This is a genomic window from Stenotrophomonas sp. (assembly GCF_036662295.1).
Classification (GTDB): domain Bacteria; phylum Pseudomonadota; class Gammaproteobacteria; order Xanthomonadales; family Xanthomonadaceae; genus Stenotrophomonas.
Window position 1 is genome coordinate 1 of record NZ_JAVWXA010000022.1, and the last position, 50,502, is coordinate 50,502.

Here is a 50,502-nt window from a genome sequence, read left to right on the forward strand (position 1 = left end):
GCGTAAGCCATAGTTTATGGCTGCGAGGTGTCTACGGAACCCTGGGCGATTCAGTTTGATTTCCCAGGATCACAGGATCGAGCGCGGAAAATCTATGGTTGCATTGAAAGCATAGGTTGGTCTCTCCAGCGTACCTTTTGGTTGAAACTACGGTTTCAACTGGGACCTATCTTTGCTTGCGCAGCTACGATGCGGGCAGGGTTACACGCAGCAGGTGCACGTCCACATCCTCCAGATGCGGGAGCTTGAGGCGGTCTACCCGGCGCATCTGGAAGTCCTGCGACGACCCACGCGAGTTGTGCACGGTCTACTGAGCGCGCGGCGGTTTCCAGCAAGGAAACGCCATGTCATCCACCAAGATTGCGACTAACGCGCCGCCCTTGTGCAACGCTGGACCAGCGGCGACGATCACGCCGCCGCATCACGGATCAGGCAGTCAAGGAGGAAGCAATGAAACGTTGGATCGGGCTGCTGGCGTTTTGCCTCACCGGCTGTATGCAAGCGGCCGGTGATGGTGCGTCGATAGTTGTCGCGCCCGCCGGCGACACCATCACGCCGGATGGAACGTTTGCCGCGTCCATTGGCATCGAAACCGTGGGTGGCGTGTTTACACCCCTGCTGGCCAGGGGATGCGCGGTTCCGTGCGTGTCTGCCCAGCAGTTCAGCACCGCTGAAGACGGGCAGCGTGAGATTGACCTCCATGTCTTCAGCGGGGACGCGGCGCTGACGGCGGCAACGCAGCCGTTGGGCACCTTCCGCATCACCGGGATGGCGGCCATGCCAAGAGGCACGCCGCGTATCCGCGTTACGTTCGAAGCCGCTGCGCAGGGTGTCATCCTCAGCGCCGTCGATAGCGACGGCAACGCGCGGTTGTCGATCGCACGCGTCACCCGTCGAGGGGACACGGCGTTGCCGTAAGGCTCAACAGGTGGCCGGCCCCGGCCCCAACAAACCCACCCACTCAGCCCGGATACGTCGGGAAGCGCTGGTCGGGGTGGTGCTTCTTCCATTCGGTGTGGGCCACGGTGCCTTCCCATGCGAGGAAGGCCTGGGGCACGCGACCGCGGCCGGACCAGGTGGCACCGCTGTGCGGCAGCCAGAAACGCGGCGGCAGGGGTTCGCGGGCGGGGCGCTTGATGCGCTCGGCGGGTGGGGCGGTCGGTTCAGTGGCGACCAGCGCGCGGATCCGGCGTTGCTGGTCCGCGGAAAAATCGGGGTAGCTGCGTTCGAGCAGCAGGGTCACGCGCTTGAACGCCTCCTGGGTGGCGGCGCGCAGCACGGCGGGCCCATCCTGGTCTGCGCGGGCCATCGCTTTTGCCAGCGTGGCTTTTGCGGTCGAGCGGGAGGCGGTTGCCGGAGAAGTGCGGGGCATGGGATTCCAGGAAAAGAAGTGCAGACGGGGGGCACCATAGCAAATGCCGGTGCCCTCCCTGGCACGCATCGGGCCGGGGACCCTCTGGTCCCCGGCCCTGGGCGGGCGTGCCTGCGACCTCAGCGCTCGGCGGCCTGCTGGCTCTGGGCCGCCGGTGCCTGCGCGGCCGGTTCGGCCTGGCGTGCGTTCATCTGCTGCTGCAGGTTGTCACGCATTTCGGTGAAGGCACGACCGGCCGGCGAGTCGGCCAGGCCGGCCAGGGCATTGCGCATGCCGTCGGCGTTGCCTTCGCGGGCCGCGTTGAACAGCGAGGACAGCACGTTGCTGCCTTCCTTCTCGGCCTGCGGAGCCTTGGCCTGCTCACGTGCCTGGTCCAGCGCGGCATGGGTCTTGGGCCCCACCACGCCATCGGCGCCCAGGCCGTTGTCGCGCTGGAAGGCCTTGACCGCTTCTTCGGTATGCGGGCCGAACTTGCTGTCCACGTCCAGCGGCTTGCCGTTGCGATCGGCGTAGCCCAGCTTGTTCAGCGTCTCCTGCAGGGCATGCACGTTGCTGCCACGGCTGTCCTCGCGCAGGGTGGCGTGCGAGGTCGAGGCCGCTTCGGCCTTGGCCGGGGTGGCGTTGGCGGTCGGGGCACGCTCGCCGGTGCTGGCGCGGCCTTCGCCATCCTTGATCAGGTCACGGCCGGCAGACAGCGGATCGGTGGCGAACAGCTCCACGCCACGCGCGTTCTTGCGGTCCAGGTAGCCCTGCAGCGGGATCAGCTCGACGCCCTCGTGGCTGCGCGACTGGCTGATCTTGAGCGCGCCGTCGGTGGGATCGCGCACCACCATGGTGATGTGGTCGATGCCGTTGAAGCGGCCCTTGTCCCAGCCCTTGGCACCGTTGTCTTCACCGATGATCATGCCTTCGCGCAGCGACTCGGCGGTGATCTCCTTGCCGGTCATCAGGTTGCCCGAACGCTCGGAGGCCTTCTTGATGATGCCGGCGGCGTGGTCGAAGCCCGGGCTGAAGTTGTCTTCCTTGGTGAACACATCGCGGCCGGCCTTTTCGTTGACCTCGGCCATGCTCTGGTTGGCCAGGCGCACCACCCAGCCGGAGCAGTCCACGGCACCGGATTCAGGGCGCTTGTCGCCGAAGCCGTACTTGACGTCGTCGAACTGCTTGGTCAGCTCGTAAGCACGGTTGAGCTCGATGCCGCCGGTGGCGGCCGCCGCAGGCGCCGCCTGGGCAGGCGCGGCCTTTTCCGGGCTTGCAGCATCGGCCTGGGCCGGGGCTTGCGGCTGTGCCTGGACCTGGGCTTGCGCCTGAGCCTGAGCCTGAGCCTGAGCCGGTGCAGCGGCGGTGGCAGCGACGGCGGCAGCACCCGCGACGCCGGCCGCAGCGCCCGCAACGGCGGCCGCAGCCGGCGCCTGTGCCGGTGCGGTCTGGGCGTGTTCCTGGCTCTGCGTGCGCAGGGCCTGCAGGGTGTCACGGCCGGCCACGCCGTCCACGGTCAGGTTGTGGTCGCGCTGGAAGTTCTCCACGGCATGGCGGGTGTTGTCGCCATAGGAGCCGTCGGTGCCCAGTGCCTTGCCGTTCCGGTCGGTGTAGCCCAGTGCGTTGAGCTGCTGCTGCAGCTGTTCCACCGGGGCGCCGCGCTCGTTGGGCGACAGCATGCCGTCGGCCATCGGGTCACGCGCGGTGCGCGCCGCAGCCGGGGCGGAGTGGCTCAGCGTGCCGCTCGGCAGGCCACGGGTGGCCTCGTCGGCGTAGCCCTGGTAGCGATCCATGTGCGCGCCCATCTTGGCGTAGGCGTCCTGCAGCGAAATGCTGCCATCGCCATACAGCGACGGGTTGCCGGAGATCACCTTCTTGCTCAGCACGCTGTCCACGCGCGCTTCGGGCTGGTCGCGCAGCTTGGAGAGGAAGTTCACCGCATCGCCCGAGCCCAGGTTGTGCATGGCGTAGACGTTGGCATCCACGTCCTTGCCGCCGTACTTGGAGGCGCGCTCGATGTTCTCGCGGGTGAACTCGGCCAGCATGCCGGCCTGCAGCTTGGTGTTCTCGCGCAGCGCGGGCGTGTTGGTCTGGTCGTCGGTGAGGGTGGACGCATTGGCCACGCCGTACTTCTCACCGTACTTCTGCACCATGCCGGCCCAGGTGCCATCCAGGAACTGGCCGTAGCCATGCGCCGAGGAAATGGCCTTGGTGCCGTCGTACTGGGTGATGGTGTTGAGCTCCGGCTTGGAGACGGCGATCGGTCGTGCATTGGGGTTGAAGCCCGACTCGAAGCCGGCAATCTTCACCATCACGTCCACGTCGATCCCGGCCGTCTTGGCCGCTGCTTCCAGTTCCTGCCGGTGCGCTGCCCAGCGTTCGTCCCGATTAGACATCGTAAGTATCCTTCTATTGATTCAGCTGAACATCGAAATGAGGCGTTACAGCGCCCCGGGGTAGACCTGCTGCTTGGGATCGAAGGCAATCAGCGACGGTGCCGCCGCTGCGCCATCGCCCTGGCGGGTGGCCTTGATGGGATAGAAACCCTCGACCGGCGTGCCGGTCGGGTCGATCTGGATCTGCACGGTTTCGCTCGGCGACGCCTCGGTGCTCTGCGCGATGCGCGAGACATCGCGGAATGCGCCGTTGACCGGCACCAGCAGCGTGTACTGGTTGACCGTCACGCCCTGCCAGGTGCCACCGGCCGTGCCCAGCCAGCCATGCCGGTCCGGACCGACCTGCACCAGCTGCGCGTCGCGGCAGGCGCAGTCGCCGGCCTGGCCCTGGTCCATGGCCGGGGTGGCGGCGAGCGGCTGCCAGCTGCCATCGGCGGCCACGGTCGCGGCGAACGCGCCGTGCAGGCCCGGGTCGACCAGCGAGTAGGTATCGGCGTTGGGGTCGCTGTAGGTCTGGAAGTACACCTGCGTGCCCGAGGCACCGGCCACCACCTTGGGGGCGTCGGCCTTCATGCAGTAGTCGAGGGTGTCGTTGGCCCCTTCAAAGCTGTGCGACCAGCAACCGGTGCTGGCGTTGAATGCCTTGTCACCGTAGGCCTTGCGCAGCATGCCATCGACCACGGCCTGCAGCGTTTCGGCGCTGACCGACACCGGTGCCGGCGCGGCCGGGGTGGCCGGCGCTGCGGTTGCGGCGGGCGCGCTGGCATCGGCCGGGGCAGCGGCGGCTTGGGCATCCGGTGCCGGTGCCTTGCAGGCGGTCAGGCCGGCGGCCAGCGCCAGGGCCAGCCACAGGCCATGGCGGGTGGGCAGGGCGCGGCGGAAGCGCGCAGCGGAAGTGACAGCCGAAGGGTGGAAGGCGGTATGCATGGTGTCGTCTCAGGGAGAACCGGCGGCAGCCGATGAAGAAAGCAGCGTCGAGGCCACGCGCAGGCGGGCGACGCAGGATCGCAGGGACGGCGCCACGGCCGCGTCATGATCGACACGCGCATGGCGAAGCAGGCCCATGGGGGCCAAGCGATCAAAGGGGGTGAGTGCGGAGTGAAGAAAAGCCTTCCGCTGACCAGCCCGGGTAGTGTCCGTATGCATCGCGATCTCCATGCGTGCCACGCGACAGCGCAAGCGCTGCCACGTGATGGCCGATCCGGACCACATCCTTGGGTCCGCTACCGGGAGATCGGCCGGTAGGTGTTATGGGCCAAATCGTAACGGTACTCGGTCGGCTTGTCACCCCCGGCGCCATTTCCGCCCCCGCCCACCTGCAGGGCCGGCAGGTCCGCGCCGGGCACGGCGACCATCGCCAGCGGGGCGGCGGCCGTGCCGGAGCCGGCGGGCAGGGTGCCGACGTAGCGCCATTTGCGGTCCTTGGTTTCCTTCAGCTCGTGCGGGTTGAACACCAGCACTTCATAGGCCGGCGAGGCGCCGCCATCGCCGGCGAGGGTGCTTGGCAGCGCCAGCACCAGCTGGCCGGAGGGCGCGGTGAAGGTCTGCGGCTTGCGCGTGGTGTCGATCGCATTGCCCTGCTCGGCGTGGCCGAACTCGCCGATGTACGGCTCGCTGCCCAGCCAGGTCCACGGCGTCTGCGCACCCGGCGCGCTGGCCTGGTAGGTGGCATGGGCAAGCACGACCTTGGCGGCCGGATCGATGCGGCCGCTGGTGCGGTCGGCGCCGTACTTGGTGGGCGTGAACCAGGCAAAACCGGTGTAATAGCGCTTGCCGTCGGCCTCGAATTCCAGCCCGTGCCAGTAATGGATCTTGCTGCCGTTCTCCACGTCGTAGCTGAGCGCGCCGCCGCCGTCGATATCGGTGATGGCGGTGAGCACGCTCTCGGGGCTGGGGGCGGGTGCGGTGGCGGCGGGCAGCCCGGTCTGCGCCGGCGCGGTTGCAGCAGGCGCAGGCGCGCTGTCTGCAGGGGCTGTCGGTGCGGACGGGGCGGCAGGGGCGGGCGGGGCACCGGCACCGCAGCCGGCAAGCACCAGCGCGGTGGCGGTGGAGAGAACGGACAGACGAATGCGGCTGGGCATGAACGCACCTTCACGGTTGGGAAGCCGGAGTCTAGCGGAGGTGATTGGAGGGCGCGTGGACGTGGCATCACCTCCCGCGGCAATCCCCTCATGGCCGTCCCCCGTCGAGTGGCCTTGATAATACTCCTAACAAGTGAGTGTGATGGTCGTCGATTGACGAGGGTTTGATCCAAGTAAAGAATGGTCACGCAAGGTTTTCGGGAGTGCGTTGACTCCACGGGTGGCACTGCCGCGATCTTGTACGCTTCGCCCATTAAAACTCGGACAGAGGTTCAGGATGAACGTATCCATGGCACATGGACATGCCGGCGTGCGTGCAATGCGCGCGCTGCTTTGCATCTTCGTGATCGGTTTCTGCGTCAGCGCGCCCGCCTCAGCGCAGGAGAGCCGCAAAGCGTGGCGGATCTCCAATCCTACGGGTAATTCCACTGTTTACGACGGGCGGGGCGACTGGCGTCGCTGACCTGCCCCGATGCCAGCCTCGCCGACTACGTCCGCGATCCTGAGGGCGCGTCAACCAGATTGACCTGTCCCGCCGGGGCCAAGCTCGCCAACTTGTTGTGAGTCAGGTTACGCACGCTGCATCAGCGTGCGTCCAAAATCCACAAATGGTTCTTCGAAAATTGAGATTCAGTCAGGTGGAAGAACGCGAGTAAAGGTGCGCTATGGAAAGCAAGTACAAGGTAGTTGCGGACAACTTCTCTTCGGCAATCAGCTCGAAAGTTTGCTACGACGATGGTGAGTTGCATGTGTTTGGATGCAACAGCAGTGGCGAGCACACTCTGGAGATTGCGTTCGACAGCGTCGTCTTTGTGCGTGTCGGTGATGAAGGTGGCCGCCTGCGCCTGTTTGGCGAGATGGGGGGCGTTAGGGGAGGCATCGTCGTGTGCGATCACAGTGATCTGCTGACGTGGTTGGTGGAGGAGAGTTTAGGGGCCAGGCGCAACAAGGGTCTTAGGCATTACGTTCTGATGATGGGCGAAGAGATCATTGATGTCGTTTCGGGTTATTATCCAGCCGTTCGTTTCCTTTCATCCGGTTGACTCGGCTGTGCTCGGCGACGTCGCCCGCGCGATACCGGCCGGTCATGGCGGCAGATGCTGCTGCAGATTGCGCGGGAATTCCGCGCGGCCTTTAAGGTGCGCCGGGATGGGGTGTCGGCAGCAATGCGACAGATAGTGGCGATCCGGTTGGACTAGCGGAGAAGGCGTACGGGCCTGAGCTGGTCCCTGAAACACAACCGAAGTCAGCTATTTGAACGGACAGGTCGAGCGGTATGGAACGCCGGGTTCTTCGAGGGCAGATGTGGGGTTTGCACCGCTAAACTCTCCCATTGCAGTCTTTGATCTGAGGACAGGCTGGGCGTACATCACTCATGCACGTGATTCGCTTGGAGGGAAAGTGAAGCTATGAACAAGCGCTTGATATCAAAGATCATGCATCAACGAGTGGCGGGGCTTGGAAGCTCGAGCATCTACTTCTTCCGAGGAGACTACGAGTACATACTTCAAGGCGTCGCACTTGAGTACGTTCCCCGCGGCCTCTACATATGGAATTTCAAGTCGCCATTGTTCGACTTCTACGGGCTTAGTCTTTCGTACAGCAGTCGATTGCCTGAGCGCGGCTTCATCGCCAAGGGGGAGATGACGGAGGCGGAGATCGTGGACCATGTGATGTCTTCGCCCGCAGCCCAAGCCAATTTTGGTTCCGACGCGCAGTGCCTGCTTGGCTGTGTCTCTTGGCGTGGTATGGGCAATGTAGGGCCGGAGGATATGAATGGACGTTGACGCGATCAAGGATCTACTTGCCGCAGGGGACATCGCCTCTGCGCGTGCCTGTTTGCTGGAGCTTGTATCGAATCAGCCGGCCAGCGAAGCTGGCTGGCTGCTTCTATCGGGTGTATCTGCGCGCACGGATGATGCTGAGCTGGGCGCTAAAGCCTTCCGCGCCCTGGCAGGTCTGCGTCCAAGCGACGCTCTTGCTTCTTCGGGTTTGGTTTGGGCACTTATGAGATTGCAGAACTATGCAGGTGCGAAGGTGGAAATAGAGCGATTCTCAAGATTCGTTGATTTGACCATCCCAAGCCACTGTTCCGTGGCGCAGGAACATCGCGAGGCTATGGAGATGATCCAGCGAAGTTCTGGGGTATGGAATCAGTAGCCGCGCATAGAGCTGCAGGACGTTGCCGGCCACGTTTGCGCGTTATCGCCAGCTGTAGCGCTAGGGCTTCTTCATGCATCTCCGAGCCGCAAGACCGCTACATTCAGAACGGCCTTGCGAACAGTGTGCGAGGGCCCGAAACGCCCAAACAACCGGTCAGGCATGCCACTGAGGTCGCCCGTCTTCGTGGTTTGCATGGCTGCAATGTATGGGTGCGGCAAGGTCTTCCACACGGCGCATGGAACCTCGCCCTTGGGCGCGGGAATACCAACGTAAGCAGAGGAGCGTCATCGATGGGACTGTCGCGTGTTCTGGTGAGCAGTGCGCTCCTGGCCCTGTTGCCGGGGTGTAGCGAAGATTCTGTCGGCGCGAGCTATCCCTTAGGCAGGAATGGAGCGCAATGCCTCTTCTACAAGGGGGTTGATCCCCATCCTCCTGCGACAGTGGTGGATGGGTTGCGCGCGCGGGGTTTGGATAGTCACAGGCTCATTGGCAGGACTGTCTGTGGAGATGTGGTTGGCTGGCAACTTCTTCCCTTGGGGGCGGACCCAAATGCCATTCCGCCTCCTGATGTTTATAAGGATGTCTGGATGGAAGGCAATGGCACCGTGGTAGTCAGTCCCGATGACTTCGCCATGGAAGCGGCGCAAAAGAAGGAGGGGGATCGGTAAGCAGGACGGCGCTGGATGCGAATGCGCTTATCACCACGCCAGGCCAACCGCAGCGCTTTCGGAGACAGGGACATGCATCACTGGGTTGTAACGCTCGCGGCTGTGGCAATGCTGGTGGTGATGGGCTGCGCGCGGCCGTCGGAAGTGCTTGTTCCGAGCGGTGCCGTCACTGTCTATGATCATCCCGAAGGGGGTGCCGCTGTCGGCGTAGCGGAGGCGCCGATGAAGATTGAGGGGTATGCGTATCCTGATAAGACAGATTACGTGGTCAAGGTTTGCTTCAAGGGCAGGATCGGCTATGTCCGGGAGGGTGCCAGGTCGATTCGAAAGGTGGCGGCCGACCGGCTGTCTCAATGCAACGGGTAGGTCGTTGCGGCCGTACGGCCAACCACCGCCGCGCGGGCGTCTCGTGAGCGACACGGGTAGGGCCGGCCTGACTCGCGTGCGGATTTGCTCGAGGAGCGGCATCCATTTCAACCCAGGGACAGATCCATGTATCGAACCAGGTTTGCCTACGTTGTTGCTTTCATTGCTGCGCTTGTCCCCCTGCTGGCCGCCGGGTCTGCCTATCAGGAAAAGTACCTGCTTTCATATGCCTTGCACGATGGAAGCCTGATAGACGGACAGGTGTATGGGCGGATATCGCCGGGTAACCGGTGGGTGTTGCACGTCAATACGGCGGAGGACGCGGTGCGGGCAACCAACATTGATGGTCGTTCGCGGAACTTGTCCAACCAGCAAGCAGGGGAGCTCGTGGAGGGGCTTCTTTTGGAGATCAAGTTGAAGCATGCTGCAAAGCTGGACAGCATTCGGTTTGATGCTTCCACGTCCACCGCCTTTCAGGAGGACATCGTCGCCAAGCTGAGGCAGGCGCCTGTTCCTGGTTCGCTGAAGGTCCAGGCGAAGTCGAAAGAGATCACGGCGCTGCTGGAGTCGATCATTCGCGAGAGCGACCTGGCCACCGCAATCTGCTCCAAGGTTGGAATCGTTGACGCCCGCTGCTCGGCAGCCGACATTGGTGTGAACCCGGTTGCATTTGAGCTCCAGTATCAGGGACATTCGTGGGGGGAAATGAAGTCACAGCCGCTTGCGGGTCTTCAGCTGGATTCGCTGTCATTTTTCGTAACGCTTCAGCCCGATTGAACCCATGAGCCGGGACGCCTCAGGCGAAGCCTTCCTCCACTTTGGAACTCAATTTTGCGAGATGATCTGACATGAGGCCGCAGCGCGCGCGGGCGAGGCTGGACAATGAGACGGTTGATCCCGAGAGCATCAGAAAGCTGGTGCTGTCTCTGTTTCGGCGAAAGCATGATTACGGCAACTTCGACGTTGGCGAATTGATGCCAGAGCTTGAGGCGTTCGGAATAACAACGGTCAAGCGTTTCAGGCGCCTGATGAAGAAGCACAGGCGATCACTTCTTGACGAGGAGCGGACGAAGATGCCGCGGGCCGAGACGTTGCATTTGTTGAGTCAGTTCGACCGTAGCGGTATCGATGTGCATTCCAATACATCTTGGTATGCAGTCGTTGGCTTGGTGAGGCAGGCGATGGAGAGGGAGTTTGGCTGGGAGGCGATGATGCCTTTCCACGTAGATGGCGCATCCAACGCGCCACCGGCAGGTGAGCAGGATGCGTAGTCCGGTTGCTTCACCGCGTCCATGACGGCAAGCGCAGGCTCATCCGCAAGGCGGTCTGTGGCGGCGCGTTGGCGATAAGCTCCGCCTGTCGGCGCCGCCATCAACGCTACTTCTTCCCCATCTGCAGGAAAGCATCCAACGGCATCGGCGACCACAATCCGCTCGGCCACGGCGGCAGCGGTGCCGGCTCGGGCAACGCCTTCAGTGGCGGCAAGCCCTGGATGCCCTTGAGCGGTTCGATCCGCCGCGAGCGGAAGGCCACATCCTCGGCCACACCGACCACATGACCATCGCGGTCCAGGAACGCGCCATCGATGAACCAGCCCAGGTGCCGGCCGTTGAAGCCGTAGATGGCCTGGTTGTCCAGGTAGGCCACCGGCTGGCCCTGCCACAGGTAGATGCTCATGGCGCTGTCGGTGTCGATGTAGGCCACCGCCCGCCCGCCGCGATCGTAGAGCGACAGCTGCAGGGCCTGGGCGGCCATCGGCGCCAGTAACAGGGCGGCGATCAACAGCGAGCGCATCGCACGGGTGGGCATGGGGCGTCCTTTCAGGGGGGCACGATTCGCGCGCGGCGCCGGGCCGGCGCGTGGCGGGATCAGGGGACAGGGTAACCGTTGCCCGCCTGGCCGGCGGTCGATGCTTGCACGGACCAACCTAACGCTGTTAGATTCACGCCCCTAACAACGTTAGGCCAGGGTCAGCAGGTGCGTCAGCCGATCGCGCGGGAAAACATCGTCGAGGCGGCCTTCCGGATCCTGGATGAAGCGGGCCTGGAGGGGGTGACCTTGCGCAAGGTGGCCTGCTCGCTGGGTATCCGTGCGCCCTCGCTGTATTGGCACTTCAAGAGCAAGCAGGCGCTGATCGATGCCATGGCCGACGCGATGATCGGCGACGTCGCCCGCGCCATACCGGCCGGCCAGCCCTGGCGGCAGACGCTGCTGCAGATCGCGCGCGAGTTCCGCACGGCCTTCAAGGCGCGGCGCGATGGCGCGCGCGTGTACGCCGGCACCTTCCTGGCCACGGAGAATGTGCTGCGCGTGGGCGAAGCGACGATGGCGGCCCTGATCGGCGCCGGTGCCCCGCCCCGTTTCGCGGCCACCAGCGCGATGGACCTGGTGTATTACACGATGGGCTTTGTGATCGAAGAACAGTCCTGGCCCGGCGACGGCAGCATGGCGGCGCTGGGCGAGACGTTCATGGCCCTGGCCGAGGAACGCTTCCCGCACTGCTGGCAGGCGCGCGAGTTCTGGAGCGAGGTTGATTTCGACGCGCGCTTCGAACAAGGCGTCGGCCTGATGCTCGACGGTATCCAGCTGCGCCTGGCGCACGGCCCCTGACATGCCGACCTTACCCCTTTCCCCTCTCCTGTTACCGCAGCCCCGACACGGAAGCCTTACCCATGCGTGACCGCCTTCTCCGCTGTTCTTCCCTGGTCCTGGCCGCCGCGCTGTTGTCGGCCTGCGGTGGCAAGGATGAGACGGCCTCGGCCGATGCGGCCAGCGCCAGCTCGGCGTTGCCGGTCTCGCTGGCCACCGCGCAGCTGCAGCCGATGGCGCGCACGGTGCTGGTGTCCGGGCCGGTCACCGCGTATGAGGAAATGCAGCTTGGCGTGGAGGTCACCGGCCAACGGGTCACTGCACTGCCGGTGGACGTGGGCCAGTGGGTGAAGCAGGGCCAGGTGCTGCTGCAGCTGGACCACCGCACGCTGGACAGCGAGCTTGCCCAGGCCGACGCATCGCTGCGCCAGGCGCAGGCATCGCAGGAACTGGCGCGGATGAACTACGAGCGCAGCGCCAAGCTGGAGGCCCAGCAACTGATCAGCGCCAGCAGCCTGGACGAGTTGCGTGCGGCGCGCATCAATGCCGAATCGCAGACCGCCACCGCGCGTGCCGCGCGCGATGCGGCCAAGCTGCGCCGCGAGTTCGCCGACCTGCGCGCGCCGGCCGATGGCCTGATCTCCAAGCGGCTGGTGCAGCCGGGCCAGGTGGTATCGGCCGGCACCGAACTGCTGCGCCTGATCCGCGATGGCCGCCTGGAATGGCGCGCGGAACTGCCGGAAAACCAGTTGGCCGACGTGGCGGTGGGCAACACCGTCGAGCTGCCCTATGCCGGCCAGGTGGTCACCGGCCGCATCCGCGCGGTCACTCCGGGCGTGGATGCCCAGACCCGCACCGGCACGATCTACGCCGACCTGCTCAGCCCCGATCCGCTCAAGCCTGGCATCTACGTGGAAGGGCGCATCGTCACCGGCGACGGCCAGGCGCTGACCGTGCCGACCGCGGCGATCGTGCAGCGCGATGGCCACAGCTATGTGTTCAGCGTGAACGACAAGCAGCAGGCCACGCGCCACCGCGTGCGCAGTGGGCAGGCCGTGAATGGCCAGACCGCGATCCTCGACGGCCTCAAGGCCGGCGACAAGGTGGTGGTGGATGGCGCCGGCTTCCTGGGCGAGGGTGACCGCGTGCGCGTGGTGCCCGCGGCGAAGGCCGCCGCGCGATGAACATCTCCGCCTGGGCGATCAAGCGCCCGCTGCCGGCCCTGCTGATCTTCTTCGTGTTGTGCGTGGCCGGGCTGTGGGGCTTCTACCAGTTGCCGGTGGCACGTTTCCCGGACATCGCCTTCCCGATGACCACGGTGACGGTGACCCAGCCGGGCGCATCGCCGAGCCAGCTGGAAGCCGAAGTCACCCGCAAGGTTGAAGACTCGGTGGCCACGGTCAACAACGTCAAGCGCGTGATCTCCTCGGTCAGCGAAGGCGTGAGCACCACCACCATCGAGTTCCAGCTGGAGGCCGACCTGGCCACCGCGCTGGACGATACCCGCGATGCGGTGACCCGCATCCGCACCGACCTGCCGCAGGACATCCAGGAGCCGGTGATCTCCAAGGTGGACATCGGCGGCTCGCTGATGACCTACGCGCTGGTCGCCCCGCACATGACCGCCGACGAGGCCAGCTGGTTCGTCGACCGCGACATTTCGCGCGCCATGTATGGCGTGCCGGGCGTGGCCCGGGTGACCCGGGTGGGCGGCGTGCAGCGCCAGGTGCGCGTGGACCTGGACCCCAACGCCCTGATCGCCATGGGCATCACCGCCGGCGATGTGTCCCAGCAGCTGGCCCGCATCCAGGTCGAACGGGCCGGTGGCAAGGCCGAGATCGAGGGCGCGCAGCAGACCATCCGCACGCTGGGCACGGTGAACGATGCCCAGGCGCTGCGCGACTACTCCATCGCCCTGCCCGACGGGCGCGCGGTGCGCCTGTCCACGCTGGCCACGGTGACCGATGCGGCCGCCGACCCGACCGAAGCGGCCTCGCTGGACGGCGGGCCGGTGGTGGCGTTCTCGATGTCGCGCACGCGCGGCTCCAGCGAGGTCAAGGTGGAGGCGGGCGTGCATGCCGCGCTGGACACGATCAAGGCCGAGCACCCGGGCATCGACTTCCGCCTGGTCACCACCGCCATCGACGAGACCCACCGCTCCTACGATTCGTCGATGACGATGCTGTGGGAAGGCGCGCTGCTGGCCCTGCTGGTGGTGTGGCTGTTCCTGCGCGACTGGCGCGCGACCTGGGTGGCGGCGCTGGCGTTGCCGCTGTCGATCATCCCCACCTTCGCGGTGATGTACTTCTTCGGCTTCACGCTGAACATGATCACGCTGCTGGCGCTGTCGGTGGTGGTCGGCATCCTGGTGGACGATGCGATCGTGGAGATCGAGAACATCGTGCGCCACCTGCGCATGGGCAAGCCGCCGCTGGAGGCCGCGCGCGAGGCGGCCGGCGAGATCGGCAACGCGGTGATCGCCACCTCGCTGACGCTGGCGGCGGTGTTCGTGCCGGTGGCCTTCATGCCCGGCATCGCCGGCAAGTTCTTCCGCGAGTTCGGCTGGACCGCCGCCACGGCCGTGCTGTTCTCGCTGCTGGTGGCGCGCCTGCTCACCCCGATGATGGCCGCCTACCTGCTCAAGCCGCATGGCGAAGAAAAACCCGATTCGAAGCTGATGGTCTGGTACCTGGGCTGGGTGGACGCCGCGCTGCGCCATCGCGGGCGCACGCTGTGGCTGGCCACGGGCCTGTTCGTGGCCTCGCTGGCGCTGGTGCCGTTCATCCCGGCCACCTTCATCCCGCAGTCCGACCTGGGGCGCAGCAACCTCAGCCTGGAGCTGCCGCCGGGCACCCGCCTGCAGGACACCGTGGCCGTGGCCGAGCAGGCGCGTGCGCTGCTCAAGGACATGCCCGAACTGAAGCAGGTCTACACCGCGGTGGGCAGCGTGCTGGACCTGGGCGATCCGGGCGCCACCGGCGTGGGCGAGCCGCGCAAGGCCACGCTGGTGCTGGACTGGGGCACGGCCAACACGCGCGACCGCGACCAGCGCGCGCTGGAGCGCGAGGCGCGGCAGAAGCTGGCCAACCTGCCCGGGGTGCGCGTGAGCTATGTCAGCTCCGAGCCGGGCAACCTGCTGCAGCTGGTGCTCTCCGGCGATGATCCGCAGCGCCTGCAGGACGCCTCCACCGCGCTGGAGCGCGACCTGCGCGGCATCCAGGGCCTCGGCAGCGTGACCTCCACCGCCTCGCTGCTGCGCCCGGAGGTGCAGATCGTGCCCAACGCCGCGCGTGCGGCCGACCTGGGCGTGGCCACCGCCGACATCGCCGAGGCCGCCCGCATCGCCACCGCCGGCGATTACGAACAACGCCTGGCCAAGCTCAACCTGCCCGATCGCCAGGTGCCGATCCGGGTCGGTTTCGCCGAAGCCACGCTGGCCAACCCGGCCCTGATCGGCCAACTGCGCGTGCCCGGCAGACATGGCCCGGTGCCGCTGGCGGCGGTGGCCGACATCCAGCAGGGCAGCGGGCCCTCGCAGATCTCGCGCTACCAGCGCCAGCGCAACGTGACCCTCACCGCCGAGCTCAACGGCCGCCCGCTGGGCGATGTGATGACCGAGGTGCAGGCCCTGCCCAGCGTCAAGCAGCTGCCGCCGGGGGTGACCTTCCTCAACACCGGTGATGCCGAAGTCTTCGTGGAGCTGTTTGTCGGCTTCATGCTGGCGATGGCGGCCGGCCTGATCTGCATCTACATGGTGCTGTTGCTGCTGTTCAACCATGCGCTGATGCCGGTGACCATCCTGGCGGCGGTGCCGCTGTGCGCCGGCGGTGCGTTCGGTGCGCTGCTGATCACGCAGAACATGCTGTCGCTGCCGGCGCTGATCGGGCTGCTGATGCTGATCGGCATCGCGACCAAGAACTCGATCCTGCTGGTGGACTACGCGGTGATGGCCGAGGACGAGCACGGCATGAGCCAGCACGATGCGCTGATCGATGCGTGCCGCAAGCGCGCCCAGCCGATCATCATGACCACCCTGGCGATGGGCGCGGGCATGATGCCGATCGCGCTGGGCTTTGCCGGCGACTCCAGCTTCCGCGCGCCGATGGCCATTGCGGTGATCGGCGGGCTGATCACCTCCACGCTGCTCAGCCTGATCGTGATCCCGGCCGCGTTCACCGTGATGGACGACCTGGGCGAGTGGCTGTCGCGCAAGGTCCGGCGGCGCGGTTCGCATCCGGTGGCGGGCAGCGGGGCGTAGCGGCAATGGGCGCGGCGGCGCTCAGGCGGCGGGCGGCTGGATGAGTTTCCAGCCGTTGCCGGACGGATCGCGGAAGCCGGCATCCACCGTGCCGTAGCGCTCCACCGGTTCCTGCATGAACTCCACGCCCAGTGCGCTCAAGCGCTGGAAGGTGGCACGGCAGTCCTGCACCCGCAGCACCAGCGGCGGCATCGCGCCCTTGGCCACCAGCGCCTCCAGCGCCTGGGCGGTGGCCGCATCGTGCACCGGCGGGCCGGGCCGGAACAGGCCGAGCTGGACCTCGGGCTGGTCCGGGTGCTGCACCGTCAGCCAGCGGTAGTCGCCGTTGCCGGCGTCGGTATGCACGCGAAAACCGAGCAGGTCCACGTAGAACGCCAGTGCTTCGTCCTGGTCGCGCACGTAGATGCCGACCACATTGATACCTTCCATCAGGAAACCTCCGTCGTGTGAGGCTGTTTTTTAGCAGCTGCGGTGCGGCGCCGCTTCTCCGAAACTGCGCTGACCAGGTCCGGCCGGCCGGCGGCCCGGGCCAGGCACTCCGGCGCCACGCCCTCGGCGCGCGGCGGCGGTCGGCTGCGCGCACGCAGTTCGCCGGGGCTGCAGCCGGTGATGTCGTGGAAGATGCGCCCGAAGGTGCCCAGGCTGGACCAGCCGGTCTGGAAGGCGATCTCGGTGATGGGCAGGTCGGTGTCGCGGCACAGCGCGATGGCGCGTTCGATGCGGCGCGCAAGCAGGTAGCGGTGCGGTGGCAACCCGAAGGCCTGCTTGAACTGCCGCGCAAAGTAGGCCGCCGACACCGCGCTCACCTGCGCCAGCCGCTGGATCGGCCACGCCTGCTGCGGCGCGCGGTCCATGTGGTCCTTCGCGCGCAACAGCCGCCGCAACAATGCTGGACTCTGGGTCATCGCACCCTCGCTGGCCGGCGCCGGGCCTCGGCCGCCGCATCGGCGCAGTGTCGCGCGAATGCGTGCGCGGCGCCACGCCGTGCGCGTAATGCAAGGTTGATGTCATGGGGAAGTCACCGGCGATGCCGATACTCCGCCGGTCGCCCACTACCCCCCACGGACCCATGCGCGCTTCTGGCCACTGCCCCCGTCTTTCGCTGCTTGCCCTGATGTTGTCTTCGGCCGTACAGGCGATGGCCGCCGAACCCGCGCCCGCGCCCGCCGATACCGCGCGCACGCTCGACCAGGTGCAGGTGATCGGCCAGGCCACCAGCTACGCCACCACCACGGTGAGCCAGGAAACCCTCAACCGCCAGCAGATCCTGAGCAGCGTCAACAACGCGCTCAACGAGCTGCCCGGCGTGGTGGTCAGCGAGGCCGATGCCACAGGCTCGTCGGTGTGGGGCACGCAGATCAGCATGCGCGGCTTCGTCACCAACCGCGATACCCAGCAGATCGGCACCACCATCGATGGCCTGCCCAACGGCGGTTCCGGCTATGGCGGTGGCTCGCTGGCCAACCGCTACATCGACACGCTGGACCTGGAAACCATCGAGGTCAGCCAGGGCACCGCCGACATCTCCTCGCGCTCCAACGAAGCGCTGGGCGGCACGCTCAACTTCCTCACCAGCGATCCGCTGGCCGAGCAGCGCCTGCGCATGGTGGTGGGCGGCGGCGACCATGACGCGCGCAAGTACTACGTGCGCTACGACACCGGCCTGCTCGGCGGCCACACCCGTGCCTGGGTCAGCGCTTCCTCGTCCAAGGTCAGCGACTGGATCGACGGTACCGGCCATGTGAGCAACGACCACGTCGCGGCCAAGTTCGTGACCGAGCTGGACCGCTGGACGCTCAGTGGCTACGCCTCCTACAACGATGCCGACGAACCGGAATACACCAGCGTCACCCCGGCCGCCTTCGCCACCAACCCCGACCGCGACGGCCTGACCGGCACGCTCACCGGCATTCCCTACCTGGACCAGAACTTCCGGTCCGGCTCGCGCGCGCTGCGCGAGAACACCTTCGGCTACCTGCGGGGCGCCTTCGACAGCGGCAACGGCTTCAAGGCCACCCTGACCGGCTACGCGCACAAGATGGAAGGCCGCGGCGACTGGCTGCCGCCCTATCTGGTGCAGGCGCGCAACGACGGCGCCGGCCAGCCGGAGTCGGAGTACCTCGGTGGCAGCACCGTCTACGGCGGCAGCGCGCTGGGCCAGTTCTACTTCGTCAACCCCGATGGCAGTGCCGCGCAGATGCGTGCCGGCTGCGTGCCGCGCGCCGGCTTCAGTGCCGAGTACGATCCGTCCTGCTATGCCGCCGGCGTGCAGGGCGTGCAGTCCTACCGCCACTCGCACTACGACAACGACCGCGCCGGTGCCACCGCCGACATCGAGTGGAAGCAGACCTGGGGCAGCGTGGACAACACCGTGCGCGGCGGCGTGTGGGTGGAGCAGTACGACCGCAGCGTGCGGCGCGACTGGCACCGCCTGCTCAACGTGGGCACCGACATCGGCTTCGACCACCAGCCGTACTGGGTGCAGTTCGAAGACCGCTACAAGACCAGCGAGCAGATGTACTACGTGGAGGACGTGGCACGCTTCGGGCCGTTCAGCGCGCGCGTGGGCGTCAAGCAGTTCTTCGTGGACCAGAAGCGCAATCGGGTGATCGGCAGCGCCGAGCGCGTGCGCTCGGATTCCAAGTCCGATCCGCTGATCTCCGCCGGTGGCACCTGGACCCTGCCGGTGGACGGGCTGGAAGTGTTTGGCGGGTTCTCGCAGAACTTCGCGGCCATTCCGTCCGGCGTGCTGGGCGAGACCGACGCGCAGCGCTTTGCCCGCGTCGAGCCGGAGACGGCCGACAACATCGAGCTGGGCCTGCGCGTGAGCCGCTGGCCCTTGACCGGCTCGCTGACCCTGTACAACATCAAGTTCGACAACCGCATCGTGTACCTGCCGGCGCGCCTGGCCGACGGCATCGACTACCTGGACGAGACCGATGGCGTGTATGAGAACTTTGGCGGCGTGGAAAGCACCGGCCTGGAAGCCGCGCTCGGCTACGGCTGGGACAACGGCTGGCGGCTCAACGGGGCCTACACCTACAACCGTTCCAAGTACCTGGGCAGCGGCAACCTGGCGCGCGATACCGAGCTGGGCATCGTCGATGGCGCGCAGGTGATCGGCCAGCCCAAGCACGTGCTGGTGGTCTCGGCCGACTGGCAGGGCGAGCGCTGGAATGCCGGCATCTCCGGCCGCTACCTCGGCGAGCGCTACCTGGATGCGTCCAACACCAACAAGCTGCCCTCGGCCACGGTGTTCAACGCCAACATCGGCTTCGACCTGCAGGGCCTGTCGCCCAAGCTGAAGGGTGTCGGTGCCAGCCTGGTGGTGAGCAACCTCACCGATCGCCGCTACCTGGCCGGCGTGGACGGCAGCAACGCCGCCTTCATCGGCGCCCCGCGCACGGTCGGCTTCTCGGTGCGGGTCGACCTGTGACCCAGCGCGACCGCCCTGCACCGGACATCGGCCGCCGCCGTCTGCTGCAGGGCGGGCTCGGCGCCGGCATCGCCGCGCTGTTGCCCAGCATCGCGCGCGCGGCGGCGATCGCCCCGCATGTGCGTGCCGGCAGCCTGGAGGACGTGCAGCACATCGTGGTGTTCATGCAGGAAAACCGCTCCTTCGACCACTACTTCGGCACCTTGCCGGGCGTGCGCGGCTTTGGCGACCGGTTCGTGGTGCCGGCCGCACCGTGGGCGCAGGGCCAGCCCACGCGCAGTGTATGGCTGCAACCCAACGCGGCCGGGACGCGCGCCATCGCGCCGTTCCCGCTGGATACCGCTGCGGACTTCGGGGTGATGCGCGTGGAAGGCACCCCGCACACCTGGCCCGACGCACAGCGTGCGTGGGATCACGGGCGCATGGCGCAGTGGCCGGCGGCCAAGCAGGACCATGCGATGGGCTATTTCCAGCGCGCCGACATGCCGTTCCAGTTCGCGCTGGCCGAAGCGTTCACCGTGTGCGATGCCTACCACTGCGCGATGCAGGCCGGCACCAACCCCAACCGCCTGTTCCTGTGGACCGGGCACAACGATCCGCAGGCGCGCGGTGGTGGCCCGGCCGTGGCCAACTCGCACGACAACTTTCCCGAGCTGGGCGGCAACCCCGAGTCCTACACCTGGACCACCTACGTCGAGCGCCTGCAGGCGGCCGGCGTGGACTGGCGCATCTACCAGGACATGGCCGACAACTTCACCGACAACCCGTTGGCCGGCTTCGAGACGTTCCGCCAGGCGTGGCGCGGTGCGCCCGGGCACGCAGCGGAACTTCGCGCGCGAGGGGTGAGCACGCGCGGGCTGGCGCAACTGCGGCAGGACGTGCTGCAGGGCCAGTTGCCGCAGGTGAGCTTCATCATCGCCGATGCCGCCGGCAGCGAGCACCCCGGGCCGTCCAGCCCCGCCCAGGGCGCGGCGTATACCGCGCGCGTGCTGGATGCGCTGACCGCCGATCCGGCGGTCTGGCAACGCACCGCGCTGCTGCTGATGTTCGATGAGAACGACGGCTTCTTCGACCACATGCCGCCGCCCGCGCCGCCCTCGCAGGATGCCACCGCGCCCGGTGGCTGGGCCGGGGCGTCCTCGGTGCCCACCGCAGGCGAGTACCACCGCCATCCTTCGCCGGGCAACGAGAAGGCCGATCCGCTCGACCTGCGCGGCCGCCCGTATGGCCTGGGCCCGCGCGTGCCGCTGTACGTCATCTCGCCGTGGAGCCGTGGCGGCTGGGTGGATTCGCAGGTGTACGACCACACCTCGGTGATCCGTCTGATCGAGCGCCGCTTCGGCGTGGCGGCCCCGGACATCTCGCCGTGGCGGCGCGCGGTGTGTGGCGACCTCAGCGGCGCGTTCGACTTCTCGCGCCCCGACGCGCGGCCTTTCGTCGCCACGTTGCCGGCCACCGCGGCCGTCGCGGCGCGCGCGGCGGCATTGCCGGGGCGCACCGTGCCGGTGCTGCCCGAGGGCCTGGCCCCGGCCCGGCAGGAGCCGGGCGTGCGCCCGGCGCGCGCGCTGCCCTACCGGCCACAGGTAAACCTCGTGCGCGATGACGACCACGTGCGGCTCGACCTGGCCTGCGAGGGCGCCGCGGCGGTGCTGCATGTCTACGACAAGCTGCGCCTGGAGGCGATCCCGCGCCGCTACACGCTGGCCCCGGGCCTGCCGCAGCACGCGCGCTGGGCCATGGATGACGGGCGTGGCTTCGACCTGTGGCTGCTCGGGCCGAACGGCTTCCACCGCCATTTCCGCGGCCAGCCGGGCAGCGCCGCCCTGCTGGAGACCCGCATCGACCGCGCCGACGGCCAGCTGCGCCTGTGGCTGCGCAACCCCGGGACGCAGGCGCTGGCCGCCACCGTGCGCCCCGGTGCCTATGTGGCGGCCACCCCGCATCGGGAATTGAACCTGGAGCCCGGTGCCACGCTGGAGATCGCGTGGGACGCGGTCGCCAGTGGCGGTTGGTACGACCTGCACGTGGCGCAGCCCGGCGCGTCCCAACGCCTGGCCGGGCGGGTGGAGGATGGCCTGCCGGGCAGCACCGACCCGGCGATGGGCGCCGAGCCGATGCGCTGGCTTGCCGACTGAGCGCGCCGCGGCCTCAGCCGTGGCGACCGCCGGCCGGCAGGGCGTCCTCGCGGCCGGCCGCCGCCCAGGCCCGCAGGCCCATCACCGCCAGCCCCACGAACACCAGGTACAGCCCGGCGGTGACGTCCAGCGACTTCACCAGGTACATGCCCACGTAGACCACGTCCACGAGGATCCACAGCCACCAGGTGGCGATGTGCCGGCGCGCCTGCCACCACTGCGCCACCAGGCTCAGCGCGGCCAGCATCGCATCCAGCCACGGCAGCGCGGCATCGGTCCAGGTGTGCATCGCCGCGCCCAGCACCCCCCCGAACGCGATGCCGATGGCCAGGTCGCGCAGCAGCGCGCGGCGTGCCAGCGGTGCGATCACGATCGCCCCGTCGGTCTGCGCGTGCCGGTGCCAACTGAGCCAGCCGTACACCAGGAAACCGCCGAACACGACCTGCAGCAACGTGTCCGAGTACAGCCGCGCCTCGGCGAACACCACGCCGTACAGGGCCACCGCCACCAGCCCCACCGGCCAGGCCAGCATCCGCCGGCGCGCCATCAGCCACACCCCGAGCAGGCTGGCCACCACCGCCGACCATTCCAGGATGGCCGCGCTCATAGCCCGAACGTCACCGACAACCGCGCCTGCCGCGGCGCGCCGGGGAACAGGTAGTAGTCGCCGGCGCTGCTGCCGGTATCGCGCCAGTAGAAGCGGTTGAACACGTTGTCCACCGCCAGGTTCCAGGTGACCGGGTGATCGCCCAGCACCTGCTTGAAGCGCAGGCCCAGGTCGACCACGTGGTAGGCCGGCGCACGCACGCCACCGTCCACCGTGGCCGCGTTGGCCGATGCGTAGCGCCAGCCGCCGGTGACGGCCAGCGCAGGGGCGAACGGCAGCGTGTAATCGGCATGCAGGCTGGCGCGTCGCTTGGGCACGTTGACCAGTTGGTGGCCCTCGTACAGCGCGGTGCCGGTGTCGCGCGCGCGCGCCTGCAGCGCACTGACGCTGGCATTGAGCACCAGGCCCTCGGCGACGCGGCCGTTGGCGGTCAGCTCCAGCCCGGTATGGGTCTGCTGGCCCTCGGCGACGAAGGTGTAACCGGCATCGCTGTCATCCGGCTTGGCGTACTGGAACGGCTGGGCGGTGCGGAACACCGCCGCGCCCAGCATCAGCGCGTCGGTGGCCGCGTACTTGAGCCCCACCTCGGTCTGCCGCGACAGCACCGGGGCCAGGAAGGCGCCATCGTTGGCGGTCCAGAACGGCGCTTCCTGGCCGAGCGAAATGCCCCGCACGTAGCTGGCATACACGTTCATGGCCTCGCTGGCCTTCCACACCAGCGCGGTCTGCGGCAGGAACCGCGACAGCGTGCTGTGCCGCTCGGGCGTGCCGCGCTTGTCGAACGCGCGCTCGTCCAGGCGCACGAAACGCCCGCCGGCCAGCCACTGCCAGTCATCGCCGAGCTGCATGCGGTCCATCGCGAAGAAGGCGGTCTGCGCGCTGTCCAGGCGCCGCACCGACGGGCCCGGCTGCAGCGGCGAGGGCGCGAACACCGGCACCTGCGCATCGTGGATGTTGGCCGTGCCCACGTACTCGTTGACGTTGCGGCGCTTGTCGATGGTGCGCTCGAAGCGGTCCACGCCCAGGCTGAGTTCGTGTGCGATGCGACCGGTGTCCACGCTGCCGCGCAGCTCGGCGCGCGCTTCCAGGTTGCGGCGGGTGTCGTCGGGGCTGCGGTAGTCGTAGATGTCGTAGTCGCCGTTGGGCGCGAAATAGTTGCCCGGCACGCTGCCATCGGCGCACTGCGCGGCGTAGTAGCAGCCGTAGGCGAAGGCCACGTTGTCATCGATCACCGATCGGCTGTAGCCGGCCGACACCCGCGACTGCCAGCGGGCGTTGAACTGGTAGGTGTGCAGGGCGGTGAGGTTGGTGCTGTCGATGCCGACCGGGCGTTGCCAGGGCTGGTAGCCCAGCATGTGCTCGCGGTCCACGCCGCGCGGCAGCGTGGTGGCACCAAGCAGCTGGTAGCCCGACGCCGAGCGCTGCGCGCTGGTCTGGTAGCTGGCATCCACTTCCAGCCTGCTGCGGTCGCTGATCAGCCAGTCGGCGGCCAGCGAATAGAAATTGCGGCGGCCCTGGGCATGCTCGATGTAGGAATCGCTGTCATCCCAGGCCGCGTTCACGCGCACGCCGAGGCGCGGCGTCAGCCAATGGCCGGCATCGATGGCGGCATAGCGCGAGCCTTCCGCGTCGGTGCCCAGGGTGAGATTGCGCACCTCGGCCGGGCGCTTGCCCACGTAGTTGATGATCCCGCCGGGGGCCATCACGCCGGCGGCCAGGCCGGCCTCGCCCTTGAGGATCTCCACCCGCTCGATGTTCTCCAGCGCCAGGCGCTGTTCGCCGGTGGTGCTCAGGCCGTTGAAGCGGTAGCCGGTGCCGGTATCCAGCGGAAAGCCGCGGATGGCGATGTTCTGGTAGTAGCCGACCGGGGCGTAGCTGTCGCCCAGCGAGGCATCGTGGCTGGCCAGTTCGGACAGGGTGCGCACCTGGCGGCTGTCCAGCAGGGTGCGGTCCAGCACGGCCAGCGAGGCCGGCGTGTCCTTCCAGGTGCCGCTGCCGAAGCTGCCGGCCTGCACGGTCTCGGCCGGCGCCTGGTGCGCCTGCACGCGCACGGCGGCCAGGTCGGTCGGGGAACGTTCGGCGGCGTCGGGGGCGGCATCGGCGGCGTACAGCGGCAGGGCGGCACACAGGGCGACGGTCAGCAGGGCAGGGCGGTAGCAGCGGTTCATTCGATTCGTCATCAGCCAGAAGAGACGAAGCGACGGCGCGCACGCACCGACCCATCCGGTCGTTGCGCCCACTGCACAAAGCTCCCTACGCCGGTATCAACCGGATCAGGTTCCAAGGGACTCTCTCAGCCTGGCTTTGCCAGGCACCCCCGCTTCGGCCACCATTTCACCACACTCGCCGCGTATTTGCCCGCGCCGGGTCAGGCCGCGCCGTGCAGCGCCGCCCGCAGCGCCTGTCCCTGCGCGCCCTCGAACCACGCCGCATGGCCCAGCAGGAAGGTGTGGTAGGCCACGTCGGCGTTGGCCGTCGAGCCGGTGATGCCCGCGAAGTACTCCACCTCGGACAGGGCGAAATCCAGGTGCACGATCGGCAGCAGGTCGGCCAGCAGCCGCATCCGCGCCGGCGACAGCGGCAGCACCTGCCGATAGCCGTCGACCAGGGCCAGGGCGAGGTCGGCGTGCGCGACCGGCCCGTCGCTGTCCAGCCAGGCGATGGCGTTGCGTTCGATCGCGGTGGCCAGGTCGTAGAGGGCGCTGGTGGGCGAGGCCAGGCCGAAATCCAGCACGCTGGCCACGGCCTGGCCGTGCGCACCGGGTTGCCACAGCAGGTTGGAGACGTGCCAGTCGTTGTGGGCCCACAGGCGTGGCTCGGCCTGCAATCGCCCGGCCAGGCCGGCATGCCACGGCAGCACCGTGCGCTGCAGGTCCGCCTGCCAGTCCTGGCCGGCCAGGTAGGCGGCCAGTGCGGGGCGCCCGGGCAGCATGGCGGCAAGGCTGGCCAGCGGGTCGGCGGCCCGCAGCAGGTCGTCGCGGGCGACCAGCAGGTGGGTGTCGCGCTGCGGGGCGTGGTAGCCGGCAGCGGCCCGGTGCAGCCGCGCGAGCATGGCGCCGGCCTGGCGGGCGTGCGCCACGGCGGCGGGCGGGGTCCACGAGGGCGCGTCGCGGTAGACGTCTTCGCCACGGCCCAGCGTGTGCACCTCGTAGGTCCAGCCGTCGTGGGCCAGCGCCGTCTGCCCGTCGATGCTGCGCAGCACGGTCACCACCGGGATGCCGGCCGCCTGCAGGTGGGCCATGAAGCGGTGTTCTTCGGCCAGCACCGCCGCGCTGCGCACGCTGCCGTGATGGCGTTTGACGAAGACCGCACCGTTGCCGGTGTCCACCACGGCAGCGGCCGAGAGCGGGCGCGGGCTGTGCCAGCGCAGGGTGCAGGGCGGGCGCAACGCCGGGTAACGGGTGGCCAGCCAGGCGATCTCGGCCTCGCCGAGCGCGGGCCAGTCGGCGGCGACCGCATCGTTGTTGAGGCCCTGGACGAGGTGGGGTGCGGTGTTCATCGGGGCGCTAGGGTAACGCGATCGCCGGCGGGCCCGGAACGCAGTACGGGCGGGTCATCGACCCGCCCGTACGGTGTCATCCGGCGCTGGCGCGTGCCGGCTTACCAGCCGCGGCCGTGCCGGCGGTCCCAATCGCGACGGTCGCGCTGCTGGTGTTCCCAGCGGTTGCGATCGTAGCGGCGGTCATGGCCGCGATCGTAGCCATAGCGGCGGTCGTTGTAACGACGGTTGTCGTAGCGGCGGTCATAGCGGTTGTCGTGACGGTCGCGGGTGGTCAGGTTGCCGATCGCGCCGCCTGCCACGGCACCGCCGACGGTGGCGGTCGGATCGCCGTTGGAGATCAGGTGGCCGGCCACGCCGCCCACCACGGCGCCCACCACGGTGCGCTTGTCTTTCCTGGACAGGGCGCTGGCATCACTGACCACGGCCAGACCGGCGGTGAGGGCCAGGGCCATGGCCAGTCCACGAAGGCTGAGTGCGGGAAGGTTGAGCATGTGCGGTTCTCCTGTCAGGTACGTGCCACGGTCGGCAGGGACGGCGTGCTGCTTGCCACCGGCCTCGGCTTCCACGCTGGGGGGTGGACATTGCCGGAACATTGCCCCGGCCCGCCGCCCGGCGTGCGCATTCATCTAGCGGCAGAAAGCATGAAGCGGCGCTGAAATCGGCCGGGCACGTTCAGCGCCGGTGCGGCTGCGGGCCAGTCGCGTGGCCGGCCACGGGCGTCAGATCTCGCCGTCGCGCAGGTAGTCAAACAGTTCGGCGTCGCCCTTGAGCCCCAGCTTGAGCATCGCATCGCCCTTCTGGCGGCTGATGGTGCTCACGCTCTTGTGCAGCTGCACGGCGATTTCCTTCACCGTCTGGCCGCTGCCGAGCAGGCGCAGCACTTCCACCTCGCGCGGGGACAGCGGCTTGGTGCTGGCTTCCACGTTCCTGGTGCCGATCGCATCGATGCGCTCCTTGAGCGTGCGGCTCACATACGGCAGGCCGCGCTGCACGGTCTGGATCGCCAGCGGCAGTTCTTCCATCGAGGAGGTCTTGTCGACCAGGCCGAGCACGCCGGTGGACACCACCATGCGCAGGATCGCCAGGTTGTTGGACACGCTGAGCATCAGCACCGGCAGGTCCGGGAAACGGCGCCGGATCATGCCGATCATGGTGAAACCGTCGGCCTGCTGGCTGCCCGGCATGGAGTAATCGGTCACCAGCACATCGCAGGGATGCTGGGCCAGCGCGGCGAGCAGTTCGTCGGCGCTGCTGGCTTCGGCCACCACCGTGCCCACCCCGCTGGATTCGATCACGGCCTTGGTGCCGATACGGACCACCGGGTGATCGTCGGCGATGATAATGCGCAGGGTCATGGATTAGTATGATCGCCGAGGCGGTCGCCGCTCGGGTCGTGCCGTGGTGGAACCTTCATTCTACGGAGATCAGACCGCATGCGTACTCCGGTTGTCCGCTGGCTGGTACTGCTGGTGCTGGCCATTTTCCCGATGTGGGCGATGGCAGCCGACGGCGTCGATGCGGAGGTGTCGCTTCCGCCCCGCCAAAGTGAATGGCTTGGACGGCACCCTAGCATCATTCTCGGCGTCTATGACAGCGGCTGGCCGCCCTTCGAATCGCTCAACGACGGCAAGCCGCAAGGGCTGGGCTACGACTACCTGACCCTGCTGGCCCAGCGCCTGGGCGTGCGCGTGCAGACCCGCGTCTACGGCACCTGGACCCAGGTGCTCGATGCCGCGTGCCGGGGCGAGGTGGACGTGGTGATGAACATCACCCTGACCGCCGACCGCACCCGCTGCATGGTCTACACCCGCCCCTACGTGGATGCGCCGCTGGCCGTGGTCGGCCGCCCGGACGACCTGCGCCCCTCGCGCGATCCGGACCTGCAGGGGCTGCGGGTGGTGACCGAGCGCGAGTTCGTCACCGCCGACCAGGTGCGCTCGCGGTTTCCCACCGCGCGCCGCGTGGGCGCGCCGGACACCCTCACCGCGCTGGGGATGGTGGCGGCCAACCAGGCCGACGTGTACATCGGCAACGCGCACGCCGCCAGCGCGATGATCGCCCAGCACGGCCTGACCAAGGTGCGCCTGCTGCGGCCCAGCGACCTGCCGCAGGACCGGCTGCACTTCGGCGTGCCCAACGCCAAGCAGCCGCTGGCCGAAGCGCTGGATGGCGCACTCGCGCGCATGACCCCGGCCGAACACGCCGCGATCGCCGCGCGCTGGCTGCGGCCGCTGCAATGGTCCCCGCAATCGCAGCTGGTGCTGGGCGAGGCCGAGCGCAAGGTGCTGGCCTCGCCGTTGCGCATGGCCTACCCCCCCAACGCCGCGCCGCTGGCCTTCATCGACGACGATGCCAAGCCCAGTGGCGTGGTCGGCGAATACCTGCGCCACCTGCGCGCGGCCGGCGCGCACCTGGAGCTGGTGCCGGCGCACGACTGGTTCGAGGTGCGCGAGCAGATGCGCCAGGGCAAGGTCGACGCGATCCTCGGCATTCCCAACGACTCCACCTACCTGGGCCGGGACTGGGTGTTCAGCCAGCCCTTCATCACCGTGCCCAACGTGATCGTGACCGCCACCGGCAGCCCCTCGGTGCTGGGCCTGGCCGATCTGGACGGGCGCAGCATCCTGCTGTCCGATCCCGACCGCCTGCGCGGTTACGTGCTGCAGTACGCACCCAACGCGCGCATCGTGCCGGCGCGCAGCACCGAGCTGGCGCTGGCGCGGCTGGCCCACGGCGACGCCGACGCCTACATCGGCAACCTGGCCATGGTCGATCGCTTCGTGCGTGATCGCTACCCGGCGCAGTTGCACGTGGCCGCGCCCGCCGGTTTCAGCGATCGGCTGTCCTTGGCGGTCAAGCGCGAGTACGCGCCGTTGGCCACCACCTTCGACCGCCTGCTGCTCAACATGACCCCGCGCGAACACGAGGCCATCCGCGGCGACTGGCTCTCCACCGAGTACCGCAGCGGCCCGGACTGGCGCTCGATCGCGCGCTGGGCGGTGCCGCTGGCGCTGGTGCTGCTCACCGCCAGCGTGGTGCACGGCTGGGGCTACTGGCGCCTGCGCAACGAAGTGGCGATGCGGCGGCGGCTGGAACAGCGCCTCGCCGAGGTGACCGACAACCTGCCCGCCACCCTGTACCAGGCGCGGCGCGAACGCGACGGGCAGCTTTCCTTCCCTTACATCGCCGGCGACATGGAGGCGCTGTTCGGCCTGGGCGCGGCCGATGCGATGGCCGACCAGGCGCGGGTGATGGCCGCCATCGACGCGCAGGACCGCGAGCGCGTGCAGGCGGCGGTGGACCAGGCCGTGCGCGACTTCGACGTGCTGGACATCGAATTCCGCACCTGCCCGCACGGTGAACTGCGCTGGGTGCGATCGCGCGCCACCCCGTATGCGATGGAGGCCGGCCAGATGCTGTGGAGCGGCTACTGGGTGGATGTGACCGAGGCGCGTGCGCAGGCCGATGCGCTGGCCAGCGCCAAGGCCGCCGCCGAACAGGCCGCGGCGGCCAAGTCCGAATTCCTGGCCACGATGAGCCATGAGATCCGCACGCCCATGAGCGGCGTGCTGGGCATGGTGGAGGTGCTCTCGCATACGCCGCTGGACCCCGAGCAACGGCGCATCATCGCGGTGATCGAGGATTCGGCGCAGATGCTGCGCCACATCCTGGACGACATCCTGGATTACTCGCGCATCGACGCCGGTGCCCTGCGCCTGGAGCTGCAGCCGCTGGCGCTGCGCGACCTGCTGGACAACGTCTACCAGCTGCTGTCCCCGCAGGCCGCCGGCAAGGACCTGGACCTGCAGCTCCACGTCGATCCGGCGGTGGCGCCCTGGCACCTGGGCGACGGCCTGCGCCTGCGCCAGATCCTGTTCAACCTGCTCAGCAATGCGATCAAGTTCACCGCGCAGGGTCGCGTGGCGATCGCGGTGACGCGTGAGCAGGACGAAGACGGCGCGCAGCGCCTGCGCCTGGCCGTGACCGATACCGGCATCGGTATTTCCGCCGAACAGCGCGAGCGGCTGTTCTCGCCGTTCGCCCAGGCCGAGGTGACCACCACGCGCCAGTACGGCGGCACCGGCCTGGGCTTGAGCATCTGCCAGCGCCTGGTGCGGCTGATGGGCGGCAGCCTGACGCTGGACAGCGTGCCCGGCGAAGGCACCGAGGTGGTGGTGCAGCTGCTGCTGCCGGTGGTGCCGGCGCTGGAACCGGGCGATGCGGCGATGACCGCTGCCAGCGGGGTCGCGGCCTTGCCCGAAGCGCTGCAGCAGCAACGGGTGCTGGTGGTGGAAGACCACCCCACCAACCAGGCGCTGATGCGCTGGCGGTTGCAGCAGCTGGGGCTGCCCCACGCGGTGGCCGGTGACGGCATGGCGGGGCTGGCGCTGCTGGAGGAGGGCGGTTTCGACCTGGTCCTCACCGATTGCCGCATGCCCGTGCTGGACGGCTATGCCATGACCAAGCGCCTGCGCGAATGGGAGCGCAGCCATGGGCGGCCGCGCATCCCGGTGATCGCGTTGTCGGCCAGCGCGTTGGCCGAGGATGCGCAGCGCTGCCGCGAAGCGGGCATGGACGACCTGCTGGCCAAGCCGGTGGCCCTGGCCACGCTGCGCCAGGCCCTGCTGCGTTGGCTGGGCGGCGAGCCGGCGCCGGCGGCGCCGGCGGACACGCGCGCGCCGGCCACGGCCGCGCCCACCCGCGAGGCGATCGTGGCCCGCTTCGGGTCCGCGCACGTGGCCGACGTGGTCATCGAGAGCATGCGCAGCACCAGCGAGGAAGACCTGCAGCGCAGCCAGGCGGCGTTGGCGCAGGACGATGCGGCCGCGGCGGGCGAGGTGCTGCATCGCATGGCCGGCGGGTTGGGCGCACTGGGGGCCGGCACCCTGGCCGGGCGCGCACGCACGCTGATGGAGCAGGTGGAGCGCGACGGCGTGCCGGCCTCGCGCGCGGCCATCGAGGCCTTCGAGCAGGCGCTGCGCGACTACCTGGCCTCGCTGCAGTCCTAGCCGGTGGCGCCGCTCAACGCGCCTGCTGCAGGTACTCGATCACCTGCCGCCGGCGCTCCGGATCGGCGGTGGCGTTGACCATGCGCGTGCCCGGCACCACGCTGGCCGGCGAGCGCAGGAAGGCTTCAAGGGCCTGGGCATCCCAGGTGATCTCGGCCTGGCGCATGGCCGGCGAGTAGGGGTAATCGGCCAGGCTGCCGGCGCGGCGCCCGATCACCCCGTGCAGGTTGGGGCCGAAGCGATGCACGCCGCCGGCGGTGGTGGTGTGGCACCCGGCGCAGATCGCGAACGCGCGCTGCAACTGCTGCTGGTGCCGCTCGGCCGGAGTCTGCGGTGTCCGCGCGCAGCCCAACAGCCACAGCGCGGCCAGGCCCACGCAGGCCAGGCGCAACGCAGGCATCGACAAGGACAGGGACACGCGCATGCGCCGATGATAGCCGGGCGTGCCTGGGCGCCTGCGACCAACGGCCGCAGGCGCGGGGCATCACATGCCGGTGTAGTTGGGGCCGCCGCCGCCCTGCGGGGTCACCCAGACGATGTTCTGGGTGGGGTCCTTGATGTCGCAGGTCTTGCAGTGCACGCAGTTCTGCGCGTTGATCTGCAGCTGCTCGTTGCCCGGGGCACCGACGAACTCATACACCCCGGCCGGGCAGTAGCGCGCTTCCGGCCCGGCGTACTCGGCCAGGTTCACCTGCACCGGCACGCTGGCGTCCTTCAACGTCAGGTGGCTGGGCTGGTCTTCGGCGTGGTTGGTGCTGCTCAGGAACACCGAGCTGAGCCGGTCGAAGGTGAGCACGCCATCGGGCTTGGGATAGACGATGCGCGCGTGCTTGTCGGCCGGCTCCAGGCAGGCATGGTCCGGCGTGCTGTGGCGCAGCGTCCACGGCGGGTTGCGGATGCCCAGCTTGGGCAGCAGCCACTGCTCGATGCCGGTCATCAGCGTGGCCACGGTCTGGCCCTTCTTGAACCACTGCTTGAAATTGCGCGACTGGTTGAGTTCGGCATGCAGCCAGCTGCTTTCGAACGCGGCCGGGTAGGCGCTCAGTTCGTCGTGCTGGCGGTCGGCGGCCAGCGCATCGAAGGCGGCATCGGCGGCCAGCATGCCGGTCTTGATCGCCGCGTGGCTGCCCTTGATGCGGCTCACGTTGAGGTAGCCGGCCTCGCAGCCGACCAGCGCGCCACCGGGGAACACCGTCTTGGGCAGCGACATCAGGCCGCCGGCGGTGATCGCGCGGGCGCCGTAACCGATGCGCTTGCCGCCTTCCAGGTGCTTGCGGATCGAGGGGTGGGTCTTGAAGCGCTGGAATTCCTCGAACGGGCTCAGCCACGGGTTCTTGTAATCCAGCCCGACCACGTAGCCGATGGAGACCTTGCCGCCTTCGGCGTGGTACAGGAACGCACCGCCGTAGGTGGCGTTGTCCAGCGGCCAGCCGGCGGCGTGCACCACCAGGCCCGGCTCATGCCTGGCCGGGTCGATCTGCCACAGCTCCTTGATGCCGATGCCGTAGGCCTGCGGGTCCTTGCCGGCGTCGAGCTGGTAGCGCGCGATCAGCTGGCGGCCGAGGTGGCCGCGCGAGCCTTCGGCGAAGATGGTGTACCGGGCATGCAGTTCCATGCCGCGCTCGAAGTTGGGGCCGGGCTGGCCGTTCTTTTCGATGCCCATGTCGCCGGTGGCCACGCCCATCACCGCGCCGGCCTCGTTGTAGAGCACCTCCGCGGCGGGGAAGCCGGGGAAGATCGAGACCTCCAGCGCTTCGGCCTGCTGGGCCAGCCAGCGGGTGACCTCGCCCAGGCTGACGATGTAGTTGCCGTCGTTGTGGAAGCACTCGGGCAGCAGCGCGTGCGGGGTGCCGCGCGCGCCGGTCTCGCTGAGGAACAGGAATTGGTCGCGGGTGACCTTCTGCTTCAGCGGGGCACCGCGCTCGGCCCAGTCCGGCAACAGTTCGGTGAGCGCGCGCGGGTCCATGATCGCGCCGGAGAGGATGTGCGCGCCGGGCTCGGAGCCCTTCTCAAGCACGCAGACGGACAGCTCGCGGCCGGCCTCGATGGCACGCTGGCGCAACCGGATCGCGGTGGCCAGGCCGGCGGGGCCGGCACCGACGATCACCACGTCAAATTCCATGGCTTCGCGCGGGGGCAGGGCGGGGGTCTCTTCGCTCATGGGGGTGCGTAACTCTTGGGTAGTGCCGAGGGCTGGGCCGACGGTCGTTGCCTGGGAATCGCGCGCGCAGCACACGGCGCAACTACTGGATCAGATGAGCAGGGTACCGGGACACGGCGTTTCCGCCTAGATCGCCGACGTTGGCGCCACGTGAGTGCATGCTTCACACGCGCCGATGGTGCGGCGCACCAATGCGAATGTGCCCGCCGGCACCGCCGGTCGCGATGCCGCCTCGACCGTGCTGCGGCGTGCCTTGGCCGGGCCACGCGCAGCGACCACAATGGGGACTGTCTGATCGCCTTCGCACCCGGGTAGCCATGTCACTGAATCCGTACGACCTGTTTGATGTCCGTTCCCTGCTCAGCGACGAGGAACGCGCCGTGCAGGCCACGGTGGCGCGCTTCACCGACGAACGCGTGCTGCCCATCATCGGCGACGCCTTCGACCAGGGCCGTTTCCCGGATGAGCTGATCGGTGAGATCGCCGGCCTGGGCCTGCTGGGCAGCAGCCTGCCCGAACAATACGGTGGCGGCGGGCTCAACGCGGTCAGCTACGGCTTGATCTGCCAGGAGCTGGAACGCGGCGATTCGGGCCTGCGCAGCTTCGTGTCGGTGCAGAGCTCGCTGTGCATGTACCCGATCTTCGCCTACGGCAGCGAAGACCAGCGCACCCGCTGGCTGCCGGACATGGCCGCCGGCAAGGTGATCGGCTGCTTCGGCCTGACCGAAGCGCACGGCGGCTCGGACCCGGCGGCGATGAAGACCCGCGCCGTGCGCGACGGCGGCGACTGGCTGGTCAACGGCAGCAAGATGTGGATCACCAGCGGCCCGGTTGCCGACATCGCCATCGTCTGGGCGCACACCGAGGACGGCATCCAGGGCTTCGTGCTGGAGAAGGGCATGCCCGGCTTCACCACCCAGGAGATCAAGCACAAGATGAGCCTGCGCGCCTCGCTCACCGGCGCGCTGTTCTTCGACAACGTGCGCGTGCCCGACGCCAACCGCCTGCCCAACGTGCAGGGCCTGAAAGGCCCGCTGGGCTGCTTGAACCAGGCCCGCTACGGCATCAGCTGGGGCCCGATCGGCGCCGCCGTGGCCTGCCTGGACGAGGCCCTGAACTACACCAAGCAGCGCGTGCTGTTCGGCCGCCCGGTGGCGGCCACGCAGAGCGCGCAGATCAAGCTGGCCGACATGGCCCGGCGCATCACCACCGCGCAGCTGCTGGCATTGCAGCTGGGGCGGTTGAAGGACGCCGGCCAGCTGCAACCGCAGCAGGTCAGCCTGGCCAAGTGGAACAACTGCCGCATGGCCATCGACATCGCGCGCGAATGCCGCGACCTGCTCGGCGGCGCGGGCATCACGACCGAACACGTGGCGATCCGGCACGCGTTGAACCTGGAATCGGTCATTACCTACGAGGGCACTGAGACCGTGCACCAACTGGTGATCGGGCGCGAGCTGACGGGCATCAACGCGTTCTAGGGTGCCGGCGGTGGGGGAGCCGGCCAGCGGCCGGTGCTACCGTTGAACGGTCAGGTGCCGCCGCTTCATTCCCCGCCGGCAAACCCGCTCTGCCGCCACGCCTCATACATCACCACGGCCACGGTGTTGGACAGGTTGAGGCTGCGGTTGTGCGGCTGCATCGGCAGGCGCAGGCGCCGTCCATCGGGCAGCGAATCGAGCAGGTCCTGCGGCAGGCCACGTGTTTCCGGGCCGAACAGGAAGGCATCGCCATCGGCGAACTGCGGGGTGTCATGACGCACGCTCCCGCGGGTACTCAGCGCGAACAAACGTGTGGGTGCAATGGCCTGCAGGGCGGTATCCAGGTCCGGATGGACCTGCAGTCGGGCGTATTCGTGATAGTCCAGGCCGGCGCGCTTGAGCTGCTTGTCGCTCAGGTCGAAACCGAGCGGCTCGATCAGGTGCAGCCGCGCGCCGGTGTTGGCGCAGAGGCGGATCACATTGCCGGTGTTCGGCGGGATTTCCGGTTGGAACAGGATGACGTGGAACGTGGGCGCGGTCATCGCCGCAGTTTACGCGGCTGCTGCGGGTTACCGCAGCAACCGGTTACGGACGGACCAGCACCTGGGCGGCGGTTTCCAGCGCCAGCGCCTGCAGGTCGGCGGCCGACGGACGCACCTGCAGGGCCGGCAGGTTGACGATCACATCGCGGGCCACGGCCGTGGCGGCGGCGGTCAGGGTGGCCACGTAGTCGCGGTCGTTGACCTGCTCGGCGGCCAGCGCCTGCACCTGGTCGGCGGTCGGACGCACCTGCACGGCGGCCAGCGTGGTGACGCGGCGGCTGCCGGCCAGTTCGGCGCGGTAGTCGGCGATCAGCCCGGCGGTCGGGCGGACTTCCACCAGGGCCAGGGTCGGAATGGCGCTGGTGCGCTCCACTTCGGCCTGGGCGAGCTGGTCGGCCGAAGGACGGACCTGCACGGTGTCCAGGGTGATGATGTCGGCGGCCTGCACGTTCGACGCAAACGCGGTGCCGGCGGCGAGGGCGATGGCGATGGCGATGATCTTGGTGTTCATGGTGGGACCTGTTTAGTGTTGGTGGGCAGTGGTGTGGTAGTAAGGTAGTACACCGATTCTCGTGGTGCAAGCGGAATTTGAAGTTTTCCGTTTTTGTTCAGCGTTCAGTCAGTTTCGGTCTGGGCTGAGGTTTCCTGCCCTGACTACAGAGCAGTTCCCGTGCCAACTTTTAATCATTGATTTAAAAGGGATTTGTAGCGGTAACGCGGTGTCCGCTGTCCGGACACCTGTCCGTCCAGCCGCTTCAGGTGTCCGCCTTCAACGGTTCAGCGCGCCGCTTCCCGGCCCTGCCCGGCCTTGCCCCGCACGGAAAGTTCCCGATCGCCGCAATGACTGTTGGCCGATGCCGCAAGGCGCCTGCACGCGCTAGCATCGGCCTTCACTTTCATGACCAAGGAACCGGAATGACCGTTCATCTTCGACCGCGTGCTGCGTTGCTGGCTGTAGCGCTCTCCGCCGCCCTGGGCAGCCTCGCGCCCGCCCCGGTGATGGCCAAGCCCGCCACGCCGGCCAAGGTCGACATTCCGTTCGAGCAGTTCACCCTTCCCAACGGCCTGCGCGTGGTGGTGCACACCGACCGCAAGGCCCCGATCGTGGCGGTCAACGTCTGGTACCACGTGGGCAGCAAGGACGAGCCGGCCGGCCGTACCGGCTTTGCGCACCTGTTTGAACACCTGATGTTCCAGGGCAGCGAAAACCACGACGGCGAGTACTTCGAGCCCTTCAAGCAGGTCGGCGTGACCGGCCAGAACGGCACCACCAACACCGATCGCACCAATTACTTCGAGAACGTGCCCACCACCGCGCTGGACATGGCGTTGTGGATGGAGTCCGACCGCATGGGCCACCTGCTCGGTGCGATCGACCAGGCCGCGCTCGACGAGCAGCGCGGCGTGGTGCAGAACGAGAAGCGCCAGGGCGAGAACCAGCCCTATGGCCAGGTCTGGGAGAAGCTGACCCGCGCCATGTACCCCGAAGGCCATCCGTATCACCACAGCGTGATCGGCTCGATGAACGACCTCAACGCGGCCTCGCTGGACGACGTCAAGACCTGGTTCCGCACCTGGTACGGCCCCAACAACGCGGTGCTGGTGCTGGCCGGCGATATCGACGTGGCCACCGCCAAGGAAAAGGTCGCCCGCTACTTCGGCGACATCCCGGCCGGCCCGAGCATGGCCCAGCCCAAGGTGGACGTGGCCAAGCGCGAGAAGAGCACGCGCGAGGTGATGACCGACAAGGTGCCGCAGGCCCGCATCTACCGCGCCTGGAACGTGGCGCAGGTGGGCACCACCGACATCGACCAGCTGCAGCTGTTCGCCCAGGTGCTGGGCGGGGCCAAGTCCTCGCGCCTGGACCAGCGCCTGCTGCACCAGGACAAGCTGGTGGACAACATCAGCGCCGGTGCCTACGGCTCGCAGCTGGGCTCCAATTTCGTGGTGATGGCCACCGTCAAGCAGGGCGTGGACCCGGCCAAGGTGGAGGCGATCATCGACGAGGAGATCAAGCGCCTGGCCAAGGACGGTCCGACCGCCGACGAACTGAGCCGCGGCAAGACCGCCTTCCGCGCCGGTTTCATCCGCGGCATCGAGCGCATCGGTGGGTTCGGCGGCAAGGCCGACGCCCTGGCCGAGTGCACCGTGTTCGAGGGCGACCCGGGCTGCTTCCGCAAGTCGCTGGCCAACATCGATGCGGCCAGCGCCGCCGACGTGCAGGCCGTGGGCGCCAAGTGGCTGAGCGCGGGCGACCACACCATCGTGGTCGAGCCGGGCGCACGCGTGGCCCTGGCCGAACTGCCGTCGGCCTCGCCCAAGCCGTTCACGGTGCCGGCGGTGGACGCGCGCTTCAGCGCCCTGCCCACCCAGGTGGATCGCAGCAGCGGCGTGCCGCAGACCAAGACGTTCCCGGAACTGAAGTTCCCGCAGCTGCACCGCGCCACGCTCAAGAACGGCACCCGGGTGATCCTGGCCGAGCGCCACGACATCCCGGTGGTGCAGTTCAGCTATGAATTCCCGGGTGGCTTCACCGCCGACCAGGGCCGCAAGCAGGGCACCGCCAACTTCACCATGGACCTGATGGGCGAAGGCGCCGGCAAGCTGGGCGCGCTGCCCTTCGCCAACGCCGCCGACGCGCTGGGTGCCAGCATGGGCGCCTCGGCCTCGCTGGACAGCGCCAGCGTCTACCTGTCCGCGCTGAAGGAGAACCTGGCCCCGTCGCTGGCCCTGTACGCGGACATGCTGCGCCAGCCGCGCTTCGACCAGGCCGAGATCGACCGGGTCAAGGCGACCTGGATCGCCGGCATCCAGCAGGAGAAGGTCAACCCCAGCGCCGCGGCGATGCGGGTCATGCCCACCCTGCTGTACGGCGCGGGCCACCCGTATGCCATTCCCTTCACCGGCAGCGGCAATGAGGCGGACATCCAGTCGCTCACCCGCGAGGACCTGGTCGCCTTCCATCGCGAATCGCTGCGCCCCGAACAGGGCACCCTGATCGTGGTCGGCGACACCACCCTGAAGGACATCGTGCCGCTGCTGGAGCGCCAGTTCGGTGACTGGAAGGGCCAGGGCACCGCCCCGCAGGTGAAGGCGCCGGCGGACGTGGCCCGCCCGACCCACGCCCGCGTGTACCTGATCGACCAGCCCGGCGCGGTGCAGGCCAACCTGTTCGCCAGCCAGCTGGTGCCGTCCTCGATGGACCCGGGCAGCACCCGCTTCGATATCGCCAACGGCGTGATCGGTGGCGACTTCACCTCGCGCCTGAACATGAACCTGCGCGAGCAGAAGCACTGGTCCTACGGCGCCGGCAGCAGTGCCAGCAACACCCTGGGGCAGCGCCCGTGGGGCGCCCGCGCACCGGTGCAGATCGACAAGACCGCCGAGTCCATGCAGGAGATGCAGAAGGAGATCAGCGAGTTCGCCAGCGGGGCCAAGCCGGCCACCGCCGCCGAAGTGGCGCGCATCCGCAACATCCAGACGCTGAGCCTGCCCGGCGCCTATGAAACCGCCAGCGCGGTGCTGGGCACCATCAGCAGCATCGTGCGCTACCAGCGCCCGGACGACTACGTGTTCAAGCGCAAGGCCGAGATCGAGGCGATGACCCCGGCGCAGGTGCAGCAGGCCGCGGCCACGCTGGACCCCAAGACCCTCACCTGGGTGGTGGTCGGCGACCTCAAGCAGACCGAGAAGGAAGTGCGCGCGCTGAACCTGGGCGAGATCCACATCATCGACGCCGACGGAAAGGAAACGGCCCCCGCGGCCACCCCCGCCCGGTAGTGCCGGCCGCTGGCCGGCAACCTCGCTGACCTGCCGAAGCAGGGTGCCGGGCCAGTGCCCGGCACCCCATCACCCCCGATTCAGCCGTTTTCCGCACACTCCTTTCTCGTCGTCCCAGCCAGGTCCCCCACATGCGCGTTCTCCTGCTATCCCTGCTGACCCTCAGCGCCACCGCCTGCACCTGGGTGCCGATCGAACCGGTGGGCAAGACCGTGCGCGTGCTGCCCGCCGGGCCGGCGCCCAGCGGCTGCCAGACCAAGGGCGAGGTGGTGGTGACGGTCAAGAGCAAGGTCGCCTTCTACAACCGCAACCCCCTGCGCGTGCAGGAAGAACTGGAAACGCTGGCCCGCAACGAAGCCCCCAGCGCCGGGGCCAATGCGGTCCAGGCCGCCGGCCAGCCGGCCGATGGCAGCCAGCGCTTCCTGGCCTTCCAGTGCCCCCCGCGCTGAACCCTTCAGCACGCCCGGCCGTACCATACGCCCGGGCGTGAATTCGTAAAGGTGCGGTGAAGGCAAGGCCGGCTTACAATAGCGCCCCCTTTGCCTGAGCCTTGGCGCTAACTGATGCTCTTCAAGAATGTCTCTATCGCCGGCCTGGCGCACATCGACGCGCCGCACACGCTGACGTCCAAGGAAATCAACGAACGTCTGCAGCCGACGCTGGATCGTCTGGGCATCCGTACCGACGTGCTCGGCGACATCGCCGGCATCCATGCCCGTCGCCTGTGGGATGCGGACATGCTCGCCTCCGACGCGGCCACCCTGGCGGCCCGCAAGGCGCTGGAAGACGCCGGCATCGGCGCCGACAAGATCGGCCTGCTGGTCAACACCTCGGTCAGCCGCGACTACCTGGAGCCGTCCACGGCCAGCATCGTCTCGGGCAACCTGGGGGTGGGCGACGAATGCATGACCTTCGACGTCGCCAACGCCTGCCTGGCCTTCATCAACGGCATGGACATCGCCGCCCGCATGCTGGAACGCGGCGAAATCGACTACGCGCTGATCGTCGATGGCGAAACCGCCAACCTGGTCTACGAGAAGACCCTCGAGCGCATGGCCCTGCCGGGCGTGACCGCCGATGACTTCCGCAACGAGATGGCCGCCCTGACCCTGGGCTGCGGCGCGGCGGCCATGGTGATGGCGCGCACCGAGCTTGTGCCCGACGCCCCGCGTTACCGCGGCGGCGTGACCCGCTCGGCCACCGAGTGGAACCAGCTGTGCCGGGGCAACCTGGACCGCATGGTCACCGACACCCGCATGCTGCTCATCGAGGGCATCAAGCTGGCGCAGAAGACCTTCGTGGCCGCGCGCGAAGCGCTGGGCTGGGCGGTGGACGAGCTGGACCAGTTCGTCATCCACCAGGTCAGCCAGCCGCACACCGCCGCGTTCATCAAGAACTTCGGCATCGACCCGAAGAAGGTCATGACCATCTTCGGCGAGCACGGCAACATCGGCCCGGCCTCGGTGCCGATCGTGCTGAGCAAGCTCAAGGAGTTGGGCCGCCTGAAGAAGGGCGACCGCATCGCGCTGCTGGGCATCGGTTCGGGCCTGAACTGCTCGATGGCCGAAGTGGTCTGGTAAGCGTTCCCAGGGTCGACCCCGGTTTCCGGGGTTGGCTCCGTCGGCGGCAGGGACCGGGGCGAAACCAAACCCACGTCCCATTCATGTGCGAATTTTGTGTATTTCTGGACATGTAATCGACATCATGTCGATTCCATCGACATGAGGCGTCCTGATGCTGGTCGAGCAGGACCTGCTGGATCGCCCCGTGCTGTATCTGTCGCGCTACATCATCGAGCGCAAGGCCGACTACTACCGGCTGCTGCTGGCCGTCACCTGCGAGGGTGCCTGGGCGCCCTGGGTGGCGTACATGCTCGATGCCGTCGCCGATACCGCGCGCTGGACCAGTGCCAAGATCGATGCGATCCGCCAGTTGCACGAGCAGGCCTGCGAGTGGGTGCGCCAGCATCGGCCAAAGACCTATAGTCGCGAACTGGTCGATGTTCTTTTCAGCCAGCCGTACTGCCGCATCCAGAATGTGGTCGAGGCGGGGATCGCCAAGCGCGAAACCGCCGCGCGTTACCTGCGTGAGCTGGTTGATATCGGGGTGCTGGAAGAGCAGCGCATGGGCAAGGAAAAGCTGTTCCTGCACCCGGCCTACCTGCAGCTTCTATCGGACAATGCGCATGCGCCTGGGGGCTATGTACTGCCGCAGGCGCGGTGAACGTGGGCTCGCGCGCAGGTGCGGGCCTGGTGAAAATCTACAAGGCGATGGTGCCTTCAGCATCGACAGGTTGCGGTTTCAATGAATCTTCCCGGTTATCCCGCTAGTCCAAAGAAATTCGACGTCCGTCCCGGCCTGTCGATGAGCTATCTCGACGAAGGCCCGCGCGAGGGCGAGGTGGTGGTGATGGTCCACGGCAATCCGTCGTGGAGCTACTACTGGCGCACGCTGGTGGCCGGCCTGTCGGACACGTACCGCTGCATCGTGCCCGACCATATCGGCATGGGCCTGTCCGACAAGCCCGACGACAGCCGCTACGCCTACACCCTGCAGTCGCGCGTGGACGACCTGGACGCGCTGCTGGCGCACCTGGGCATCACCGGGCCGGTCACCCTGGCCGTGCACGACTGGGGCGGCATGATCGGCTTTGGCTGGGCACTGTCCCACCATGCGCAGGTCAAGCGGCTGGTGGTGCTCAACACGGCCGCCTTCCCGATGCCGGCGGCCAAGCAGATGCCCTGGCAGATCGCGCTGGGCCGGCACTGGAAAGTGGGCGAGTGGATCATCCGCACCTTCAACGCGTTCTCCTCCGGCGCCTCGTGGCTGGGCGTGGAGCGCAGGATGCCGGCCGACGTGCGCCGCGCCTATGTGTCCCCGTACGACAGCTATGCCAACCGCATCAGCACGATCCGCTTCATGCAGGACATCCCGCTGTCGCCGGCCGACAAGGCGTGGTCGCTGCTGGAGCGTTCGGGCCAGACGCTGGCCACCTACGCCGACCGCCCGGCCTTCATCGGCTGGGGCCTGCGCGACTTCGTGTTCGACCATCACTTCCTGGCCGGCTTCCAGGCCGCGCTGCCGCAGGCCGAGGTGCATGCCTTCGAGGATGCCGGGCACTACGTGCTGGAAGACAAGCACGAGGTGCTGGTGCCGAAGATCCGCGCGTTTTTGGACGCAAACCCGATTTGACCGGGGTGACGACCAACGGTCGTCACCTACCCAGCAACCGGTGGGTAGGACGTTGGGTCGGATCGAAACCGGTCACAGGGCACTGACATTTGATCGGGTCGGGAGCCCCGCCCGTAGAGCCGACCGTTGGTCGGCTGCCCTTCGCGCCGGGCCATCAACCCCCGGACGCGCACCTTCACGCCGCGATCGGCGCCTGTGGGGCCGGCGAATTGCCGTTGTCATCGGGATGGTCGTCGTCATTGCCCGCCTCGTCCCGCCAGCCCCAGTCGGCCAGGGTCAGCGCCGGCATGCCGTGCGCCACCCGTGCCTTGTCGCACTGCGGGCTGGCCTTGCCGTACTCCCAGGACGCATCGACCTCGCGGCACACGCTGGGCCGGTTGGGATGGATGCTGCAGCGCGAATAGACCCCGATCTCGGCATCCAGGGCCACGCAGTAGACCGGCTTGGACAGGGTGCCGCGCATGCACAGCCGATGCGGGTCCAGCGGCTGGGTGAGCTGGTGCGGCACGCCGCCGGGGGTGACCTCGTCCGATTCCATCCAGTGGAACGCCACACGGTACTGGGTGCAGCAGGCGCCGCAGGTGAGGCAAGGATGGGACATGGGGTGCCGGCCTTGGGCGGCAAATCGAGCAGGAGGGAAGGGCGCGAATTTTCCACGCTGCGGCCGCCCGCGCAAGATTTTTCTGCAGCGGCGACAATGAACGGATGAACGCCGCCCACAACATTGCCGCGCGCCTGCCCGAACTGGCCCGCGAGCGCCCCGACCAGATCGCCATCCGCTGCCCGGGCAAGCCCGGCCCCGGGGGCATGGCCACCTACGAGGTGACCCTGGATTACCGCACCCTCAACGAACGCAGCGATGCCCTGGCCGCCGGCCTGGCCGCGCACGGCATCGGCCGCGGGGTGCGCGCGGTGGTGATGGTGCGGCCGTCGCCGGCGTTTTTCCTGCTGATGTTCGCGCTGTTCAAGAACGGCGCGGTGCCGGTGCTGGTCGACCCCGGCATCGACAAGCGCGCGCTCAGGCAATGCCTGGACGAGGCGCAGCCGCAGGCCTTCATCGGCATCGGCCTGGCCCACGTGGCGCGGCTGGTGCTGCGCTGGTGCCCGGGGGTGAAGACGCTGGTCACCGTGGGCCGGCGCTGGGGCTGGGGCGGCACCACGCTGGACCGGATCGAGGCCGACGGCCGGCGCGCGCCGCCGCCGATGGCGACCACCGACGGCGAGGATGTGGCCGCGATCCTGTTCACCAGCGGCTCCACCGGAGTGCCCAAGGGCGTGGTGTACCGCCACCGGCACTTCGTGGGCCAGGTGGAGCTGCTGCGCGCGGCTTTCGGCATGGAGCCGGGCGGGGTGGACCTGCCGACCTTCCCGCCGTTCGCGCTGTTCGACCCCGCGCTGGGCCTGACCTCGGTAATCCCGGACATGGACCCCACGCGCCCGGCCAAGGCCGACCCGCGCAAGCTGCACGATGCGATCGCCCGCTTCGGCGTCACCCAGCTGTTCGGCTCGCCAGCGCTGATGCGGGTGCTGGCCGACCATGGCCAGCCCCTGGCCGGCGTGCGCCGGGTCACCTCGGCCGGCGCGCCGGTGCCGCCGGACGTGGTCGCGCGGATCCGCCGGCTGCTGCCGGCCGATGCCGAGTTCTGGACGCCCTATGGGGCCACCGAATGCCTGCCGGTGGCGGTGATCGAAGGCCGCGAGCTGGAAAGCACCCGCCAGGCCACCGAGGACGGCGCGGGCACCTGCGTGGGCCACGTGGTGGCGCCCAACCAGGTGCGCATCATCGCCATCGACGACGCCCCGCTGCCCGACTGGTCGCAGGTGCGCGAGCTGCCGGCCGGCGAGGTGGGCGAGATCACCGTGGCCGGCCCAACCACCACGGACAGCTACTTCAACCGGCCCCAGGCCACCGCCGCGGCCAAGGTGCGCGAAGTGCAGGCCGATGGCAGCACCCGGGTGGTGCATCGCATGGGCGATGTGGGCTACTTCGATGCGCAGGGGCGGCTGTGGTTCTGCGGGCGCAAGACCCAGCGCCTGGAGACCGCGCACGGGCCGATGTACACCGAGCAGGTGGAGCCGGTGTTCAATGCGCTGGCGGGCATCGCCCGCACCGCGCTGGTGGGCGTGGGCGCCGCCGGCCAGCAGCGGCCGGTGCTGTGCGTGGAGCTGCAGCCCGGCAGCACCGACACCCCGGCGCTGCGCGAGCGCCTGCGCCAGGCGGCGGCCGCGCACCCGCACACGGCCCGCGTGGAAACCTTCCTGATGCACCCGTCCTTTCCGGTGGATATCCGCCACAACGCCAAGATCGGCCGTGAAAAACTCGCGGTCTGGGCCGCAACGCACGTGGAATCGAACGCATGAAAATCCTGGTGACCGGTGGTGGTGGTTTTCTCGGGCAGGCGCTGTGCCAGGGGCTGGTCGCCCGCGGCCACCAGGTGCTCAGCTTCAACCGCGGCCATTACCCCGCACTGGCCGCGCTGGGCGTGGGCCAGATCCGTGGCGACCTGGCCGATGCCGAGGCGGTGCGGCACGCGGTGGCCGGCGTGGACGCGGTGTTCCACAACGGCGCCAAGGCCGGCGCCTGGGGCAGCTATGACAGCTACTACCAGTCCAACGTGGTGGGCACCGACAACGTGCTGGCGGCCTGCCGCGCGCATGGGGTCGGCCGGCTCGTGTATACCTCCACGCCCAGCGTGACCCACCGCGCCACCCACCCGGTGGAAGGCCTGGGCGCGGACGAGGTGCCCTACGGCGAGAATTTCCAGGCGCCGTATGCGGCGACGAAAGCCATCGCCGAGCAGCGCGTGCTGGCCGCCAACGACGCCACCCTGGCCACCGTGGCGCTGCGCCCGCGGCTGATCTGGGGCCCGGGCGACCAGCAGCTGGTGCCGCGCCTGGCAGAGCGCGCGCGTGCCGGCCGGCTGCGCTTCGTCGGTGATGGCAACAACCGGGTGGATACCACCTATATCGACAATGCCGCGCTGGCGCACTTCCTGGCGCTGGAGCACCTGGCGCCCGGCGCGGCGTGCGCGGGCAAGGCCTACTTCATCTCCAACGGCGAGCCGCTGCCGATGCGCGAGCTGCTCAACAAGCTGCTGGCCGCGGTGGGGGCGCCGGCGGTGGAGAAGTCGATCAGCTTCAAGACCGCCTATCGCATCGGCGCGGTGGCCGAACGCCTGTGGCCGCTGCTGCGGCTGCGCGGCGAGCCGCCGATGACCCGCTTCCTGGCCGAGCAGCTGTGCACCCCGCACTGGTACAGCATGGAGCCGGCCCGCCGCGACTTCGGTTACGTGCCGCAGGTGAGCATTGACGAAGGCCTCACGAGGCTGAAGTCTTCATCGCACGCACGCGATGCCATCACTTCCTGAACACCGCTTTCTGGCCACCATGGCAGCACGCCAATCCGGCACGCATTACGCGAGGATCGACATGCTGCATTACGCCGTTATCTTTTTCGTCATCGCCCTCATCGCGGCGGTGCTCGGCTTCTCCGGCATCGCCGGTGCCGCCAGCAACATCGCCTGGATCCTGTTCGTGGTCTTCCTGATCCTGGCGGTGGTGTCGATGTTCCGCAAGCGAGGGTAGTCCGCCGGCCTGCCGCGCGACCTCTCTCCCGCGCGGCAGGCAACGTGGCGGTGACGACGGCCTGGGGCGCTGATGCGCTTCAGGCCGTCGTCGTTATGGAGCTGCGCAGCCCGCGTTCCTGTGCGTGGCGGGCCAGCGCCAGGTCGAGCAGGCGGCTGATCAGCGCGGTGTAGCCCAGGCCGCTGGCCGCCCACAGCTTGGGGTACATGCTGATCCGGGTGAAGCCGGGCAGGGTGTTCACCTCGTTGACCACCACCTGCCCGTCGCGGGTGAGGAACACGTCCACCCGCGCCAGCCCGGCGCAGTCCAGTGCCTGGTAGGCCCGTATCGCGATCGCGCCGATGCGCTGCTGGTCGGCATCGCCGATGGCCGCCGGCACCACCACCTCGGCGCCGGTCTCGCTGATGTACTTGGTGTCGTAGGAATAGAAGTCGTCGTGCACGACCACCTCGCCGCACACACTTGCCTGGGGATGTTCGTTGCCCAGCACGGCGCATTCGATCTCGCGCCCATCGATCGCCGTCTCTACCAGCGCCTTGTGGTCGTAGGACAGCGCCAGGGCCAGCGCGTGATGGAACTCGGCGGCATTGCCGACCTTGCTCACGCCCACCGACGAGCCCTGGTTGGCCGGCTTGACGAACAGCGGCGAGCCCAGCTGTGCCACCAGGGCCGCGTAGTCCGCCCCGGCGGCGGTGACCCGGTTGAAGCAGGCGAACGGCGCCACCGCCAGGCCGGCATCGCGCAGCAGGCGCTTGGCCACGTCCTTGTCCATCGACACGGCCGAGCCGAGCACGCCGCTGCCCACGAAAGGCAGGTTGGCCATGCGCAGCAGGCCCTGCAGCGAGCCGTCCTCGCCCAGCGTGCCGTGCACGATCGGGAACACCACGTCGATCTGTTCCAGCGCCGTGGCCGGGTCGGTGGGCACCAGCTGCGCCTGCTCCAGCCCGGGCCGCACCGCCACCGCATTGCCGGAGCGGTTCAGCGCGATCCGCGCCGGGTCCTCGGCGTGCAGCAGGAAGCCCTGCGGATCGCTCACGTGCCACTGGCCCTGCTTGTCGATCCCGATCAGGGTGACGTCGAAACGTTCCCTGTCCAGCGCATCGAGGATGTTCTTCGCCGACTGCAACGACACTTCATGCTCGGCCGAACGGCCACCGAAAATGATGCCTACCCGGGTCTTGCTCATGCCTGCTGCTGCTCCTTGCCATCTTCATGGACCCCTAGCATGAACCGGTCCGCCGGCCGTGGCGCACCCGCCCTTCATCCACCCGTCAGCCTGGGCATCACCGCGACGGCCTTGGCCTGCCACGGGCCGGTTAGAATGCAGCGATGGCCCGTTCCTTCCTCAGTTCCCTCAAACCGCTGGCCGGCAATGCGCTGCAACTGGCGCTCAACCGCGCGCTGGCGCTGGACCCGGACACCCGTGGCGCGCTGGCCGCGCTGGATGGCCGCCACATCGCCCTCACCCTGGAATCGCCGGCCCTGGCGATGCGGATCGGGGTGGAGGGCGAGCGCCTGACGGTGGGCCCGGTGGATCCGCAGCAGGAGCCGGACCTGGCCGTGCGCAGCACCCTCGGCGGGGTGCTGGCGCAGCTGCCGTTCCTGGCCAACGCGCGCCGCGGTGGCGACACCCCCGCCGGGCGGGTGAAGGTGTCCGGTGATGCCGAACTGGCGCGCCGCCTGCAGCAGCTGGCCACGCGCTTCGATCCGGACTGGCAGCAGCCGTTCGTGCGCGTGTTGGGCGAGGTGCTGGGGGTGCAGGTGGCCAACAGCCTGCGCTCGGCGCTGCAGCACGCGCGCCGCGGCGCATCCGACCTGGCGCACAGCGCCGCAGAATTCGTAACCGAGGAGTCCCGCGACGTGGTAGCGCGAGCAGAACTGGAAGCCTTCCACGACGACGTGGACGTGATGCGTGACGATGTGGAACGCATCGCCGTGCGCGTGCAGCGCCTGCGCCAGGTGCGCGCATGAAGGCCATGTTCCGCGCCACCCGCATCGGCCGGGTGATCCTGCGCTACCGCCTGGACGACCTGCTGCAGGGCACCCCGCTCGAGCGCTGGCTGCGCCTGGCCAAGCCGTTCGTGCCACGTGCCTCGGCCGATATCGCCGCGCAGTCGCGGGGCGCACGGTTGCGCCTGGCGCTGCAGGACCTGGGGCCGATCTTCGTCAAGTTCGGGCAGATCCTCTCCACCCGCCGCGACCTGATCCCGGCGGACGTGGCCAACGAACTCACCCTGCTGCAGGACCGGGTCAAGCCGTTCGACGGCGATACCGCCCAGCGCATCGTCGAGCAGGCGCTGGGTCTGCCGGTGAGCGAGGCGTTTGCCAGCTTCGACCTGCAGCCGCTCGCCTCGGCCTCGATCGCCCAGGTGCATGCGGCCACCCTGGCCGATGGCCGCCAGGTGGTGGTCAAGGTGCTGCGCCCGGACATCGAGCGCCAGATCGATGCGGACATCGCGCTGCTGAAATCGGCCGCCGCGCTGGTCGAGCGCACCCACCCGCGCGCGGACAAGATCCGCCCGCGCGAAGTGGTGGCCGAGGTCGAGAACACGCTGGCCGCCGAGCTGGACCTGCAGCGCGAAGGCGCCAATGCCAGCGTGCTGCGTCGCAACTGGGTGGACTCGGACGATCTGTACGTGCCCGAGGTGATCTGGAGCCACACCGCCGAGCGCGCACTGACGCTGGAGCGGGTGTGGGGCATTCCCTCCGATGACATCGCCGCGCTGGACAAGGCCGGCATCGACCGCAAGGCGCTGGCCGCCAAGGGCGTGCGGGTGTTCTACACCCAGGTGTTCCGCGACAACTTCTTCCATGCCGACGCGCACGCCGGCAACATCTGGGTCGACCTGGACCCGGCCCGCCGCGACAACCCGCGCTTCATCGCGCTGGACTTCGGCATCATGGGCCAGCTCTCCCAGGAAGATCAGTACTACCTGGCCGAGAACTTCATGGCCATCTTCAACAAGGACTACCGGCGCATGGCCGAGCTCCACGTTGAAGCCGGCTGGATGCCCGGCAACGTGCGCATCGACGAGCTGGAAGCGGCCGCGCGCTCGGTGTGCGAGCCGTACTTCACCCGCCCGCTGTCGCAGATTTCGCTGGCCGAAGTGCTGATCAAGCTGTTCCGCGTGGCCCAGCGCTACGAGCTGACCCTGCAGCCGCAGCTGATCCTGCTGCAGAAGACCCTGCTCAACATCGAAGGCGTGGGCCGCCAGCTCGATCCGCAGCTGGACATCTGGGCGGTGGCGCGGCCGGTGCTCGAACGCATCCTGCGCGAGCGCTACAGCCCGCGCCGGGTGCTGAAGGAAGTGCGCAAGCGCCTGCCGGAAATCATGACCCACACCCCGGACATGCCGCGGCTGGTGCATGCCTGGCTGAAGCAGCAGGTGGACGGCAGCCACGAGCTGTCGATGCGCTCGGCCGACCTGGTGGCGCTCAACGACAACCTGCGCAAGCTGCAGAAGCGCGCGGTGGCCGCCATCGCCGGCGTCGGGCTGCTGATCGTGGCGGCCGTGCTGTACGGCATGCAGCCCGGCGGCTGGTACTTCGGCGATGCGCCGGTATGGAGCTGGGTGAGTGGCGCGGCCGGCCTGTTCTCGCTGGCCAGCGCCTGGTGGCGGCGCTGACATGACGCTGCAGGCGCTCAAGGACGAGCTGGCCCGCTTCGGCGCCGACAACGATGCCGCGCACAGCGGGCGTGCCCAGCGCATGCTCAACATCACCGCCGATACCGGCGCGCTGCTGGGCGTGCTGGTGCGCGCCACGCGGGCCCGCCAGGTGCTGGAAATCGGCACCTCCAACGGTTATTCCACGCTGTGGCTGGCCGAAGCGGCGGCCGCCATCGGCGGGCAGGTGACCACGCTGGAGTACGCCGCCGACAAGGTGGCGCTGGCGCGCACCACCGTCGAGCGCAGTGGGCTGGGCGCGCACGTCGCGCTGGTCCATGCCGAGGCGACGGCCTGGCTGCGCGAAGCGGCCGAGGCCAGCGTGGACCTGCTGTTCCTGGATGCCGACCGCAGCCTGTACCTGGCGTGGTGGCCGGCGCTGCGCCGCGTGCTGCGCCCGGGCGGGTTGCTGGTGGTGGACAACGCGGTCTCGCATGCCGGGCAGATGGCCGCCTTCGAGGCGCAGGTGCGCGGCGATCCGGCGTTCACCAGCGTGTGCGTGCCGATCGGCAATGGCGAACTGATCGCGGTGCGCAGCGACGGCTGAATCGGTGCGGATGGCGCTGCCCGCGGCAGGCGGGGATAATCGGTCGGTGAACGAGACCGACACCGCATCCCCCGCCGCGCCCGCCCCGGCCCCCCTGCAGCTGCTGCACCTGGACGACCGCCTGGCCGTGGTCAACAAGCCGGCTGGCCTGATGGTCCATGACAGCAAGCTGGCGCGGGGCGAAGACGACTTCCTTGCCGACCGCCTGCGCGAGCAGCTGGGCAAGCCCATCTTCCTGGTGCACCGCCTGGACCGCGCCACCAGCGGCTGCCTGCTGCTGGCCTTCGACCGCGAGAGCGCCAGCGTGCTGGGCAAATCGCTGATGGGCGGGGATGTCACCAAGGATTACCTGGCGATCTGCCGCGGCTGGCCGGCCGAAGCGGCCTTCACCGTCGACCACGACCTCGATGGCGGCCCGGGCAAGCCGGTCAAGAAACAGGCCATCACCCATTTCCAGCGCGTGGCCATGGGCGAGATCGCCGTGCCCATGGGCGAATTTGAAACCTCGCGCTATGCGCTGATGCGTTGCCAGCCGCAGACCGGGCGCTTCCGCCAGATCCGCCGCCATCTCAAGCACCTCTCCCATCACCTGATCGGCGACACCAGCCACGGCGACGGCCGCCACAACCGCAGCTTCCGCATGATGGGCATCCACCGCATGCTGCTGCACGCCGAGCGCCTGCGTTTCCCGCACCCGGACGGCAGCCTGATGGACGTCAGCGCGCCGGTGGACGGCGAATTCCGCAAGGCGGTGGATATGTTCGGGTGGGACGTATTGTGAGGAATGCGAGTCTGGAAGTGATCCATCTTTAGATGCGTTTGGCTTAGGCTCCGTAGCATCTGCGAGCAGCGCATCTGACCAACTACAACAAGTGCATTGCAAGCTGGCTTTCATACTCTTGGATTAATTTGGCATAGAACTTGGCATGCAACTTGAATCGCCCAGGGTTCCGTAGACACCTCGCAGCCATAAACTATGGCTTACGCG

43 protein-coding genes, 1 pseudogene and 1 riboswitch are annotated in these 50,502 nt (G+C 68.4%); of the genes and pseudogenes, 26 read left to right on the forward strand and 18 right to left on the reverse strand.

All coding sequences use genetic code 11. The features are described 5' to 3' along the window. Positions 1-450 precede the first annotated feature (450 nt). On the forward strand, positions 451-918 hold the full coding sequence (locus RSA25_RS06430) for an Hsp70 family protein (RefSeq protein ID WP_332808078.1): 468 nt from the start codon (positions 451-453) through the stop codon (positions 916-918). 43 nt (positions 919-961) lie between these two features. Here RSA25_RS06430 and RSA25_RS06435 read toward each other — a convergent pair whose 3' ends face one another. From RSA25_RS06435 to RSA25_RS06450, 4 genes are all read right to left on the reverse strand, one after another. Beyond that, the gene (locus tag RSA25_RS06435) at positions 962-1,309 is read right to left on the reverse strand and encodes an H-NS family nucleoid-associated regulatory protein (protein ID WP_332808079.1); all 348 of its coding nucleotides are present in this window, start codon (positions 1,307-1,309) and stop codon (positions 962-964) included. 182 nt (positions 1,310-1,491) lie between these two features. Further along, positions 1,492-3,747, reverse strand: coding sequence for a peptidoglycan-binding protein (locus RSA25_RS06440; RefSeq protein WP_332808080.1), 2,256 nt, complete (start codon positions 3,745-3,747; stop codon positions 1,492-1,494). A gap of 45 nt (positions 3,748-3,792) precedes the next feature. After that, entirely contained in the window at positions 3,793-4,674 is an 882-nt protein-coding gene (locus RSA25_RS06445; protein ID WP_332808081.1) for a hypothetical protein, read from the reverse strand. 296 nt (positions 4,675-4,970) lie between these two features. Further along, positions 4,971-5,828, reverse strand: a complete 858-nt coding sequence (locus RSA25_RS06450) for a hypothetical protein (RefSeq protein ID WP_332808082.1) — start codon at positions 5,826-5,828, stop codon at positions 4,971-4,973. Between the two features lie 665 nt (positions 5,829-6,493). Here RSA25_RS06450 and RSA25_RS06455 point away from each other — a divergent pair. From RSA25_RS06455 to RSA25_RS06480, 6 genes are all read left to right on the forward strand, one after another. After that, the gene (locus tag RSA25_RS06455) at positions 6,494-6,871 is read left to right on the forward strand and encodes a hypothetical protein (protein ID WP_332808083.1); all 378 of its coding nucleotides are present in this window, start codon (positions 6,494-6,496) and stop codon (positions 6,869-6,871) included. A 366-nt stretch (positions 6,872-7,237) separates the two neighbouring features. Next, a complete protein-coding gene (locus RSA25_RS06460; protein ID WP_332808084.1) occupies positions 7,238-7,615 on the forward strand; it encodes a hypothetical protein in 378 nt (125 codons plus the stop codon). Then, a complete protein-coding gene (locus RSA25_RS06465) occupies positions 7,605-7,988 on the forward strand; it encodes a hypothetical protein (RefSeq protein WP_332808085.1) in 384 nt (127 codons plus the stop codon). Before RSA25_RS06460 ends, RSA25_RS06465 begins: the two co-directional genes overlap by 11 nt. Positions 7,989-8,731: 743 nt before the next feature. Continuing rightward, positions 8,732-9,025 (forward strand): hypothetical protein, encoded by a 294-nt coding sequence (locus RSA25_RS06470; protein WP_332808086.1) that lies wholly within the window; start codon positions 8,732-8,734, stop codon positions 9,023-9,025. A gap of 126 nt (positions 9,026-9,151) precedes the next feature. Next, on the forward strand, positions 9,152-9,802 hold the full coding sequence (locus tag RSA25_RS06475) for a hypothetical protein (RefSeq protein ID WP_332808087.1): 651 nt from the start codon (positions 9,152-9,154) through the stop codon (positions 9,800-9,802). Between the two features lie 71 nt (positions 9,803-9,873). Continuing rightward, positions 9,874-10,296, forward strand: a complete 423-nt coding sequence (locus tag RSA25_RS06480) for a hypothetical protein (protein ID WP_332808088.1) — start codon at positions 9,874-9,876, stop codon at positions 10,294-10,296. 106 nt (positions 10,297-10,402) lie between these two features. Here RSA25_RS06480 and RSA25_RS06485 read toward each other — a convergent pair whose 3' ends face one another. Next, positions 10,403-10,834, reverse strand: a complete 432-nt coding sequence (locus RSA25_RS06485) for a 4-fold beta flower protein (RefSeq protein ID WP_332808089.1) — start codon at positions 10,832-10,834, stop codon at positions 10,403-10,405. A 168-nt stretch (positions 10,835-11,002) separates the two neighbouring features. On the opposite strand from RSA25_RS06485, the gene RSA25_RS06490 reads away from it, so the two are divergent. The 3 genes from RSA25_RS06490 (at position 11,003) to RSA25_RS06500 (ending at position 15,872) form a co-directional block, all read left to right on the forward strand. Further along, entirely contained in the window at positions 11,003-11,635 is a 633-nt protein-coding gene (locus RSA25_RS06490) for a TetR/AcrR family transcriptional regulator C-terminal domain-containing protein (RefSeq protein WP_332808090.1), read from the forward strand. A gap of 62 nt (positions 11,636-11,697) precedes the next feature. Further along, a complete protein-coding gene (locus RSA25_RS06495) occupies positions 11,698-12,798 on the forward strand; it encodes an efflux RND transporter periplasmic adaptor subunit (RefSeq protein ID WP_332808091.1) in 1,101 nt (366 codons plus the stop codon). Beyond that, positions 12,795-15,872, forward strand: coding sequence for an efflux RND transporter permease subunit (locus RSA25_RS06500; RefSeq protein ID WP_332808092.1), 3,078 nt, complete (start codon positions 12,795-12,797; stop codon positions 15,870-15,872). The genes RSA25_RS06495 and RSA25_RS06500 overlap by 4 nt, the downstream gene beginning before the upstream one ends. Before the next feature lie 21 nt (positions 15,873-15,893). Here the strand turns inward: RSA25_RS06500 and RSA25_RS06505 are convergent, their stop codons facing one another. Both RSA25_RS06505 and RSA25_RS06510 read right to left on the reverse strand, forming a co-directional pair. After that, positions 15,894-16,304 (reverse strand): VOC family protein, encoded by a 411-nt coding sequence (locus tag RSA25_RS06505; protein WP_332808117.1) that lies wholly within the window; start codon positions 16,302-16,304, stop codon positions 15,894-15,896. Further along, on the reverse strand, positions 16,301-16,777 hold the full coding sequence (locus tag RSA25_RS06510; protein ID WP_332808093.1) for an AraC family transcriptional regulator: 477 nt from the start codon (positions 16,775-16,777) through the stop codon (positions 16,301-16,303). Before RSA25_RS06510 ends, RSA25_RS06505 begins: the two co-directional genes overlap by 4 nt. 164 nt (positions 16,778-16,941) lie before the next feature. On the opposite strand from RSA25_RS06510, the gene RSA25_RS06515 reads away from it, so the two are divergent. After that, on the forward strand, positions 16,942-19,308 hold the full coding sequence (locus RSA25_RS06515; protein ID WP_332808094.1) for a TonB-dependent receptor: 2,367 nt from the start codon (positions 16,942-16,944) through the stop codon (positions 19,306-19,308). Beyond that, positions 19,305-21,443 (forward strand): phospholipase C, phosphocholine-specific, encoded by a 2,139-nt coding sequence (locus RSA25_RS06520; RefSeq protein WP_332808095.1) that lies wholly within the window; start codon positions 19,305-19,307, stop codon positions 21,441-21,443. The genes RSA25_RS06515 and RSA25_RS06520 overlap by 4 nt, the downstream gene beginning before the upstream one ends. Positions 21,444-21,456: 13 nt before the next feature. Here RSA25_RS06520 and pnuC read toward each other — a convergent pair whose 3' ends face one another. The 5 genes from pnuC to RSA25_RS06545 form a co-directional block, all read right to left on the reverse strand. Beyond that, the gene (pnuC, locus tag RSA25_RS06525) at positions 21,457-22,050 is read right to left on the reverse strand and encodes a nicotinamide riboside transporter PnuC (RefSeq protein WP_332808096.1); all 594 of its coding nucleotides are present in this window, start codon (positions 22,048-22,050) and stop codon (positions 21,457-21,459) included. Beyond that, complete coding sequence (locus tag RSA25_RS06530) at positions 22,047-24,218, reverse strand: TonB-dependent siderophore receptor (protein WP_332808097.1); 2,172 nt, start codon at positions 24,216-24,218, stop codon at positions 22,047-22,049. The genes pnuC and RSA25_RS06530 overlap by 4 nt, the downstream gene beginning before the upstream one ends. A gap of 65 nt (positions 24,219-24,283) precedes the next feature. Beyond that, a riboswitch (TPP riboswitch) is annotated at positions 24,284-24,379 on the reverse strand. 39 nt (positions 24,380-24,418) lie between these two features. Beyond that, positions 24,419-25,549, reverse strand: coding sequence for a phosphotransferase (locus RSA25_RS06535; protein WP_332808098.1), 1,131 nt, complete (start codon positions 25,547-25,549; stop codon positions 24,419-24,421). Between the two features lie 101 nt (positions 25,550-25,650). Continuing rightward, positions 25,651-26,043, reverse strand: a complete 393-nt coding sequence (locus tag RSA25_RS06540; protein WP_332808099.1) for a glycine zipper 2TM domain-containing protein — start codon at positions 26,041-26,043, stop codon at positions 25,651-25,653. A 228-nt stretch (positions 26,044-26,271) separates the two neighbouring features. Beyond that, the gene (locus tag RSA25_RS06545; protein WP_332808100.1) at positions 26,272-26,907 is read right to left on the reverse strand and encodes a response regulator transcription factor; all 636 of its coding nucleotides are present in this window, start codon (positions 26,905-26,907) and stop codon (positions 26,272-26,274) included. A gap of 78 nt (positions 26,908-26,985) precedes the next feature. On the opposite strand from RSA25_RS06545, the gene RSA25_RS06550 reads away from it, so the two are divergent. After that, entirely contained in the window at positions 26,986-30,561 is a 3,576-nt protein-coding gene (locus RSA25_RS06550; protein ID WP_332808101.1) for a transporter substrate-binding domain-containing protein, read from the forward strand. 13 nt (positions 30,562-30,574) lie between these two features. On the opposite strand, the gene RSA25_RS06555 is transcribed toward RSA25_RS06550, so the two are convergent. Both RSA25_RS06555 and RSA25_RS06560 read right to left on the reverse strand, forming a co-directional pair. Then, positions 30,575-30,979 (reverse strand): c-type cytochrome, encoded by a 405-nt coding sequence (locus RSA25_RS06555; RefSeq protein WP_332808102.1) that lies wholly within the window; start codon positions 30,977-30,979, stop codon positions 30,575-30,577. 66 nt (positions 30,980-31,045) lie between these two features. Further along, complete coding sequence (locus RSA25_RS06560) at positions 31,046-32,722, reverse strand: electron transfer flavoprotein-ubiquinone oxidoreductase (protein WP_332808103.1); 1,677 nt, start codon at positions 32,720-32,722, stop codon at positions 31,046-31,048. Between the two features lie 317 nt (positions 32,723-33,039). On the opposite strand from RSA25_RS06560, the gene RSA25_RS06565 reads away from it, so the two are divergent. After that, positions 33,040-34,203 (forward strand): acyl-CoA dehydrogenase family protein, encoded by a 1,164-nt coding sequence (locus RSA25_RS06565; protein WP_332808104.1) that lies wholly within the window; start codon positions 33,040-33,042, stop codon positions 34,201-34,203. A 65-nt stretch (positions 34,204-34,268) separates the two neighbouring features. On the opposite strand, the gene trmL is transcribed toward RSA25_RS06565, so the two are convergent. Both trmL and RSA25_RS06575 read right to left on the reverse strand, forming a co-directional pair. Then, entirely contained in the window at positions 34,269-34,745 is a 477-nt protein-coding gene (gene trmL / locus RSA25_RS06570; protein ID WP_332808105.1) for a tRNA (uridine(34)/cytosine(34)/5-carboxymethylaminomethyluridine(34)-2'-O)-methyltransferase TrmL, read from the reverse strand. A gap of 43 nt (positions 34,746-34,788) precedes the next feature. Next, the gene (locus tag RSA25_RS06575) at positions 34,789-35,256 is read right to left on the reverse strand and encodes a hypothetical protein (RefSeq protein ID WP_332808106.1); all 468 of its coding nucleotides are present in this window, start codon (positions 35,254-35,256) and stop codon (positions 34,789-34,791) included. Between the two features lie 404 nt (positions 35,257-35,660). On the opposite strand from RSA25_RS06575, the gene RSA25_RS06580 reads away from it, so the two are divergent. From RSA25_RS06580 to RSA25_RS06600, 5 genes and pseudogenes are all read left to right on the forward strand, one after another. Then, positions 35,661-38,525 (forward strand): pitrilysin family protein, encoded by a 2,865-nt coding sequence (locus RSA25_RS06580; RefSeq protein ID WP_332808107.1) that lies wholly within the window; start codon positions 35,661-35,663, stop codon positions 38,523-38,525. 131 nt (positions 38,526-38,656) lie between these two features. Then, the gene (locus RSA25_RS06585) at positions 38,657-38,974 is read left to right on the forward strand and encodes a DUF4156 domain-containing protein (protein ID WP_332808108.1); all 318 of its coding nucleotides are present in this window, start codon (positions 38,657-38,659) and stop codon (positions 38,972-38,974) included. 114 nt (positions 38,975-39,088) lie between these two features. After that, on the forward strand, positions 39,089-40,105 hold the full coding sequence (locus tag RSA25_RS06590; protein ID WP_038691210.1) for a 3-oxoacyl-ACP synthase III: 1,017 nt from the start codon (positions 39,089-39,091) through the stop codon (positions 40,103-40,105). Between the two features lie 151 nt (positions 40,106-40,256). Continuing rightward, positions 40,257-40,748: pseudogene (locus tag RSA25_RS06595) on the forward strand (Fic family protein); the annotation flags it as partial. 81 nt (positions 40,749-40,829) lie between these two features. Beyond that, positions 40,830-41,717, forward strand: a complete 888-nt coding sequence (locus tag RSA25_RS06600; RefSeq protein WP_332808109.1) for an alpha/beta fold hydrolase — start codon at positions 40,830-40,832, stop codon at positions 41,715-41,717. A gap of 175 nt (positions 41,718-41,892) precedes the next feature. On the opposite strand, the gene RSA25_RS06605 is transcribed toward RSA25_RS06600, so the two are convergent. After that, positions 41,893-42,318, reverse strand: a complete 426-nt coding sequence (locus tag RSA25_RS06605; RefSeq protein WP_332808110.1) for a YkgJ family cysteine cluster protein — start codon at positions 42,316-42,318, stop codon at positions 41,893-41,895. Positions 42,319-42,422: 104 nt separating this feature from the next. Here RSA25_RS06605 and oleC point away from each other — a divergent pair, with 104 nt between their 5' ends. From oleC to RSA25_RS06620, 3 genes are all read left to right on the forward strand, one after another. Further along, the gene (gene oleC / locus RSA25_RS06610) at positions 42,423-44,078 is read left to right on the forward strand and encodes an olefin beta-lactone synthetase (RefSeq protein ID WP_332808111.1); all 1,656 of its coding nucleotides are present in this window, start codon (positions 42,423-42,425) and stop codon (positions 44,076-44,078) included. Further along, positions 44,075-45,085 carry a 2-alkyl-3-oxoalkanoate reductase gene (oleD, locus tag RSA25_RS06615; protein WP_332808112.1) on the forward strand — a complete coding sequence of 337 codons (1,011 nt, stop codon included), beginning with the start codon at positions 44,075-44,077 and terminating at the stop codon, positions 45,083-45,085. The genes oleC and oleD overlap by 4 nt, the downstream gene beginning before the upstream one ends. Positions 45,086-45,146: 61 nt before the next feature. Then, positions 45,147-45,302 carry a DUF1328 domain-containing protein gene (locus RSA25_RS06620; protein WP_332808118.1) on the forward strand — a complete coding sequence of 52 codons (156 nt, stop codon included), beginning with the start codon at positions 45,147-45,149 and terminating at the stop codon, positions 45,300-45,302. Positions 45,303-45,381: 79 nt separating this feature from the next. Here the strand turns inward: RSA25_RS06620 and ddlA are convergent, their stop codons facing one another. Next, positions 45,382-46,488 (reverse strand): D-alanine--D-alanine ligase, encoded by a 1,107-nt coding sequence (gene ddlA, locus RSA25_RS06625; RefSeq protein WP_332808113.1) that lies wholly within the window; start codon positions 46,486-46,488, stop codon positions 45,382-45,384. Between the two features lie 143 nt (positions 46,489-46,631). Here ddlA and RSA25_RS06630 point away from each other — a divergent pair, with 143 nt between their 5' ends. Genes RSA25_RS06630 through RSA25_RS06645 form a run of 4 tightly spaced genes read left to right on the forward strand, consistent with a single transcriptional unit; the run spans position 46,632 to position 50,295 of the window. After that, entirely contained in the window at positions 46,632-47,273 is a 642-nt protein-coding gene (locus tag RSA25_RS06630; protein ID WP_332808114.1) for an SCP2 sterol-binding domain-containing protein, read from the forward strand. Continuing rightward, complete coding sequence (ubiB, locus tag RSA25_RS06635) at positions 47,270-48,928, forward strand: ubiquinone biosynthesis regulatory protein kinase UbiB (RefSeq protein ID WP_332808115.1); 1,659 nt, start codon at positions 47,270-47,272, stop codon at positions 48,926-48,928. Before RSA25_RS06630 ends, ubiB begins: the two co-directional genes overlap by 4 nt. Position 48,929: 1 nt before the next feature. Continuing rightward, entirely contained in the window at positions 48,930-49,514 is a 585-nt protein-coding gene (locus RSA25_RS06640; protein WP_332808116.1) for a class I SAM-dependent methyltransferase, read from the forward strand. Positions 49,515-49,530: 16 nt separating this feature from the next. Then, positions 49,531-50,295 (forward strand): pseudouridine synthase, encoded by a 765-nt coding sequence (locus RSA25_RS06645; RefSeq protein ID WP_332808119.1) that lies wholly within the window; start codon positions 49,531-49,533, stop codon positions 50,293-50,295. Positions 50,296-50,502: the final 207 nt, after the last annotated feature.

Coding starts and splice junctions, on each gene's coding strand:
- RSA25_RS06575 (WP_332808106.1), bottom strand. CDS start 35,256: ATGAACACCAAGATCATCGCCATCGCCATCGCCCTCGCCGCCGGCACC.
- trmL (WP_332808105.1), bottom strand. CDS start 34,745: ATGACCGCGCCCACGTTCCACGTCATCCTGTTCCAACCGGAAATCCCG.
- RSA25_RS06455 (WP_332808083.1), top strand. CDS start 6,494: ATGGAAAGCAAGTACAAGGTAGTTGCGGACAACTTCTCTTCGGCAATC.
- RSA25_RS06545 (WP_332808100.1), bottom strand. CDS start 26,907: ATGACCCTGCGCATTATCATCGCCGACGATCACCCGGTGGTCCGTATC.
- RSA25_RS06485 (WP_332808089.1), bottom strand. CDS start 10,834: ATGCCCACCCGTGCGATGCGCTCGCTGTTGATCGCCGCCCTGTTACTG.
- RSA25_RS06460 (WP_332808084.1), top strand. CDS start 7,238: ATGAACAAGCGCTTGATATCAAAGATCATGCATCAACGAGTGGCGGGG.
- RSA25_RS06435 (WP_332808079.1), bottom strand. CDS start 1,309: ATGGCCCGCGCAGACCAGGATGGGCCCGCCGTGCTGCGCGCCGCCACC.
- RSA25_RS06510 (WP_332808093.1), bottom strand. CDS start 16,777: ATGACCCAGAGTCCAGCATTGTTGCGGCGGCTGTTGCGCGCGAAGGAC.
- RSA25_RS06600 (WP_332808109.1), top strand. CDS start 40,830: ATGAATCTTCCCGGTTATCCCGCTAGTCCAAAGAAATTCGACGTCCGT.
- RSA25_RS06565 (WP_332808104.1), top strand. CDS start 33,040: ATGTCACTGAATCCGTACGACCTGTTTGATGTCCGTTCCCTGCTCAGC.
- RSA25_RS06585 (WP_332808108.1), top strand. CDS start 38,657: ATGCGCGTTCTCCTGCTATCCCTGCTGACCCTCAGCGCCACCGCCTGC.
- RSA25_RS06530 (WP_332808097.1), bottom strand. CDS start 24,218: ATGAACCGCTGCTACCGCCCTGCCCTGCTGACCGTCGCCCTGTGTGCC.
- RSA25_RS06620 (WP_332808118.1), top strand. CDS start 45,147: ATGCTGCATTACGCCGTTATCTTTTTCGTCATCGCCCTCATCGCGGCG.
- RSA25_RS06430 (WP_332808078.1), top strand. CDS start 451: ATGAAACGTTGGATCGGGCTGCTGGCGTTTTGCCTCACCGGCTGTATG.
- oleD (WP_332808112.1), top strand. CDS start 44,075: ATGAAAATCCTGGTGACCGGTGGTGGTGGTTTTCTCGGGCAGGCGCTG.
- pnuC (WP_332808096.1), bottom strand. CDS start 22,050: ATGAGCGCGGCCATCCTGGAATGGTCGGCGGTGGTGGCCAGCCTGCTC.
- ddlA (WP_332808113.1), bottom strand. CDS start 46,488: ATGAGCAAGACCCGGGTAGGCATCATTTTCGGTGGCCGTTCGGCCGAG.
- RSA25_RS06440 (WP_332808080.1), bottom strand. CDS start 3,747: ATGTCTAATCGGGACGAACGCTGGGCAGCGCACCGGCAGGAACTGGAA.
- RSA25_RS06500 (WP_332808092.1), top strand. CDS start 12,795: ATGAACATCTCCGCCTGGGCGATCAAGCGCCCGCTGCCGGCCCTGCTG.
- oleC (WP_332808111.1), top strand. CDS start 42,423: ATGAACGCCGCCCACAACATTGCCGCGCGCCTGCCCGAACTGGCCCGC.
- RSA25_RS06445 (WP_332808081.1), bottom strand. CDS start 4,674: ATGCATACCGCCTTCCACCCTTCGGCTGTCACTTCCGCTGCGCGCTTC.
- RSA25_RS06590 (WP_038691210.1), top strand. CDS start 39,089: ATGCTCTTCAAGAATGTCTCTATCGCCGGCCTGGCGCACATCGACGCG.
- RSA25_RS06470 (WP_332808086.1), top strand. CDS start 8,732: ATGCATCACTGGGTTGTAACGCTCGCGGCTGTGGCAATGCTGGTGGTG.
- RSA25_RS06560 (WP_332808103.1), bottom strand. CDS start 32,722: ATGAGCGAAGAGACCCCCGCCCTGCCCCCGCGCGAAGCCATGGAATTT.
- RSA25_RS06480 (WP_332808088.1), top strand. CDS start 9,874: ATGAGGCCGCAGCGCGCGCGGGCGAGGCTGGACAATGAGACGGTTGAT.
- RSA25_RS06550 (WP_332808101.1), top strand. CDS start 26,986: ATGCGTACTCCGGTTGTCCGCTGGCTGGTACTGCTGGTGCTGGCCATT.
- RSA25_RS06630 (WP_332808114.1), top strand. CDS start 46,632: ATGGCCCGTTCCTTCCTCAGTTCCCTCAAACCGCTGGCCGGCAATGCG.
- RSA25_RS06450 (WP_332808082.1), bottom strand. CDS start 5,828: ATGCCCAGCCGCATTCGTCTGTCCGTTCTCTCCACCGCCACCGCGCTG.
- RSA25_RS06580 (WP_332808107.1), top strand. CDS start 35,661: ATGACCGTTCATCTTCGACCGCGTGCTGCGTTGCTGGCTGTAGCGCTC.
- RSA25_RS06475 (WP_332808087.1), top strand. CDS start 9,152: ATGTATCGAACCAGGTTTGCCTACGTTGTTGCTTTCATTGCTGCGCTT.
- RSA25_RS06605 (WP_332808110.1), bottom strand. CDS start 42,318: ATGTCCCATCCTTGCCTCACCTGCGGCGCCTGCTGCACCCAGTACCGT.
- RSA25_RS06640 (WP_332808116.1), top strand. CDS start 48,930: ATGACGCTGCAGGCGCTCAAGGACGAGCTGGCCCGCTTCGGCGCCGAC.
- RSA25_RS06535 (WP_332808098.1), bottom strand. CDS start 25,549: ATGAACACCGCACCCCACCTCGTCCAGGGCCTCAACAACGATGCGGTC.
- RSA25_RS06495 (WP_332808091.1), top strand. CDS start 11,698: ATGCGTGACCGCCTTCTCCGCTGTTCTTCCCTGGTCCTGGCCGCCGCG.
- RSA25_RS06465 (WP_332808085.1), top strand. CDS start 7,605: ATGGACGTTGACGCGATCAAGGATCTACTTGCCGCAGGGGACATCGCC.
- ubiB (WP_332808115.1), top strand. CDS start 47,270: ATGAAGGCCATGTTCCGCGCCACCCGCATCGGCCGGGTGATCCTGCGC.
- RSA25_RS06515 (WP_332808094.1), top strand. CDS start 16,942: ATGCGCGCTTCTGGCCACTGCCCCCGTCTTTCGCTGCTTGCCCTGATG.
- RSA25_RS06540 (WP_332808099.1), bottom strand. CDS start 26,043: ATGCTCAACCTTCCCGCACTCAGCCTTCGTGGACTGGCCATGGCCCTG.